Origin of the sequence: Paraburkholderia sp. 22099 (genome assembly GCF_052045835.1) — a bacterium.
GTDB classification, from domain to species: Bacteria; Pseudomonadota; Gammaproteobacteria; order Burkholderiales; family Burkholderiaceae; genus Paraburkholderia; species Paraburkholderia terricola.
On record NZ_JBQEPU010000037.1, the window covers coordinates 1 to 57,671 of the forward strand.

A 57,671-nucleotide genomic window follows, 5' to 3' on the forward strand; every position below is an offset into this window, starting at 1 on the left:
AACGACTCCACGCCGATGATAGTGCGGATTGCCCGTGTGAAAGTAGGTAATCGTCAGGCTCCCATGCAGAAACACAGACCCCACCCCACACCGGTGGGGTTTGTGCGTTTACGCGCCATCGAAAGCAAGCCAACAGAGACTAGTAACCGCACCACCAAGGAACGGTCTGCTACCGCGTGAAATACGTGCATCCTCACAGCCGGTAACTCCCGGAGAAATCGGAAAGCTTTCCCTCGCCGCCTGCGCGATCCAATCCGTCAGGCCCGCTTCCGCACCGGCGTCTGATACGACATACCTGCGGTAAACCGGTCGAGTCGTTCGCTAGCATCGGTGACCGCCCAAAGAGGCGCGCTGTGCAACAGCTTGTCGTAATTCGTTGCGATTGCGGCAAAAAGCGCGAACCCTGCGCTATTCAATCCCCATTCGCCGGTTTTCCTTCCGATATCGAACACCGCCGACACCGCGCGCTCCGCCGCACCGAGTTGCTCGCCGGTCGCCGAGCCGAAGCCCGACTCCGCCAGGAAGCCGGTCAACAGCATGGTCTGTGTAAGTGTCTGGGCGTCGGTCATGCTGCCGGTGCCGCGGCGCAAGGCGTCGAGCGCCAGATGCACCCGCAACGCCAGCTCATCGGCGGTCTGCCGGGCCATCGGCAGCAGCATGGTTTTGGCATGCCGCGCACGCGCAGCGCCAGTGTGCCGGGAAAACGGAATCGGTTGTGCCATGACGGTCCAATGTTTATGCCTGTGCAGATGCAATAACGGCGCGAGCCGCAAAAGGTTGAGCCCTCGCTATGCATGCGCCGCAGCCGGCCGGCTCAAACGCAGTCGGCTGGCGGTTCCACGCCAATCGTCATGATCCTGCAGCGCACCCTGTGCAACTCGTGCGATCGCGCCTTCGATTCGCTTTATACCGCCGGTCGTCTCGCCAACAGCCTGCCCCATCGTTGCCCCCGTTGGATCGCAAGCGCGCCACGCGCACCCATCCCGCGTGTCCGGACATCGAGCCATCCATACGATCCGTGACACGCGCGGCGCTCACGTTTGCTCCGCTTCATCCGATGGCGCGACACTGCGCGCCCTGACGCGTCGCCGGATCTCCGAATCCAGAATCAGACGCCCGCGCAGTTTTCCCTTCATCCGCTTCACGTAGCGTGGCGCTTCGGTCATGTGGATCACCATCAATTCACGTACCTTCTCGACGTTACGCTCACGCGCCGCTTTCGTAATCGCCTTATGTATTTTCACGTTAGCCTGACCGAACCGTTCGTGTTCGGCTTGCGGCGTGTCGTTACGAAACTCGATCAGCTGCCTGATCATTTCGTTGATGAGCTCGCAACTGAAACGCAGGAACGGATTTGGATTCGCCGCCGCGAGGATGTCGTGAAAATTGACGTCTTCCTGTCGTTGCCGAACGATGTCGTGACCCCCGTGCGATGAACCCGGCCGGTCGCAGCACGCAATGTTCGCTTCGAGCGCCTCGAAGTCCTGCTCCGTCAGATGCGGCACCGCTCCCGCCGCCAGTTCCGGTTCCAGCAATTTGCGCACGGTGTAAATATCGTCGATCGACACATCCTTGAAGAACAGATAGTTCTGCAACAGCTGCAACGTGCGGTCGAGCGGCACTTCCACCACCATGCCGCCGCCGCTCGGGCCGGTCGTCACCTTGATCAGACCTTGCACCTCCAGGGACTTCAGTGCTTCCCTGATCGTGCTCTTGCTCACCGAAAAAAGCTGTTGCAGTTCAACCTCGCGCGGCAGCCGGTCGCCCGGTTTCAGGTCCTTCTCCGTGATGAGCCGCTTGATTTCCTCCGCGACCAGATCGCCACGTTTCTGCTGTTTGATCTCAATCGCGGCGCCCGCCTTGGCGCGGTCCATGGCCATATTCGATGCTCCTAGTTTGTCCCTGCACGATCTTTCATCGGTCCGCTCGTTCTATCACGGCTAGCGAGATCGCCCTCGATGCTGCCAGGAATTTTGCCTTATTGACACTCGAATTTATTGTACATACGATCCAATCCAGTCTATTTATCATGATAAATAGAACAAAGCCGGCGAGGTGAAAAAACTTCGCGGCGACCAGCAACTGGCGTACTCGTGTGCGCGGTGCGGTCAGTTTCGCAGTCGGTCAGTGCGTGTCTCTTTCTTAAGGAGCGTCATTTTGAATCGCCGAAATATGTTGAAGCTGGCCGCGTTGTCGGCTGTTCCGGGGACGTTGGGCTCGCTGGTCGCGCGCAGCGCGTTCGCGCAGGCCGGCACCTTGCAGTTCGCTTGTCCGGTGCCGATGTCGGGGCCGTTCGCCGCGAACGGCAAATATGCCGACCTCGGCATGAAGCTCGCGATCGAACAATACGGCAAGGTCCTCGGCGAACCGCTCGCGTATACCGTGCTCGATACGGAAGGCAAGCCGGCGACGGCAGTGCGTCGTGTGCAGGAAATCGCGCAGCAGAAGAATGCGCGCTTCTTCGCGGGAGGCATTCTGTCTTCCGAAGCATTGGCGATGGGCAAGGAAGTCCAGAAGGCCGACGGCGTTTTCATCACCACGGCCGGCGCCGATGAAATCACGGGCAAGGACTGCAATGACGCGACGTTCCGTTGGTCGGTGCCGACTTACGGTGCGATCGAGCAGACAGTGCGCCCGTTGACGCAGATGCTGCCGAAAGCAAAACGCTGGTACACCATCACGCCGCAATACGTTTTCGGCGAGGGCTTGTTGACCGCGGCCAAGGCGATATTCAAGGAGAAGGGCATCGAGCATGTGGGCAACAGCTACCACTCGCTCAATGAAAAGGAATTCAGCGGCTATTTGACAAACGCAGTCGCCGCCAAGCCCGACGTCCTGCTGATCCTGAACTTCGGTTCGCAATCGTCGGATACGCTGCGCCAGGCCGTGAGCTTCGGCATGAAGAACAATTGCACGATCCTGTTGGCGTGGGCGTCCGGCCTCGAGCAATTCGAAGCGCTCGGCGCGGATCTGTGCGAAGGCGTCTATTTCGGCGCGCAGTATTGGCACGACATCGATTCGCCGCTCAATCGCGATCTCGTCAAACGGACCAAAGCGGCATTCAAGACCAATCCCAACTACAGCCTCGCGGGTTCCTATATCTGCACGAAGATCCTGCTCGACGGCATCGTCAAAGCAGGCAACGTCGATCCGAAGAAAGTGGTCGCGGCGCTCGAAGGCATGAAGTACGACGGGTTGACGGGCCCGGAGGAAGTCCGCAAGGGCGATCATCAGGTGCTGAAGAACTACTATCTGTTGAAGGGCAAGGCGAAGAACAAGATGAAAAACGCCGACGATTACGCCGATATCGTCAGTTCGGGGCAATCCTTCCTGCCGCTCGACAAGACAGGCTGCAAGATGGTTTGACGCCTCAAACGCCGCGCGCGAGCGCGTGCGGCATGGCACGGCGCTCGCATAGCGCCTCCTCGGCACACCTTTAAACGGACGCCATGAACGTTTATCTCCTGCAGATCATCAACGGCATCGGAGTAGGGATGCTGTATTTCCTGCTCGCGGTTGGTTTGTCGATCGTGTTCGGCCTGCTGCGCTTCGTGAATTTCGCGCACGGCGCGTTCTATCTGCTCGGTGCCTACTTCTGCTATCAGGCGATGCAGTGGTCGATGAGTTTCTGGGCCGCGCTCGTGGTCGTGCCGATCGTGGTCGGCGCGCTTGCATGGGTCGTCGAGAAACTGATTTTGCGGCACGTCTACGCGCAACAACACGAGTTTCATATTCTCGCGACGGTGGGTCTTGCACTCGTCGTGCAGGAATGCGCGATTCTCGTGTGGGGTCCGCTCGGCGATAACGTGCCGGTTCCCGACTTGCTCAACGGCGTGGTGATCTGGGGCAGCTTCGTGTATCCGAAGTATCGGTTGTTCGTGATCGGCTTCACAGCGGTATTGGCCGCGCTTCTGTGGTGGGTGTTGGAGGGCACGCGGCTCGGCAGCGCGGTGCGCGCCGGCAGCGAATCGACCGAGATGGTGTCGCTGCTCGGCATTAACGTATTGCGTGTTTTCAGCCTCGTTTTCGCGCTCGGCGCGGCAACGGCCGCATTGGCCGGCGTACTCGCCGCGCCGATTCGCGGCGTCGATCCCTTCATGGGCATCGAGGCATTGAGCGTCGCGTTCGTCGTGGTGGTGGTCGGCGGGATGGGCAATTTTCTCGGCGCGCTGGTAGGTGGCCTGCTGGTCGGCATCGTGCAAAGCGTGATGAGCACGTTGTGGCCCGAAGGCGCGAGGTTGATGATCTACGTCGCGATGGCCGCCGTTCTGTTGCTGCGACCGAACGGTTTGCTCGGGAGGGCGTCATGATCGACACGTCAAAGCCAATCGTGCGGAGCGCTGCTTCCACGGCGACCCGATCGGGCGCACAGCACTCGTTGCATCGCTATCGCTTTCTGCTGCTGGCATTGCTGGTCGTAAGCGTATTGCCGTTGACGTTGCGCTCAGGCTCACTCGCCACCGAGGTGCTGGTATTCGCTCTCGCTGCACTCGGCTGCAATCTGCTGCTCGGACACACGGGCCTGTTGTCCTTCGGGCAGGGCATTTTCTTCGGGCTCGGCAGCTATTGCGCTGGCCTCGTCCTGACTAAAACCGCATTGCCCGTGCCGGTCGCGCTGCTCGCGTCGATCGCAATCGGCGCGGCGGCTGCTGCGCTGGTCGGCTGGTTTTCGATCCGTCAGCGCGGCACGTACTTCGTGATGTTGACGCTGGCATTCGGCCAGCTATTCTATTTTCTCGCCTACACCACGCCCGATCTGACCGGCGGCGACAACGGCCTGCTCGACATTCCGCGTCCCGCGCTCGGCCTGTTCGGCAAAGCGCTGCTGCCGTTGACCTCGCCGTGGCAATACTACGGCTTCGTCGCGGTGCTATTTCTCGTTGTGTTCTGGCTCCTGATGCGCGTGTCCCATTCGGTATTCGGCCGTACGTTGCTCGCGATTCGCGACAACGAGGCACGCGCGGCTGCAGTCGGCTACGACGTCAAACGCTTCAAGCTGATGGCGTTCGTGATCTCCGGCGCGGTGACGGGTCTTGCCGGCGCGCTGCATGCGCTGATGACCGGCATTGCGCCGCTCTCCAACATCGACTATCACACGAGCGAGATGATCCTCGTGATGACGGTGATCGGCGGCACGGGCAATCTGTTCGCCTCGGTATTGGGCGCCGCGTTTTACGTGCTGTTCGCCGATTGGCTCTCGACGCTGTGGCCGCGCTGGCTGCTGCTGCTCGGCATCGTGCTGATCGCCGTCAGCCTGTTCATGCAGCGCGGACTGTGGGGCCTGGGCGAACGCATCGGGCAATCGCTGCGCCGCAAGCCTTCCGCCGAGGCAGACAACGACACGGACAACGACACGGACAACGACGCAGGCAAGGAGCCGATATGAGCGAGCCCATTCTGCGCGCAAGCGGCGTAGTAAAGCGCTACGGCAAGTTCACGGCGCTCTCCGAAGTCAATCTGCGCATCATGCCGCGCACCGTGCATTCGGTGATCGGCCCGAACGGCGCGGGCAAGACGACGTTGTTTCATGTGCTGACCGGCACCGTGCCGCTTACGGCGGGAACGATCGTATTCGACGGTCACGACGTCACGCACGAGCCGGACCATAAGCGCGTACGCCGTGGCGTCGCGCGCTCGTTTCAGGTGACGAGCCTGTTCGCCAATCTGAGCGTGCGTGAAAACCTGCGGCTCGCCGCGCAAGGTGTCGACGCGGTTCGCGCACTGAACGCGTGGACCCCGCCGCGCGGCGCGCTCACGCACGCCGACACCGTCGACAGCGTGCTCGAACGCCTTGCGCTGCAGCGCTTTAGCGAGGTGTCGGCAGGCGCGCTGTCGCATGGTCAGCAGCGGCGGCTCGAAGTCGGCATGGCGCTTGCTGCCCGACCCAAGGCGATCTTTCTCGATGAGCCCACTTCGGGCATGGGTATCGACGACCTCGACGACATGAAGCAACTGATTCGCGGCCTGCGCGACGATTACACCGTCGTGCTGATCGAACACAACATGGGCATCGTGATGGACATCTCCGACACGATCACCGTCATGCAGCAAGGGCGCGTGCTGGTGGAAGGGCGGCCGGACGACATTCGCGGCGACGAGCGGGTGCGCAGCGCCTATCTCGGCAACATGATCACCGGAGGCCGCGCATGATTCTCGACGTGCAGCAGATTCACGGTTTCTATGGCAAGAGTCACATCCTGCAAGGCGTCACGCTGCAAATCGACGACGGCGAAACGGTCACATTATTGGGCCGCAACGGCGCGGGCAAATCGACCACGCTCAAGGCGATTGCCGGCGTCGTCGCGCCACGGCGCGGCAGCGTGACGTTCAACGGTGCGGAGATAAGCGGCATGCCGCCGCACAAGATCGCCGCACGCGGCGTGTGCTTCGTGCCCGAGCATCGCGGCATCTTTCGTCTGCTGAGCGTCGAGGAAAACTTGCGGCTTGGCGCGCGCAAGGATTCGCCGTGGCAGCTCGACGATATCTACCGCATCTTTCCGCGTCTGAAAGAACGGCGTACCAACGGTGGCGGGCAATTGTCCGGCGGCGAACAGCAAATGCTCGCGATTGGCCGCGCGTTGATGAACCATCCACGGCTTTTGATGCTCGACGAACCGGTCGAGGGACTCGCGCCGGTGATCGTCGAAGAGATCGTCGCGCAGCTCAAGCTGATTCGCGCAGCGGGCGTTGCGATTCTGCTGGTCGAGCAGAACCTCGAAGTCTGCACGCAACTCGCGGATCGTCACTACATCATCGAGCAGGGCGTCATCGTCTATTCGGGCGATAACGCGTCGTTCGCCGCGGACGAGTCGATCAAGGACCGCTATCTCGGCGTCGGCGTCGTCTGACGCGCGCTTTGTCTTCAACACGAGGAAGCATCGATGCAAGCTCACGAATCAACGACCGTCGCGACGCCCGCGGATCTGCGCGTGGACGGCGCGCGCCTTTGGGACAGTCTCATGCAACTCGCGCGCATTGGCGCGACCGAGAAAGGCGGTGTGTGCCGGCTCGCCCTGACCGAGTTGGACCGGAAAGCACGCGATCTTTTCATCGCTTGGGCAAAGGAAATCGGCTGCAGCGTGCGGGTCGACGCGATCGGCAATATCTTCGCGCGTCGCGCGGGTCTGCGTGATGATTTGCCGCCGGTGATGACCGGCAGCCACATCGACACGCAACCCACGGGCGGCAAGTTCGACGGCAATTACGGCGTGCTGGCGGGCCTCGAAGTATTGCGCACGCTAGCGGAGGTCAACGTGCAGACGCTCGCCCCGCTGGAGGTCGCGGTGTGGACCAACGAAGAGGGCTCACGCTTCGTGCCCGTGATGATGGGCTCCGGCGTGTTCTCGGGCGCGTTCACGCTGGAGCATGCGTTGGAACAACGCGATCGCGATGGCGTGTCGGTGCGCGACGCGCTCACGGCGATCGGTTATGCCGGCGAGCATGACAAGCCGCACGCCGTCGGCGCCTATTTCGAAGCACATATCGAACAAGGGCCGGTGCTGGAAGCGCACGACAAGACGATCGGCGTGGTGCAAGGCGCGCTGGGTCAACGCTGGTACGACGTGACGGTGCACGGCATGGAGGCGCATGCGGGGCCCACGCCGATGGAACTGCGCCGCGACGCGCTGCTCGTGGCAGCCGATCTGATTCACGCCGTCAATCGCATCGCGTTGGACCACGCGCCGCATGGACGCGGCACGGTGGGCTGGCTCGACGTGCATCCGAATTCGCGCAACGTCATTCCGGGCCGCGTGACGCTCACGGCCGATCTGCGCGCGGCGGACGACGCGACGCTCACGGCGATGGATACCGCGTTGCGCGCCGCATGCTCGACCGCGGCCGGGAAAGCCGGCATCGCCGTGGATGTCGAGCAAGTGGTGTACTTCCCGCCTCAACCGTTCGCCGCCGACCTGGTTGCAGCCGTGAAGCGGGGCGCGGACACGCTGGGTTTTTCATCGATGAACGTGATCAGCGGCGCGGGCCACGATGCCGTCTATCTCGCGCGAGTCGCGCCCGCCGCGATGATCTTCGTGCCGTGCAAGGACGGCATCAGTCACAACGAAATCGAGGATGCGCGCGCGGACCATCTGGAAGCCGGTTGCAACGTGCTGTTGCAGGCGATGCTGAACGCCGCCGCGCGGCCGGCAGGGAGCGTCGAATCATGAAGATCCTGATTGCAAGGATGAACCACGAGACGAACACGTTTTCGCCGGTGCCCACGCCGCTCGCGGCGTTCGGCCGCAACGGTCCGAGCCGCGGCGAAGACGCGTTCAACGAGAACAAGGGCATGCAGACGGCGATGGCCGCGTTCATCGACGCAGCCGAGCGTGAGCATGCGGAGATCGTCACGCCGATTTCCGCATCCGCGAATCCGAGCGGACCGGTCGATGCCGCGGCCTATGACGCGATCTGCGAGGCGATCGTTGCGGCGGCACCGGGTTGCGATGCGGTGATGCTCGATCTGCACGGCGCAATGGTCGCCGAGAATTCGGATGATGGCGAGGGCGATCTGCTCGAACGCGTGCGCGCGGCGCTGCCGCATGCACCGATCGCGGTCGCGCTCGATCTGCACGGCAACGTCACGCAAAAGATGATCGACCACGCCGACGTGATCGTCAGTTTCAAAACCTATCCGCACGTCGATATGTACGAGACCGGCGCGCACGCGGCGCGCCTGCTGTTCGATCTCGTGCACGGCAGGGCCAGGCCGATGATCGCGTGGCGCCAGCCGCCGCTGCTCACGCACACGTTGCGCAGCGCGACCGCCGAGGGCGCGATGAAACGCGCCGTGGACGCCGCGCGCGCGGCCGAGGCCGCCGGCATGCTCGCGGTGTCGGTGCTGTCCGGCTTTTCGCTCGCCGATATCGAGGCGCCGTGCATCAGCGTCGTCGTGGTGGGCAATGGCGAGCGCGCGCAAGCCGAGGCGGTGGCCGAGCGCATCGCGCGGCAGATCTGGAGCGAGCGCGAGGATTTCGTCTATCGCAGCGCGCCGCTGGCTGAATCGGTCGCGCAGGCGGCCGCGCTCGCGCAGGGCGCCGACAAGCCGGTGCTGCTGCTCGATCACGGCGATAACTGCATGTCGGGCGGCACCTGCGACACGATGGATCTGCTCGAGGAAGCGCTCACGCAGAAGCTCGACGGCATCGTGAGCGGGCCGCTGTGCGACCCGCAAGCCGTGGCGGCGTTGATGGCGGCGGGCGTCGGCAGCACGGTGACGGTGACCATCGGCAACAAGGTTGCGAGCAATGCGGTGACGCCGCGGCCGCCCGTCGCGGTGACCGGCGTCGTGCGCGCGCTGACCGACGGCGAGTACCTGATCAGCGGCCCGACCTACACCGGCCAGCGCGCCTTCATGGGACGCGCCGCGGTGCTCGACACAGGCGCGGTGAAACTCGTGATGACCGAGCACACGCACGAACCGTGGGACCTCGGCGTGTTCGAAAGCGTGGGCATCGATCCGCGACGCGCGCGTTTCCTGCTGCTCAAATCGCGCATGTACTGCCGTCCGGTTTTCGTGCCGATCGCCGCGGGGCTGGTGGAATGCGATAGCCGCGGCGTAACGAGCTCCGACTACGCGCTATTCAAATTCGAGCATGTGAAGCGGCCGGTTTATCCGCTGGATACGCGGACGGAGTGGACGTCCGCGAACTGAAGGAAAGGTGTTGATGAATCGAGGTGTCGTCCGAGGCTTGTGCTGCGCGGGTGGAGTCTTTATAATTCGCGCCTCTAAAGGCTCGTAGCTCAGTTGGTTAGAGCACCACCTTGACATGGTGGGGGTCGTTGGTTCGAATCCAATCGAGCCTACCAACGCAAAAGTGGCGTGGACGAAAGCGGCTCCGCTTTCGTCCACCGTCATGTTCTCGCATCACCTCTCGAATCCACCCGCAACGCCCTCAGTTCAGGTAACTGCCGATGCCGTTGCCGACGACGCGCCGCGGTCGGGTAACTCGTCTTCAAAACCATAGAACGACTGCGGAGTCGTGCACAGGATCGCGTCGATTGCCGCTGCATCGAGGCCGAGTTCCATTAGCATCGACAGCGACTGGCCGTAGTCCGTCATCCGTTCATGCTGCGTATGAGGCCAGTCGCTGCCCCACATCAGACGCCCAGCGCCGAAATGTTCGAGCAATTGCTTCGTCGCCTCGCGGACAAAGCTTGAATCGCCAGCCGCGCAACGGTACGCGGCCGATAGCTTGACCCAAATGCGGCCGCTCTTGCCATAACGCAGCAATGCCTCGAAGCCGGGGTCCCGAATGCCCTGGTCCGGGTCGGGTCTTCCAAAATGATCGACGACGACTGGTACGCCGGCCTCCAGCAGCCGGTCGAGCATGGGCGCAAGGTCGCGCGCAGCGCGGTGCAGTTCGACATGCCAACTCAGTTGCGAGAGCCGATCGAGCAGAAGCGTCCACGATTTCGCTCGCAGATCCGGCGGCGCCTGTTCGATCAGGTTCAGCCGTATGCCGGTTACGCCTCGGCCCTGCATCTCGGCGAGCGATTCATCGGAAGCATCGGGCGCGATCACCGCGACACCTCTCAAGCGGTGCGTGTCGCGCGACAGCGCCTGCAACAGATAGCGATTGTCCGTGCCAAGAAAACTCGGCTGCACGAGAACCGCGCGCCCGATGCCGTGTGCGTCGAGCAATTGCAGATACGTGTCGAGCGTTGCATCGTAGCCAGGCGAGTAACGCCTGCCATCCACCAACGGCAAGCCTTGCTCGAAGACGTGCGCATGGGTATCGACGCAACGCGAGCGGGACTGAACGGGCGATGCCGGCGCAATCATGGTTCAGCTCCGCGGCGGATTCAGCGTCAAGCGCGCAGCGTCGCCGCTGTCGTTCGCCGATTCGGGCGCCACCACGCCACGCAGACGTTTGCCACGCGTTTCGGGCAGCAGCAACACGGCGATCATCGCGAGTCCGTAGGCAATGGCCGCGTCGATGCCGATCGCGATGCCGAGCGACATCGAATGACTCATGTAGCCCACGAGAACCGGGAAACTCGCTGACGCAATGCGTCCGAAGTTGTAGCAGAAGCCGACGCCCGTACCGCGCATATCCGCCGGATACAGTTCATTGAAAAGCGGCCCGAGGCTCGCCGGAATACCGGCTGCGAACAGTCCGAGCGGGAAGCCCAGCACGAGCATTTGCGTGTTGGTCAGCGGCAGCATGACGTAGGCGAGAACCGTGACGACGCAACAGAACGCGAACAACGCAATGTTGCGCCGGCGGCCGATGCGGTCGAGCAGGTACGCGCTCAACATGCAGCCGCACCAGAAGGCCACGATCACCACGGCCAGATAGCCGCCCGTATGTAGAACCGACAGGTGCCGCTCTTTCGCAAGAAAGGTGGGTAGCCACGTCATGATCGCGTAGTAGCCGCCATGAGCGCCGGTGCCCAGCACCGCGCCGATAATGGTCGTGCGGAGCACGCGCGGCTGGAAGACCTGCATGATTTGCCCGAGCGCGGAGACCTTGGGCGCGGCGCTGGCCGGCGCGATGCGGGCCGGTTCCTTCAGATTGCGTCGAACGAACAGGACAAGGCCGGCCGGCAACAGGCCGACGGCGAACATCACGCGCCATGCGGTGTCCGATGGCAACCACGAGAACGCCGCGGCATACACCAGCACGGCCGCGCCCCATCCAACCGCCCACGCGCTTTGCACGGCGCCCATCGCCTTGCCGCGGTGTTCGGTACGGATGGTTTCCGCCATCAGCACCGCGCCGGCCGCCCATTCGCCGCCGAATCCGAAGCCTTGAAGCGCTTTGAGCACCAGCAGTTGCGGGAAGTTTTGCGCGAACGCGCAAAGAAACGTGAAGCCGGCGAACCAGAGGATCGTCATTTGCAGCGTTCGGACACGGCCGAAGCGGTCCGATAACGCCCCGGCAATCCAGCCGCCGAGCGCGGACGAAACGAGCGTCACGCCGCTGATCGCACCCGCCTGCGTATGGTCGATGCCATACGCCGCGATGATCGCGGGGATGGCGAGGGTGAACATCTGCACGTCGAGCGCGTCGAGCCCCCAACCAGCAAAGCAGCCCCAGAAGGTGTTGCGTTCGAGTTGCGAGCCTTGCTTGTACCACGTGAACATAGCCGTCTCCGTTCCCTTGCAATTCATTCAGTCATATATATGAATGCATGAATGATCGAGGCAATGCCGCTAAAAGTCAGTGGGTAAAAACCCTCGCTCACGGTGGCCCTCTTCGATGCGGTACAGTAGTTACTCCTCTGAACAACTGTATGAATGCCATGGACACGGCCTCTTTCAAGCTGGACGACCGATTGCCCCGTTATCATCAATTGCGTGACGACCTGCTTAGCCGCATTGCCGCGGGCGAATGGACGCCGACGCAAGCGATCGCCACCGAGGCGGAACTGGGACAGTTCTACAACGTCTCCACGGGCACCGTTCGCAAGGCGATCGACCTGTTGGTGGCCGACGGTGTGCTCACGCGCAGTCAGGGCAGAGGGACGTTCATCCGCCGGCCCCGTTTCGATTCCTCGCTGTTTCGCTTCTTTCGTTTCAAGTCGCGCGACGGACAACCCGTGCGCCCCACCGCGCGCGTGTTCAAGCGCGAAATCGTGAAGCCCAGCGCGGAAATCCGCGCCGCCCTGAAGATGAAAGCCACCGAGAAGGCGATTCACCTTTCGCGCGTGCGTCTGATAGAAGGGCAGGCGGTGCTCTCCGAGGAAATCTGGCTGCCGCGCGCGCGTTTCGAGCCGTTGGCCACGCTGCCGCTCGATGATTTCGAAGATTTACTGTACCCGCTGTACGAGCGTCTTTGCCGGCAAATCGTGGCGTCCGCCACCGAAATTCTAAGAGTCGAGCAAGCCACGCCTGATGACGCCTCGGTCCTCGGTCTAGCGACCGGGAGTCCCGTCATTCTGGTGCACCGTGTCGCGTCGGATTTCGCGGGCACGCCGTTCGAATGGCGCAGCACGCGTGGGGCTGCCACCACGTTTCAATACCAGGTGGAAATTCGCTGAACCGTCTGCTTGCGCCATCGGCGCCAGCATCGCCTCTGCTGTTCACCCTACCGCATACCGGATCGACAAACCGGATAGACGCTAACCGCTCCTATCCGGGTATCACCTCATGGCGCGCGTCGCCGATTCGTACAAACATATATATGACTACATCAATTCGGCCGTTGCTGTCGACGTAGCGGCCGCCGTGCCGCCCGTCGAATATCGAGGACGGCCGGCGCGGAAACGGAGCGGACATGTCCACGCAGACAGGATTTGAGCAGCAGGTAATGAAGAAAATGGCGTGGCGGCTGATGCCGCTTCTGATCGTCATGTTTCTCATCGCGTTTATCGACCGGCAGAACGTCGGCTTCGCCAAGCTGGAGATGGTGCACGATCTCGGCATGACGGAAGCCTCCTACGGCCTTGGCGCATCGTTGTTCTTCATCGGCTACCTGCTCTTCGAGGTGCCGAGCACGTTGGCGCTTCATCGCTTCGGCGCGCGGACCTGGCTCGCGCGCATCATGCTCACATGGGGCGTGGTGACGGTTTTGATGGCGTTCACGCGCTCGCTGCCGGTGTTCTATTCGTTCCGTTTCGCGTTGGGCGTCGCTGAAGCGGGTTTTTATCCCGGCGTCATCTATTACCTCACGCAGTGGTTCCCGCAGAGCTATCGCACCAGGGTACTCGGGTTCTTCACGCTGGGCAGTTCGCTTGCCAATATGCTGGGCTCGCTGGTCGGCGGCCTGCTGCTGACGCTCGGCGGCACCTGGGGATTCGCGGGATGGCAGTGGGTGTTCATCGCCACCGGTATCCCGGCCATTCTGGTTGCGTTCGTCGCGCTCAAATTCCTGCCGAATTCGGTCAAGGAAGCGCCGTTTCTCTCGCAGCAGGAGAAGGACGTGGTGATCGCCGCGCTCAAGCGCGAAGCATCGGATGAAGCCAAGGCGACACGGCCCTGGGGCGCGCTGCTCGACCCGAAGGTGCTGATGTTCGCGCTGACCTACATGCTGATGTCGACTTCGCTGTACGGCGTCACGTACTGGATGCCGACGCTCGTGAAAAGCTACGGTGTGTCCTCGTCGGTGAACGGCGTGCTGAACATGATTCCGTGGGCGCTGGCGACGCTGCTTCTGCTGTGGCTGCCGGGCAAGCTCAAGCGCGAGCGCGTGGTGCTCAAGGCGATGAGTGTGGTAGCGGGTATCGGCGTGATGTGTTTCGCGTCGAGCCTCGTATTGCCGACCGCGTCGCTGCGGTTTGCCGCGCTGTGTGTGGGCGGGGCGTGCATTCCGCTGCTGTATCCGTGCTTCTGGTCGCTTCCGCCGCGCTTCTTCACGGGCGCGAGAGCGGCGGCCAGCGTGGCGGCGATCAACGCGATCGGCAATCTGGGCGGATTCGCCGGACAGAATCTGATGCCCTATGTCGGCAAGGCGGCGCAGAGCCATGTCGCGCCGATGCTGGTGCCCACAGCGTGTCTGCTTGCGTTGGGCGTCGGCACCGGTGTCGCCGCGCTCATCGGCGCGCGTCGCAGGATGACGCTGGAGTCCGCGCCGGTCCGTTCGATCTGATCGCCTCGCGGCTACAGACCTACTCCGCCGTCAAGGACGAAGCAGATCGAAGCCGGCCAGCACGACGACGCCGCTAACCACGATCAGCGATACCGAGTGCTGTCCGAAGTAGAGCAGGGCGGCGGCCGACCAGCTCGCCACGGAAAATGCCGCGACACGTTTCATGCTTCAAACCTCAAAAATTCAGAACCCCAATGCCGCGGCCAGCAACCCGCTCACCACGCCGCACGCCACCACCGCCAGCGCCACCATCGTCAGCACGCGCCGGGGGAAGGAACGCCCGAGCATCGCCATCGACGGCACGCTGATCAGCGGCAGCGTCATCAGCAGGGCGCCGGCCGGACCGGCGGCCATGCCGAAGGCAAGCATCGCCTGAATGATCGGCACTTCACCCGCGGTGGGAATGACGAACAAGGTTCCCGCGATCGACAACGCGATGATCCACAGCAGGCTGTTGTCGATGCCCGGCCCAATGTGCGGAAACAGCCATGCGCGCGCCGCGCCGAGCGCCAGCACCAGCACGATGTATTCGGGAATCAGCCGCAGCGTCATCGTGCCGAGAATTTTTACCCAGCGTGCGAACGCGGTGCCCGGCACGTCGGCGGCGACCAGTTGCGCCATGGCCTCGCGCGAGGCTTCGGCTTCCTTGGGCGTAACCATCCGGTTCACCAGATAGCCGAGGCCGAACACCATCACGATCCCCAACGCGAGCCGCAGGCCCATCCATTGCCAGCCGAGCACGAAGCCCATGAAGATCAGCGTGGCCGGATTGAGCGCGGTATTGCCGAGCCAGAACGCGATCGCCGCGCCCGGCGCGGCCTGGCGGGCGCGCAAGCCGGCGACGACCGGCGCCGCGCAGCAGGTGCACATCATGCCGGGCAGCGACATCAGGCCGCCCTTCACCACGCTGCTGAAATCGGTCCGGCCGAGCGCGCGCGCGACCCACTGCGGCGGAATCAGCGCCTGCACCGCCGAGCCGAGCAGCAGGCCGAGCACCATGGCCTGCCAGATCGCCTTGCCGTAGGCGAGCGCGTAATCGATCGCCGCTTGCCATGACGGCGCCGGCGCGCTCGCCGAGGTGCCCATCAGGATCGACTTGCCGATGGAATGCTGGCTCGCGGCGACGAAGGCGCGGTTGTAGTAGGGAAACCACTTCACATAGAAGAGTCCGACGACGGCGATCAGCAGAAACACGATCCAGCCAAGGGCGACACGGGGTTGCCTGAGGGTTGATTGCATGATGGTTTTTAAACGTTTCTTTTTGGTCAGATGACAGCGAGCGCGCGCTTGTCGAGCCGCGCCAGCAGGGTTTTCGCCTGGTCGACGACATCCGCGTCGTTGGGCCGGAAATGCAGTTGCAATGCGTGAGGCAACTGGACGAAATGCTGATGGCTGCTGCGCGCATACGCCGGATCGTAGTGCCGCTCGATCAGTTCGTTTGCGAGTTCCGCGCGCCGGTTTTCGTCGACGAGCCGTTGCCAGCCGGTGACACGTTCGCGGCTATGCAAACCGATCATTCGTTCCAGTTGCCCCTTGAGCGAAGCCGGATCGTCGAACAGATGCGCATAGTCGTGCAGCAGGAACGCCGCGCGATCCTCGCGGCTCGACTGCACCTCGACGCAGGCGCCGCGATGGAACGTTTCGAGCAGCGAAAGCGGCAGCGAGACCGAGCCGATGCGTCGGCTTTCCGCTTCCACGAACACCGGCCGCGCGGGATCGAGCGCGCGCAGCGCGCAAACCAGCAGCGTGTCGAAACGCTTTTGCGACGGCTGCGGCACGCCGGCCCAGGCGCCGAGCAGCGAGCCGCGGTGCGAAGCCAGCGCCTCGAGGTCGAGCGTCTGCGCGCCCGCCTCGCTCAAGGCCGCGAGCAGGCGCGTCTTGCCGCTGCCGGTCGGGCCCACCAGCGCGATGTAGTCGAACTGCTTCGGCAAGGAACCGAGCGTTTCGAGCGTTGCGTGCCGATAGCTTTTGTAGCCGCCTTCGAGCTGCCGCGCTTGCCAGCCGATCATATTGAAGAGCGTCGTAACCGAGCCGGAACGCTTGCCGCCGCGCCAGCAATAAATCAGCGGACGCCAGTTGCGCGGCCGGTCGGCGAAAGTCGTTTCCAGATGGTGCGCGATGTTGCGCGCGACCAGCGCCGCGCCGATGCGCGTGCCCTCGAACGGCGATACCTGCTTGTACGTCGTGCCGACCAGCACCCGCTCCTCGTTGCTGAGCACCGGAGCGTTCAGCGCGCCCGGAATGTGGTCCTCGGCAAACTCGAGGGGCGTGCGTACGTCGATGATTTCGTCGAAATCAGCGGCTTGATCGAGGCTGACGAGTAGATTTTTCAAGGGTTACGGACAAAACGGACCGGCGGGGAAGGGTGAAATTATCGCATGCGCCGCAAACGCCGGCCGCCGAGGCTCCCAGCGCCGCTTTCGAGCTTTCGGCTCTGCCTGGTGTCGTCTCTGTTGCGCCCTCGCTTGCGTCCTCGCTCGTGCCTCGCTCCGCCGAAGCGTCAGACGACTTCGACGCGTCTTTCGCCGCTCACCATCTCGCCGATCACGCGCGCCTCGCCGAAACCGTCGGCGTGGAATAGGGCGAGCACTTCGTCGACGGCCTCTGGCGCGCACGACACCAGCAGACCGCCCGAGGTTTGCGGGTCGGTGAGCAGCGTGCGCGCGGTCGACGGCAAAAAGGACGGCAGCACGACGTCCTTGCCGTAAGCGTCCCAGTTGCGCCCGGACGCGCCGGTGAAAATGCCGGCCTCCGCCAGCCCGATCACGTCCGGCAGCCACGGCAGGTCCGCATAGCGCACGCGGGCGGTGAGATTCGAGCCGCGCGCCAATTCCAGCGTGTGGCCCAGCAGGCCGAAACCGGTGATGTCGGTCAGCGCGTGCACGCCGTCCAGCCTGGCCAGTTCCGCGCCGGGGCGGTTGAGCTTGGTGGTCGCGCCGATCATCGCGGCGTAGCCGGCGGCGTCGAGGCGGTTTTTCTTCAGCGCCGCCGAGAGAATGCCGACGCCGAGCGGCTTGCCGAGAATCAGCACGTCGCCGGCCTGCGCGCCCGCATTGCGCTTCACGCGCTTCGGATCGACCACGCCGATCGCGACCAGGCCGTAAATGGGCTCCACGGAATCGATCGAATGGCCGCCCGCGAGCGGAATGCCGGCTTCGGCGCAGACGGATTCGCCGCCTTTGAGCACGGCCGCGATCACGTCGTGCGGCAGCACGTTGATCGGCATGCCGACGATCGCCAGCGCCATGATCGGTTTGCCGCCCATCGCATAGACGTCGGACAGCGCATTGGTCGCGGCGATGCGGCCGAAGTCGAACGGGTCGTCGACGATCGGCATGAAGAAGTCGGTGGTGGCGACGATCGCCTGCGCGTCGTTCAGTTTGTAGGCGGCGGCGTCGTCGGCGGTATCGTTGCCGACCAGCAAGTCGGGAAAGAACGGCAGCGGCGCGCTGCGTTTGAGCAGGTCGGCGAGCAGGCCGGGCGCGATCTTGCAGCCGCAGCCGCCGCCATGCGACAGGCTGGTGAGGCGGGGCGACGCGGTTGGGGTTTCGCTTGCGGTTTGGCTCGTGGTGGCGTGGGTGTCGGTCATCGTGGCGCGGATCTGAGGCTTCGAATGACCGCATTATGCGGGTTGTTCGGGCGCGGCGCAGCGACCGGCCGGCGCAACCCGGGCGCCAAGGCGTCGAGCCCAGCGAAGGCCACGGCCGGTCACGTCTTATGACCGGCGCTTATTTGTTGCTGCCGGCTCCCGTGCCGTACAGCCCGTTGTCGAAGCCACCGTTTCCCTTGGCTGTGTGACCTTTGCTAACGCTTTTGCCACGCGAAGTGGCCGAGCCGCCGTCCCTGGTTTGCGGCTTGTGCGACTCATGCACGGCGGAGGCCGCCGGATCGGGCGCCGAACCCATCGCGGAGGCGCGATTTTCCTGTTGCTCCGAGCCGCTGCCCTGGGTGGTCTGCGCGAAGCCGCATGGGCTCGCAACCAGTACCCCGCTGCCGAAAGCGAGCGAGACGATGAATCTGGATGGACGCGAATGGGCAAGAAGTCGGGGAGTCATAAGTCAGCCTAATGATCAGGGAGTGAGCGGGATTCACGCAGAACAAATGCAGCAGGAACGATGCCCGCTTCCCGCTCACCGGCTGCGGTGTTTCATATTTGCCCGCGCGGGCGAGGAGGTACAGTCTCGCTGCAGGACTTGATACTGACCTCTATAATCAATATCAGTACCCCACAAGAGCCGAGGCCATTAAATGCCGCATATGTCCCGGCGACAATTTCTGAAGGTCTCCGCCACCACGCTTGCCGGATCGAGTCTCGCCCTCATGGGCTTCTCCCCGGCTCCCGCGCTAGCGGAAGTCCGTCAGTACAAGTTGTCGCGTACCACTGAAACCCGCAATACCTGCCCGTACTGCTCCGTAGGCTGCGGCATCCTGATGTACGGACTCGGCGACAACGCCAAGAACGCCAAGTCCAGCATCATCCACATCGAAGGCGATCCCGATCATCCAGTGAATCGCGGCACGTTGTGCCCGAAGGGCGCGAGCCTGATCGACTTCATTCATAGCCCGAGCCGTCTGAAGCATCCCGAGCATCGCGCGGCCGGATCGAATGAATGGACGCGGATTTCCTGGGAAGATGCGCTCGACCGCATCGCCAAGCTGATGAAGGAAGACCGCGACGCCAATTTCGTCGAGGCCACGCCGGACGGCAAGAAGGTCAACCGCTGGCTGACCACGGGCATGCTGGCGGCCTCGGCCGGCAGCAACGAAGTGGGTTATCTGACGCACAAGACTGTCCGCAGTCTTGGCATGCTCGCGTTCGACAATCAGGCGCGTGTCTGACATGGCCCGACGGTGGCAGGTCTTGCCCCGACGTTTGGCCGTGGAGCGATGACGAACCATTGGGTCGACATCAAGAACGCGGATGTGATTCTCGTGATGGGCGGCAATGCGGCCGAGGCGCACCCGTGCGGCTTCAAATGGGTCACGGAAGCCAAGGCGCATCGCAAGGCAAGGTTGATCGTGGTCGATCCGCGCTTCACGCGCACGGCCTCGGTCGCGGACTATTACGCGCAGATTCGAACCGGCTCGGACATCGTGTTCCTCGGCGGGGTGATCAACTATTTGCTCACCAACGACAAGATCCAGCACGAATATGTGAAGAATTACACGGACATGCCGTTCATCGTCCGTGAGGATTTTTCATTTACCGACGGTCTGTATTCCGGTTACAACGCCGACAAGCGCAGCTACGACAAGAGCACGTGGGACTACGAACGCGGCGACGACGGTTTCGCGAAAGTGGACCCGACGCTGCAGGACCCGCGCTGCGTCTATCAGCTGATGAAGCAGCACTACTCGCGCTACACGCCCGAGCAGGTCGAGAAGATTTGCGGCACGCCGAAAGAGAAATTCCTCAAGGTGTGCGAGATGCTCGCGTCGACGGCGGTGCCGGGGCGCGCCGGCACGATCCTGTACGCGCTCGGCTGGACCCATCACTCGGTCGGCTCGCAAATGATCCGCACCGGCGCGATGGTGCAACTGCTGCTGGGCAACATCGGCGTTGCCGGCGGCGGCATGAACGCGTTGCGCGGCCACTCGAACATTCAGGGCTTGACGGACCTCGGCCTGATGTCGAATCTGCTGCCCGGCTACATGACGCTGCCCATGGAGGCCGAACAGGACTACGAGGCGTACATCACGAAGCGCGCCACCCAGCCGCTGCGGCCCAATCAGCTCAGCTACTGGCGCAATTACCGCGCTTTCCACGTCAGCTTCATGAAGTCGTGGTGGGGCGATAACGCGAACGCCGGGAACAACTTCGGCTTCGACTATCTGCCGAAGCTCGACAAGCCGTACGACATGCTGCAGGTCTTCGAACTGATGAATCAGGGCAAGATGACCGGCTACATCGCGCAGGGCTTCAACCCGCTTGCCGCGGCGCCGAACAAGGCGAAGATCGGCGCGAGTCTCGCCAAGCTGAAGTGGCTCGTCATCATGGACCCGCTCGCCACCGAGACCTCCGAGTTCTGGAAAAACCACGGCGAATTCAACGACGTCGATGCGTCGGCGATCCAGACCGAGGTGTTCCGTCTGCCGACCACCTGTTTCGCGGAAGAACGCGGCTCGCTGGTCAGTTCGAGCCGGGTCCTGCAGTGGCACTGGCAGGGCGCGAACGGCCCCGGTGAAGCGAAGAGCGATCTCGAGATCATGTCGGGGCTGTGGCTGCGCATCCGCAAGGCCTACAAGGAGAACGGCGGCAAGTATCCCGATCCGATTCTCAACATGAGCTGGCCGTACGCCGACCCGGAAAGCCCCACGCCTGAAGAACTCGCGATGGAGTTCAACGGAAAGGCGCTCGCCGACGTCACCGATCCCACCGACAAAACCAAGGTGCTCGCGAAGAAGGGCGAGCAACTGGCCAGCTTCGCGCAACTGCGCGACGACGGCAGCACCGCGAGCGGTTGCTGGATTTTCTGCGGCTCGTGGACCCAGGCCGGCAACCAGATGGGCCGCCGCGACAACGCCGACCCGACCGGCATCGGCAATACGCTGAACTGGGCGTGGGCGTGGCCCGCGAACCGGCGGATCCTGTACAACCGTGCTTCATGCGACGTCAGCGGCAAGCCGTTCGATCCCACGCGCAAGCTGATAGCGTGGAACGGGAAAACGTGGAGCGGCGCGGACATTCCCGACTTCAAGGCGGACGAACCGCCCGAAAACGGCATGAATCCGTTCATCATGAATCCGGAGGGCGTCGCGCGCTTCTTCTCGCGCGACGGTCTGGTGGAAGGACCGTTCCCCGAGCATTACGAACCGTTTGAAACGCCGATCGGCTACAACCCGCTGCATCCGAACAACAAGGCGGTCGTCAGCAATCCGGCGGCGCGCGTGTTCCCGGACGACCGCGCCGCGTTCGGCACGCACGACAAGTTTCCGCATACGGCGACCACCTATCGTCTGACCGAACACTTCCACTACTGGACCAAGCACGCGCGCCTGAACGCGATCGTGCAGCCGCAACAGTTCGTGGAGATCGGCGAGGATCTGGCGAAGGAAGTGGGCGTGGTCGCGGGCGATCGCGTCAAGGTGTCGTCCAATCGTGGTCATATCGTTGCGGTGGCGCTCGTCACCAAGCGGATCAAACCGCTGATGATCGAGGGGAAAAAGGTGCAGACAGTCGGGTTGCCGTTGCATTGGGGCTTCAAGGGGCTCACGAAGCCGGGTTATCTCATCAATACGCTGACGCCTTCCGTGGGCGACGGGAATTCGCAAACACCGGAATTCAAGTCGTTCCTCGTCAAGGTCGAAAAGGCATAAGGAGCTGAGATGGCACTGCAATCACTCGATATCAAACGCCTCTCCGCCACCACGCTGCCGGAGCCGCAGATTCGCGAGCCGGCCACGGGAACGGTCGCCAAGCTCATCGACGTCTCCAAGTGCATCGGCTGCAAGGCGTGTCAGACGGCCTGCATGGAATGGAACGATTTGCGCGACGAGGTCGGCGACACCACCGGCGTCTACGACAACCCGCGCGATCTGACCGAGCATTCATGGACCGTCATGCGCTTCTCGGAGTACGAGAACACCGAAGGCGATCTCGAATGGCTGATCCGCAAGGACGGCTGCATGCACTGCGAGGACCCCGGCTGCCTGAAGGCCTGCCCGGCGCCGGGCGCGATCGTGCAGTACACGAACGGCATCGTGGATTTTCACGAGGAAAACTGCATCGGCTGCGGCTATTGCGTGACCGGTTGCCCGTTCAACGTGCCGCGCATTTCGAAGAAGGACAACCGCGCGTACAAGTGCACGCTGTGCTCGGACCGTGTGGCCGTCGGTCAGGAACCCGCTTGCGTCAAGACCTGCCCGACCGGCGCGATCATGTTCGGCACCAAGGAGGACATGAAGCAGCAGGCGGCGGAGCGGATCGTGGATCTGAAGGAGCGCGGTTTTCAGAACGCCGGCTTGTACGATCCCGCCGGCGTGGGCGGCACGCATGTGATGTACGTGCTGCATCACGCCGACAAGGCCAATCTGTACCACGGCTTGCCGCAGGATCCGAAGATCAGCGCGATGGTTTCTCTGTGGAAGGGCCTCTCGAAGCCGCTGGCGCTGGCCGGTATCGCGTTCGCGGCGGTGGCGGGTTTCTTCCATTACACACGCGTTGGTCCCAACGAGGTGACGGAGGCGGAAGAACTCGAAGCCCAGCGTGAAGTCGACGAAGTACGCCGTTCGCGGGAGGCATCCGATGAAACACCCTGAACACACCACGCTGAGAGACGTGAAGGGCAACGGCCTGATCGTGCGCTACACGCCGAACGAGCGCACGAATCACTGGATCACCGCCATTACGTTCGTCCTGCTGGCGCTCTCCGGTCTCGCCATGTTTCATCCCGCCATGGCGTGGCTCTATGCGCTTTTAGGCGGCGGGCAGTGGACGCGGATTCTGCATCCGTTCATCGGCTGCGTGATGTTCGTCTCGTTCCTGATTCTTGCGTTGCGCTTCTGGCATCACAATTATCTCGACAAGGCCGACATGCAGTGGATGAGGCAGTTCGACGACGTGCTCAACAATCGCGAGGACAAACTGCCGCCGATCGGAAAGTACAACGCCGGTCAAAAGCTGCTATTTTTCACGATGGTGATTTGCCTCGTGCTGTTGCTGCTCAGCGGCATCGTGATCTGGCGGCGTTATTTCTCGTTCTATTTCCCGATCGAGATCATCCGGCTTGCGGCGGTCGTGCATGCGGTAACGGCGTTCGTGCTGATCGTCGGCATCATCGTGCATATCTATGCGGCGCTGTGGGTCAAGGGATCGATCGGCGCGATGACGCGCGGCACGGTGACTTACGGTTGGGCGAGAAAGCATCATCCGAACTGGTTCAAGGAAACCATCGGCAAGTGAGAGGCAAATAAGAAGCAAACAAGCGGTACGGCTTTTAGCGCACCGCACCCGAGCCGCCGCTCTTGTTCATGGAACCGCGGCGGCTCTTCAGTTTTAGCGCATTGGCAGCGCAATTGTCAGAGGTCGATACCTTGGTTCAACGCATTCTTGAAGCCGGCGATATCGAGTCGCTCGATCACTCGGCGATTCCCCGCATCCGCACGCCTGAACGGCTCGCGGTGTTCGCGCCGCGCGCCGCGCGGCTGCGTCAGTTGGCGGCGCTCGACAATCCGATCGCCGGCTATTTGCGCCTGATGGCCGTGCTGGCCGACGCGCAGCAAGCGGTGATGGCGGGCTTCAAGGCGAAGCCGCCCAGCCCCGAACTGATCGCGAGCGCGCAACAGCATTCCATGCCGCTGATTCCCGCGCTGTCGGGCGCGCGCGATCCGGCGTGGCGCGATGTCTTGCGCCAGTTGCTCGACAAGGTCGAAGCCGCGGGGCCGCTCACGCCGCCGCTCGAAGCGCTCATCGGCCGGTTGCGCACGCTCGGCACCGCCGCGCTCGAATCGCAGGCCGACGCGATCTTCGCGCAGCGCTTCGGCGAGGTGGACCCGGCGAGCGCGCCGTTCATCGTGGCCGCGCTGCAAGTGGTGTGGACCGACCTCGCCGCCGATATCGACAAGCGCGAGGTGCCGTACCTCGAAACGCTCGGGCTATGCCCCGTATGCGGCTCTCACCCGGTGGCGAGCACGGTGCGCGTGGGCGGTGTGTACGACAATTACCGCTACCTGCAATGCGGCTTGTGCGCGACCGAGTGGCACATGGTGCGCTCGAAATGCTCGAACTGCGATTCGACCAAGGGCATCGCCTATCACGCGGTCGGCTCGCCGGACGTCGACGACGCCACGCGGGAAGCCGAATCGCGGAACGCGGCGTTAAAGGCGGAGTCGTGCGACGAATGCCATACTTATCGGAAGATCGGCATTCAGTCGAAAGACTACGATTTCGATCCGTTCGCGGACGATCTCGCCAGCCTCACGCTGGACCTGCTGATGGGGGCGGAGGGATACCGGCGTGCGTCGCCGCATCCGTGGCTGTGGCCGGAGCAGGCCGACGCCTCGGCTGAGCCTTCCGGCGAATCCGCTTAAAAGCGACTGAAACGACTGGAAGGGATTGCCTCGTGAGCGATGTAAGCGGCTCTGAATTGCGGGCGCTGATGGCGCGCGTGCCGTCGGTGGAAAAGGTCATGGCGTCGGCGGAATTCGCCGCGCTCCTGAACGAATTCGGCCGCACCCAGGTGTTGACCGCGCTGCGCGAGGCGCTCGATCAGTGGCGCGTGAGCGCGCAATCGGGCAGCGCGTCCGTGAGCGCGCTCGACGCCGCGCAACTTCAGGCATCGGTGGAAGCCACGCTGCGCCGGCGCAACCAGTCCCGCTTGCACAGCGTCTTCAATCTGACCGGCACGGTGCTGCATACGAATCTCGGCCGCGCGTTGTTGCCGGACGAAGCGGTGCAAGCCGTTGTAAAGGCGCTCACGCAGCCCGCCAACCTCGAATTCGATCTCGGCACGGGCAAGCGCGGCGACCGCGACGATCTGATCGACGAACTGATCTGCGAACTGACCGGCGCGGAAGCAGCCACGGTGGTCAATAACAATGCCGCCGCGGTGCTGCTCACGCTGTCCGCGCTGGCTGCGAGGAAAGACGTCATCGTGTCGCGCGGCGAACTGGTCGAAATCGGCGGCGCGTTTCGCATTCCCGACATCATGAGCCGCGCGGGCGCGAAGCTGCGCGAGGTCGGCACCACGAATCGCACGCATCTGAAAGACTATGCCGAAGCCATCGGCTCGCAAACCGCGTTGCTGATGAAAGTGCACACGAGCAACTACGCGATCCACGGATTCACCAAGGAGGTCGGTGTCGGCGCCATCGCGCCGCTCGCGCATTCGCATGGCCTGCCGGTTGCCGTCGATCTCGGCAGCGGCACGCTGGTCGATCTGAGCCAGTGGGGTCTGCCGCACGAGGCGACGGTGCGTGAGACCGTGGAAGCCGGCGCCGATCTCGTCACGTTCAGCGGCGACAAGTTGCTTGGCGGTCCGCAGGCCGGATTGATCGTCGGCCGGCGCGATCTGATCGCCAGAATCAAGAAGCATCCGCTCAAGCGCGCGCTGCGCGTCGGCAAGCTGACGCTCGCGGCGCTCGAACCCGTGTTGCAGCTTTACCGCGCGCCGGAAAAACTGGTCGAGCGGCTGACCACGCTGCGCTTGCTCACGCGTCCCGCCGACGAAATCCGCTTGGCCGCCGAGCGCGTGCAGCCTTTCTTGCAGCGCGCGATCGGCGAACGCTACGCCGTGGCGACGGAGCCGATGTTCAGCCAGATCGGCAGCGGCGCGTTGCCCGTGGATGTGTTGCCGAGCTACGGCCTCGTGATCAGAACGGCTGACGGCAAGCGCGGCGGCCGTCAGTTGATCGCGCTCGAAAAGCTGTTGCGCGAGATGGCGCGGCCGGTGATCGGCCGTATCGCGGACGATGCGTTGCGGCTCGACCTGCGTTGTCTCGAAGCCGCCGACGAAGCACAGTTGGTCGAGCAACTGAAGGGCACGCACGCATGATCGTCGGCACGGCGGGGCACATCGATCACGGCAAGACAAGTCTCGTGAGAGCGCTGTCGGGCGTCGATACCGATCGTCTCAAGGAAGAAAAGGCGCGCGGCATTTCGATCGAGTTGGGCTACGCATACGTACCGCTCGAGAACGGCGACGTGCTCGGCATGATCGACGTGCCGGGACACGAAAAGCTGGTCCACACCATGACGGCGGGCGCGAGCGGCATCGATTTCGCGCTGCTCGTGATCGCCGCCGACGACGGCGTGATGCCGCAAACGCGCGAGCATCTGGCGATTGTGGAACTGCTCGGCATCGAGCGGGGCGCCGTCGCGTTGACGAAGATAGACCGTGTGGATGCGCAACGTCTGCGGGAAGCGCGCGCCGAGGTGGCGGCGTTTCTGAGCGGCGGCGTATTGCAGGACGCACCCGTGTTCGATACCTGCGCGACCTGTGCCGACGATCCCGGCGTGGCCGCATTGAAAGCGCATCTGCATGCAGCGGCGGCAGCGTGGCGTATGAAGCGCGACGACGGCCTGTTCCGTCTTGCGGTCGACCGGGTTTTCACGCTGGCGGGGCAAGGCACGATCGTGACGGGAACGGTGGTGTCCGGCAGGGTGGATGTCGGCGATACGATGCTGCTCGCGCCGAAGAATCAACCTGTGCGCGTGCGCGGCATTCATGCGCAGAACCGGCCCGCTACGCGCGGACGCGCAGGGGAGCGCTGCGCGCTGAATCTCGCGGGCATCGAGAAAAGCGCGATCGATCGCGGCGACTGGGTCGTCGATCCGCGCTTGTCGCAAGCGTCGGAACGTCTCGACGTCATGCTGACGCTGCTCGCCGATGCACCGCTCACGCTGGAACATTGGGCGCCGCTGCACGTGCATCTCGGCACCCAGCATCAGGTTGCGCATGTCGCGCTGCTCGACGGCGACACGCTAGCAGCCGGTCAGCGCGCGCGCGTGCAACTGGTGTTCGAGCGGCCGGTGTGCGCGCTTCCCGGCGACCGTTTTGTCGTGCGTAACGCGCAGGCGAATCGCACGGTCGGCGGCGGACACGTGCTCGATCCGTTTGCGCCTTCCCGCAAGCGTCGCTCGGCGGAGCGGCTGGCATGGCTGGACGCGATTCAAGGCATGCTCGACACGGGTACGCTGGATGCGCTGCTCGCGAGGGCGCCGCATGGATTGTCGCGCTCGTTGCTGGAACGGCTGACCGGCATGCCGGCGGCCGCGCTTGAATTGCCGCCGGATACGCACGCGGTGGAATTGCCCGGCCATGACGCCTTGCTGGTCGCCGATGCGGCGTGGCGGGCGTTGGCGTCGCGGCTGATTGCCACGCTCGCGCAGTACCACGAGCGCTCGCCGGATGAACTGGGCCCGGACGTGTCGCGTCTGCGGCGCATCGCTGCGCCGCTCGCGAGCGACGCGTTGTGGCGCGCGCTGGTGGACGACGCGGCGGCGCGCGGCGAGGTCGTGAAGCAGGGGCCGTGGCTGCATCTGCCGGATCACGCGGTGACGCTCGACGACGCCGATCGCGCGCTCGCGGCGGCGGTGCTGCCGGCGGTGAAAGCAGGGCGCTTCGATCCGCCGTGGGTGCGCGATCTGGCGAGCGCACATGGGGTCACGGAGGACCGCATGCGTCAGTTGATGCGCAAGCTTGCGCGGCAGGGCGAGCTTTTTCAGGTCGTGCGCGATCTCTTTTATCACGCTGACGTGATTCGTGAACTGGCTTCGATCGCGGCGGACGAAGCGCGGAAAAACGCGGGTACGGTTGCCGCCGGGCCTTTTCGCGACGTGACCGGTCTTGGCCGGAAACGTGCGATCCAACTACTGGAGTTCTTCGACCGCGTTGGGTATACGCGCTTTCACCGTGGGCTGCATTTGATGCGCACCGATAGCCGTTGGCTGGTTGGCTGAACGCCTGTCCGTGAGACGGTCAGGTGGTGCGCGCGAGCGAGCACGGAGTGGTTCGAAGCGAATATAATTTGCGCGGCTGTGACGATGCCAGTCGGCGTCGATGTCGCTGCTAGTAGCCAGGCATTGTCATGGCAGTTCAATCACCGTAGGAAGGCATTCGTATCCGGTGGTGCGGCTGGGCTTCAAACCCAGTTGAGGGCGTCAGCCGCTCTCAGGTCGGTTCGACTCCGGCTGCCTTCCGCCAGTCAAATTTCCCGGGCATTTCCACACTTTCCCGGAAGCGCCACATCGTCGCAATATGTCGGCTATGCGCCATTGGCGTGCTACGGCGGCCGTCCGCGGTTGCGCGGAAAATGGAAGCGGTCCGGGCAACCGGGCCGGCCGCGCGCGCAGTTGCTCAGAACCCCACACCTACGCCGACGCCTACCCCACCGCCGAGGCTGCCGCCTCCCACGCCCACGCCTATGCTGGGGCCCGGCGGGTAGTAGCCAGGCCCATACGCAGGATCGCTGTAACCGTACGGCGGGGCAGCAACACATCCCGAGACGGCCGCCACCATCGCCAGGATGCCGAAAAGTCTGAGCATGATCATCTCCCTTGCACGAACTGCGCAGCAAGAGATGATCCCGTTTACGGCGGGGTTAACTAGAACCCCCGGCAATACCTCGCAAGCGCCGTCAGCAGGGTGCGCTCGTCAAGGTCGTGACAACGACCTGGGGCACGCTCCGGCCATGAACGGTCGTTTGGCAGTGTGAGCCAAATCGTCGATGGCCCGCGGCGCTCGCCGCTCGCCATATCCTGTCGGCAAGCGGTTCAACCCGATGCGCCGGGCGCAGAACATCCCGCGCCCGGGTGCGTGACGGGAGTACGAGGTTCAGCTCCCTTGCAACCGGATGTCACGCGACGACGCTCCGACATACACCGTCCCGCCAGGCACATATCGCCAGCCATTGCGCGACGTGTCCCACACGCTCTGCATCCGCGGCGTGACCGTGATGCGAACGTGGCGTGCCTCGCCGGGATTCAGGCCGATCTTCTCCCAGCCGACCAGACGTCGCGGCGGCTCGTCGCGGTAGGGCACGCCGAGATACACCTGCGGCACTTCCGCGCCCGCCATACGGCCATCGTTGCGCACCGTAAACGACACGTCGATCGCGCCGTCAGGGCGATGTTTGACCGAAAGCCCCGAATACGAGAAATGCGTGTACGACAGCCCGTATCCGAACTCGAACATCGGCGTGATGTTTTTCGCGTCGTACCAGCGGTAGCCCATGTTCAGCTTCTCTGCGTAGACGGGATCCGGCTCGAACGCGCCGCTTTGCCCCCACGTCGGCGTATCCTGATCACGCACCGGGAAGGTGACGGGCAGCTTGCCGGAAGGATTGACCTTGCCGAACAGCACGTTCGCGATCGCATTGCCGCCGCCTTCACCCGGATACCAGGCCTCCACGATTGCCGCCACGCGATGCTTCCACGGCATCAGCACCGGGTTACCGCTTTCCACGACGACGATCGTGCGGGGATTGGCGTGCGCGACCGCGTCGACGAGTGCATCCTGGTTCGACGGATTCGCAAGGCTCAGGCTTTGCAAATCGCCAAAATCTTCACCCGCCGGCTGCGCGACGACGACAATTGCGACATCCGAGCGGGCTGCGAGCGCCGCCGCCTGATCGATCTCCTGTTGCGTGTACGCGCGAAACGGCGTCTGCTGATCGCTGTTGCCGGCAAAGCTCACCTGCGCCGACGGCGCGAGCGCGCGAATCGCTGCAACAATGGGCGTGTTCAGCTTCAGCCACGGATTGGTCCACCAACTGCACCCGGTCGATGTGCCGAACGTCAAGCCGCCGCAACCCGCGAATGCCCCGGTGACCGGATCACGTGTATTGCCTGACCCGCCGCCGGTCAGCACGGCTGCATCAGCGTGTCCCCCAATCACCGCGATCCGTGAGAGCGAGGCTGCGGAGAGCGGCAACTGGTTGTTGTCGTTCTTGAGCAGCACCATCGACTGCTCAGCAACCGCCTGCACGAATGCATTCGCGCCAGCGAAGTCGATGGCGGCGCCCCCCTTTGGAGGATCGTCCATCACGCCCGTGCGGATCATCACGTACAGCTTGCGTCGCACCATGTCATCGAGTCGCGCGGTCGAAACCGAGCCGTTCGCAATCGCCTGCCGAACCGCGTCCGGCGTCAGATAAACGGTCGAGCCGACATCCTCTTCCTCGTCGAGACCGGCGTTGATCGCTTTCGCCGTGCTGTGCGTCGCCCCCCAATCCGATTGCACCTGCCCTTCAAAGCGCCATTCGTTCTTGAGCACGTCGTTGAGCAGATGCGCGTTCTCGCACGCATAGTCGCCATTGAGCCGGTTGTAGCTGCACATCACGCTGCCCGGCTGTGCGCGCCTTGCGGCGATTTCAAACGGCAACAGATACAGCTCGCGCAGTGTGCGCTCGTCGATCTGGCTGTTGCCGCCCCCCCGGTTATGTTCCTGCTCGTTGCCGGCGTAGTGCTTGATCGTGGCGATGACCTTCTGGCGCTGCGTGCCGTCGGTGCGCTCGGCGAGCATCTCCCCGGCGAGCAGCGGATCTTCGCCGAGATACTCGAACAGCCGGCCGCCGCGCGGCTCGCGCGCGAGATTGGTTCCGCCACCGAGTCCCATCCCGAAGCCCTGGGCGCGCAGTTGTATCGCCACCTGTTTGCCGAAATCGGAAGACAGGCGGCGATCCCAGCTTGCCGCAAGCGCGATCGTTGCCGGGAAGGTCGTGCTGGCCTGCGATGTGCTGCCGGAGCCTGTCGCGGAGTCGACCATGTTCAGATCAGGAATGCCGAGACGCGGTACGCCCTGAATGTAGCCCGCGCCACCTCCCGGCACGGCCGACATTGCGTATTTCGAATGAATGAACTGGAGCTTTTCGTCGAGCGTCATCCTGCTGACGAGGGTATCGGCGCGCCGATGCGCGGCCGCCGATCCGAACGCGTTCATCGCAATTGAAGTGGGTAGGAAATCGAGTGGAAAGTCGGGTACATCCGCACGCGCAGCGGCGCACACGGCCGCCGCTAAAGCGGCCGCCAGCCATAGTTTCTTCTGCATATCTGTCTCTCCGGGGATTCTGCTTTTGTTGGAATGCGGAAGCGGAGCGAGTCCGGCAGGTTCACGCCGGACACGAAGGCTGGCGACGCAGGGTAGCTGCGCAAACGTTTGCCTGCCCGGACGGAATCGGGACCATCGGATGGACTGTAGCGACTCTCCGTACTCAACAATTTAAGAATGTAGTCTGACTACAGCATCAGTACTTTTACCGATACGACGCGTTTTTATGCCGAATGAAGGCTATCCGTTAAAACGATTGGCGATTAAACGCAATGAATGCGCAAGCTCCAATGCATTGAGCACGACGAGTGCTGATTATCCTGTTGGCATTGTTTGAAGCGGCGATTGCGTGCTTCCTGCCGGCTCGACCAAGATGCGCTCCAGAAACCGGTAGACAAGTTCGAGTGGGTTCGCGTCAGCAGCTCGAACTCGAACACGCCCAAGCGGGGCGGCTCGAAACGTAGAAGCGTTAGCTCTATGGGTAGACTTCTGCGACCGACACGGCCGCGAGCATCGCCGGAGTCGGATGAGTCACGGTATCGCCGCGCGAATCCATCTTTCTACAAGCGGTGCTTGGCCAATGTGCGAAGTGGATGCCTGCAAGGACGGCCCGCGTGCCATCGGCGGTTCGGCCAGATGGCGCCGTATCGCGGGTGGAGTGCAAACGATCTTCGCCACACATCAGGCCGGCACGAGCTGGCCCTCTGAATATCTTGTCAGCACAGAAGCAAGGATCATGTCGAACGCGTTCGACGGCGCTGCGGCGCCGCGGTGGAACGGCCGGAACACCACGTCGCCCCGTTTGACCGACATGCCGCTGAGCGCGCAAACACCCCTGACGCGGGCATAGCCGGCGCGCCAGGTCTGATCAAGATAGCTGCCGCGCGTAGCGTCGCTCCAGGAAACGAGCACGGTCGTGTCGGTTTGCCATTCGATGCTTCGAATCGTAGAGTCCCTAAGCGCCGCATGCGCAACCACCGTGCGGCTGGGTCGCTCGCGGCGCCGCGAAGCCTGGTAAACCGCCGATGCAGTCTCATGCCAATGCGCGTTCAGCCGTCCGATAATCTGCGACCATGGGTCGAGTCCACACATCTCCGGTTCTCCTGCGACTTCCAGCGGCGATCGCATGCAAAGTGCAGCGCCTCTGGGTTTAAAGTCTCATGGCTGCGGGGCTCACACGAACATTACCGGGTCAAGTTGCCGTCGCTAACGGCTCGATCGTTCGCATGAAATGCGCATGCCGGCTTACAGCTTTGGCACGCTATCTCCGCCTTTGCGGCGAGCAGGCTCAAGGCACTGTGAAAGCGGGCGGCATAGGCGGCAGCAAACAACTGCTCGGGATTCGTCCCGCCGCACGGACCGCCGAGCGGTGCAGGCAAGCGCAGGTCGAGATCGAATTGGCCGTCGTCCGATCGGACTACGCCTGATGCTGGACCATGGCCTGCATCGCCGCCCGTGGCGGTCACGGTCGTCGAGTACGATGGCCACCTTCGATAGCAATGATCGTCGTGATTGTTCTCCGCGGATAGTGCGCCGGGCCGGCCTCGATGCGCCGTCAACGCATGGGTGCATCGTAGGTGCGCGGCGGCCCGTCGGGAAGGCTTGCGCGGCGACGCACCGTGTTGCTTCCAAAGCACCAATCAGAGCGCCGGCGCCGACGTCATGGTGGTCAGGCATTGCAGGTCGAGCGCGCGCGTTCGTTCAGCCATGTAGTCGATGAACACGTGGGCATAGCGGCACAGGTAGAACGAGCGACGCGCCAGGCACACTCAGGAATACGACCAGCGCGCCATCTTGCGCGATGAGTTCATGGGAAAACACGTTGCCTTGTGAGCCCCAGAGCGGGCGGGGCCTATTGGGCGTGCCAATCGACAGCCGGGTTGACCGTCTTGCCGGCAGTGCAACAACGGATGACCTCGTCGGTCGACCACAATGCGCTGCTGCTCCAGTACTTGAACAGCTCTGAAATTTGCGTCTCGTTGAAGTACTTCCGCATACGCGCCCAGATTTCATCGGACGCCGATTGTTCACTGACACCCGAAAGGTGTTCCATCCAGGCCAACGCGGCCTTCTCCGCACTACAGAAAACATCGGCGCACCGCCAGCTTCCGATATGCTCAATCTTCGATGTGGGCACGGCAGCATGAAGCGCCAAGCGAAGGCCATACTGAACGCACAACAGACAGCCGTTGATTTGCGATGCGCGCAGATCGAGAAGCGCGATCAGGCCCGCGTCGAGCGGGCCACTCTGAATAGGGGGGCGTCACGATCACGCTCTTCGCAAGCTAGCTGCGCAGGAAAGACAAAAGATCCTCATTAAGCTGATCCTTGTGGGTATCCGTCAATCCATGCGGCGCGCCGGGATAAATCTTCAGGATCGCGTGAGGGACGAGTTTCTTACTCGAACGGGCGCCAATATCCACGGGAACGACCTGGTCGTCGTCGCCGTGAATGATCAGTGTCGGTCTGTCGAACTTCAACAGATCCGCCGTGAAATCCGTTTCGGAATAGGCTTTGACCGATTCGTAGACGTTCTTTAAACCACCGGTCATTCCCTGGCGCCACCATGCGTCGATCAGACCTTGCGACACCTTGGCGCCCGGTCGGTTAAAGCCGTAGAACGGGCCTGCGGGGATGTCCTTGAACAATTGGGAGCGATTGGCGATTATTGCAGCCCGAACGCTATCGAACGATTCAATAGGTACCCCAGATGGATTGCCTGGCGTTTTTACCATCAACGGCGGCACGGCTGAAATCAGCCCGATCTTCGATACGCGGGACGTACCGTGCCGGCCCACGTAACGCGCGACTTCGCCCCCTCCGGTCGAAAACCCGATAACGGCAACATCGCGCAGACCGAGCGTCTGGATGACTGTCGCGAGATCGTCCGCGTAGTGGTCCATGTCGTTGCCGTCCCACGGTTGGCTCGAGCGACCGTGCCCGCGGCGATCATGTGTAATGACTCGAAACCCGTGGGATGCCAGAAAGAAAGCCTGGTTTTCCCAGCTATCCGAGCTGAGCGGCCAACCATGGCTCAGCGTTACGACGGGACCGTCTTTCGCGCCCCAATCCTTGAAGTACAGGCTCACTCCGTCTCGGGTACGGATAACGTCACCGGTATGACCTGCGGACGACATCTGCCCGGTCGTGCCGGGTCCTGACTGCTTGCTGGCAGCCGATGCCACAGTTGTCGTCAACGTTGCGGCGATCCCGCCAATCAGCAGGTTTCGGCGTTTTGCATCGGGGGAAACATGTCCCAGGTTTTTAGTCATGGCTCAAGTCCAGGAATTATTCGACCGGGAGATGGGGGAATTGGCTTGCTTACCGGTCGAGTCATCACAATAACCACGAAGCAGTCATTGGCCTAGTTAAGCGATGCAAAACGCCGTTGATTGCTCTACGTTCACTCTATTAGAAGATCGCGGTTATTTAACGGCGCTTAACATCTACGCTAGCTAATTATGTTTGGCAAAGGCAGAGGGTGAACGGGAGCATATGAGGAGTAACCAATCCGTAACCGCAAGATCAGAACTTCAGCGCATGCAACTGATGAATCTTGTCCAGAAGCCAGTGGAAGCTAGCGTGCTCATCGGCTCCAGGCGCGGCGTTTTTCATCGCCATTTTATGCAACATGTCTTGCCGTTGTGAAAGTAGCCGGCACATTCGATGAGTCACCTCCTGGCTATCCCTCAATAGAGGTGTTACATCGTCCTTGTTCAATCTGTAAATGACGCTCCTCGTGAGCGTCACGATCTTCACCTGAACCGGCAAACCCGCGAGTAGCCCGGTCTCCCCCATCGTATCGCCGGGCCCGAGACGCACCACTTCGACCGCCCCGGCAGGTTGCTCCGTTGAAACACTGAGCACGCCCGAGCCGACGATTGCGAGACTGTCGGGCACCACTTCCGGCGTGAAAATCACCTGCCCGGCGTCGTATTCATGCCGCACCATGCAACTGGACAGCAACTTCAACTCCTCGTCGCCGATGGCGGCGAATAGTTCGATGCGTCTAAGCAGGCGCTCCTCTGCTTTTGCCACGATGGCCGTGACCGATGGCACGCCTCGTGGTTGGAGATCGACCCCCGCGGCGATAAGGTGTCGATAACAGAGGTCGTACAGCTCGTTTGTCAATGGCGTTTTTTTTGCCGTGTCGTCGACGAAGGCCGTCGCTTCGTACTGGATGGAATGCAGGGTGGATTTTCTTGCCTGCACGAAGGGAGCCGGCGCCGTCAGGATCGAACGAGCTCCAGCCAGCGCGCATTCAAGCGCGGCAATCACCGTTGCGGGCCGCTCGTCCGGCGAGATTTCCAGAGAGACAGTCACGCCATGCAAAGCGTGCGGCCGGTTGGTATTGGTGATATTTGCCTTTGCCGCCGCAGCATTGGGAATGATAGTCACATTGCCGTGCGAATTGAGCAGATGCGTTGCTCTCCAATTCATCTCGATCACCTTGCCTTCCGCGCCATCAATCGAGATCCAGTCACCCACGCGGTACGGCTCTGTGGAATTCAGCACGATCCCTGCAAAGACATCGTGCAAAGTGCTTTGAATGGCTAAACCGAGAATAACGGCCAATGTCCCCGACGTCGCGATCAGGCCGCGAACGGGTATTTCCAGAACAAACCCGGTCGCGGCTACCGCCGCGGCAAGAAACACTACAGCACCGAACACGTCCTGAAAGAGTCTTTGCTTGCGCCACGTCTGTGGCAGGAGAAGTGTGTCGAGAGCAAGAGTGAGCAGGCGGGCACCTGTCAGCCACCAGAATATCTTCAGTGCCTGCGCCGCTTCGTGAAACAGCGACGCTTCAAAATGCGTAGCCTGTCTGAAGGGGCTGAGGCCCGCGGTGAAAATGCTCCCCGTGAACACGGCGAAAATCGTGAGCCGGAGCAAGAGACGTGAAACGTCTTGCTTCGGCACTTTGAAACGCCACAGCGCCACGTCGATCAGGACGACGGCATAACCGAACACCAGGGAATCGCTCACGGAGGCTCCGAGGGGAAGAACGCGCCTGGCGGGTACTCATGCCGCTCCCGCCGGAGCCATTGTGAACGGCTAACCGCGATGCCCGAGGCTGGCTGACACACTAGCCAAATGACGCCAGCGGGTCGCCTGCCGCCAATGCATCGGCGCGATTCGGCGCCGGTGGATAGATCCACTGCGTATTGATCATCTGCTTGCGCGCTTTTCCTTCCGCGTGCGTCAGCTTTATCTGGCGATCCCAGCCTTCCGAATAGACCGCTTCCCATTCGCCGAGATCCAGACAGGTGGCATAAAACGGCTGGCTATACGCCAGCGTCGATGCGCCGATCAGGTCGGCGGCCACGTTGTGGCCGCCGAATTTCCCCATCACCATTGCGTGCTGACAAGACATCAACGCGTAGTGCCCTTCATCGTCGCTGCGCACTCGCGCCACATCGCCTGCCACAAACACGCCGGGCGCCTCTTCCACACGCAGGTCGGGGGCGACTTCGACACGGCCAAGCGGGTCCAGACGCGACGAAACCTGTGCTGCAAGCGTACTCGCTCGCATCCCGCCCGCCCATACCACCGTGTGCGCTTCGATATGCGCACCTGAAGCAGTTCGGACTCCACTCGCGTCGACCGATACGACACCGGATCCCAATACCGCTTCGATGCCGAGCGAATCGAATGCCTCGGCGACGAAAGGCCGCGGATTAGGCCCGAGATCGGGACCGATCTCAGCCTGCGACCCTACGACGACCACTTTGATCGCCGCATCGGGGCCGAATAGCGCGCGCATCCGTTTAGGCAATTCGGTTGCGATCTCGATGCCGGTAAAGCCACATCCCACCACGGCAACGGTATTTCGGGCGCTTGAATCGGGAAGCTTCGCGAGCTTCCTGAGATGCTCTTCAAGTGCCGATGCGTCCTCCATGCAATCGACCGAGAACGCATACTCGGCGAGCCCTGGAATCGGCGGCCGGCTCAGCTTGCTGCCGCTCGTCAAGAGCAACCGGTCGTAACCGAGCGAGCGGGTTTCGCCGCTCGCGGCCGTCACACGCACGGTCTTGTCGCGAACAGCGATTTCGTCGACACTCCCCTCGACGTAGTTCACACCGACGGCGTCAAGCAGGGGCAAAAGCGGCGCGAACATCAAATGCGGCTCGCTTTCGTACATCCGTGGCCGGATCTGCAACTCGGGTTTCGGTGAGACAAGCGTAATGTCGATGTCGCTAGCCGTTGCGCCGGCGCGGTCGCGCACGCGAGCCGCCCCGAGTGCGCCCCACACTCCGGCAAAGCCGGCACCCACAATCAAGATCTTCTGCGACATGATTCTTGCCTTAAGTTTTCAAATTACCCAGTTGACGATGTGCGCCGGAACCCACGACAAACCGAGCCCTGTTGCACTGCGCGACGATCGCTGACGATCGCGGCGGCCGACCCATCTGCCGCCCGCCTCACGACAAATCGTAGACTTCGTCTGCGAATGGCAGTAGGCACTCAAAGGAGATCATTGTGTTGTCCCGGCGACAACAATCGACGGGCTTAAACGTCGTCAAACAATCCTGGCGAGCGCATCTTCGAGCGTCGGCCAGGAATGTTTGTCACCTTCGAAGGCAAGATTCACGATTGTGCGGATGCTCCATGGCCCTTCTGATGTGCAAGCGTATTGTTGAGCCGCAGTCACCTGTTCCTCCATTGCCTGCTTTACTCCATCGGGAAAGGCATTCCTCGCGTCTTCGACCGCCGTCTGCAATACGTGCAATACGGCTTGGCCAAAGGTCACACATTCTTCGCGCCTCGGTATTTTTCCTTTTTGCATCACCGAGTCTTTCCAGTCGTTCTGATCGGGGGTGAGGAGAACGGGAGGTCGGGCGCAGAAGTTCCGGTAGTTCAGTAAGTAGGCTTCGTGGCGATTTCGTGGATTGATCCCCAACAGCTTCCAGGCGGCATCGAAACGCTCTTTCTTTATTCCGTTCTGGTACGCCATCGCGCGCAGAAAAAATTCGTGAAAGTCTTCGAGACTGGCGGTGCAGGACGAGACCGAGTGTCGATAGTGTCCGTCCCGTATCGCGCAAGCGGCAAGTTCGAAAAGAATCTCGAACTTCTGCTGGCGCAACGCCACGATTCGCTGATGGCCGCGCGAGCATTCCGACATATACCTTCCGTCGCCGTCGGGTCGAAGATCCAGCAAAACAGAAGAAAGAACGGAATTCCCTACGGAACCTCCGTCCGGGTTGCATTCTAGGCAGACAATGGGAACCGATATCTTTGTCATGGAAATGTCTCACAGTTGGAGGTTGTTTATCGCTTTTTTCCGCATCAACTCTTCTCGCCTCATCAACAGACCACATCCGGCGGTGCGGACCTGGTTCGAGACCAGGTCTCGCTGGCACTCTATGCCCAATCGACCGCTCCTGCAGAAGAGGTGGGGTGAACCGGTTTGTACGCCAATGACTCGATGGTCTTGATGTTGTCCTGGCAGCAACACCGTGATATCCCGTTGGAGTCTTCCATGTTCGGGGTGACGCAACTACGATTGCTCGTGACGTAATGTTTCGCCGTGGAGAGATCGAGGCAATCGGTCTATTCCAATACGCACCTGAATCCGGGAATTCGGAGTCTGCTGTGAAGATGAATGCTGAGGAAAATGTCTTGCGCTCCGGCGTGATGGCAAATACCGACCGGCACGCGTGCCGCGAAGCGGTATCGTTTGGTCCGTTCACACTTTTTCCTGAAGAGAGACGCCTCGAACGATCAGGTTCATTCGTGCCACTAGGCAGCCGCGCACTGGATATTCTTATCGCGCTTATCCAGCACGCCGGACAGGTCGTGGACCGGCGCATGTTGATGTCGCGCGCGTGGAGGAATATCGTCGTGGACGAAAGCAACCTGCGCGTCAACATTGCGGGACTGCGCAAAGCACTAGGTGACGGAGAGGGCGGTGTGCGCTACGTGAAAAACGTCCCGGGTATCGGCTACTGTTTCGTTGGACAGCTTACCCGTGAACGCGTGGTTGTCGAATCCAGTTTCCAATGTGCTAAACCGTCTGCTTTAGCACATTCTGGCTGCTTCGCAACGGGAGCGGCCTGCCCGCAAGGTCGCGACGAGGTCTTGCGGACTCTTGCGTCCGACTTGGGCAGACATCGGCTTATGTCTATCGTAGGACCCGGAGGCATCGGCAAGACAACAGTGGCCATTGCTCTCGCGAAGAGACTGTCCGGCGTGTTTCCTTCGGAGATTCACCTCGCCGACCTCGGCGAAGTTGCTGATGGCGACACGGTAGCGCTTACGCTGGCTCGTCTGCTCGGGTTGGGCGATTTTCACGACATGCCCGTCACGTGCATCACGAATTATCTTTCGGCCAGGCGCGCGCTGATCATCCTGGATAACTGCGAGCATGTCATCGACGAGGTGACGTCGCTTACAACGCAGATCCTCGCGGTCTCATCCGCGACCTATTTCGTTCTGACAAGCCGCGAGGCGCTACGTGTCAGATACGAATACGTCTGCCGCCTGTCTGCGCTCGACGTCCCTCCAGGACCGGAGGCGATTTCGATTGAACACGCGCATACTTATCCAGCCGTGCAGGTATTCATTCAACGCGCACTGGAAGCGGGCGCCAGGTTTCCGCAGACAAGCAAGAGCTATGCAGCCATTGCGAAGATTTGCCGCGAACTGGAAGGCGTCGCGCTTGCGATCGAGTTTGCCGCGGCGCGCGTCGCGACATTTGGACTGGCCGGCACCATGGCGCTGCTCGGAACCCGCTCACGCCTTCAATGGCAGGGATGCCGCAACGCCCCTGCGAGGCATCGGAGTCTCGAGGCATCCATTGGATGGAGTTACGCGCTGCTGTCGGAGCAGGAGAGGTCCGCTTTCCGTCGCCTGTCGTCGTTTGAACAGCCCGCAACGCTCGAGGCCGTCCTTGCGGCGGTGGCAAACGGAACGGGCGATCTTTCGAATGCGATCGCCGTAATTGAAGGGTTGGTTGCAAAGCACATGCTGCAGGTCCAGCTTGGAGACGACGACTTGCCTCGCTATCGGCTCCCGGTTTCCGAAAGGATCTATGCACGGGAACAACTCAAACAAACTACGCTCGATAAGCGGAGCGTCGTCCAACTGAACGGCCTGCAAGGGATTTTCATCTGAAATTCGGCTGCGCCGTGTCCCCAGTGACGCTTTGAGCTACAAACGCGGGCGTGTAGCGAGAAAGATCATTTCATTAACTGCGCGAATTGCTTCTCCGCAAAATCGATAAATATCTTCGTGCGCGGTGGCATGTTCCTTCCGAATCCGTGCAGGACATGAAGAGGAACGGGTCTCAGCGCCAACTCCGGCAAGACGCGACACAAACGTCCTGCGTCGACATCTTCCTGAACCATTGCTTTCAGAACCTGTGCGATACCGAGTCCATTCAATGTCGCCAGTCTCATGGCCTCACCGCTGTGCGTATCGAATGCTCCTTCCGGCTGCACGCTGACACCGTCAGCAAACGTGACGGGCACCACGCGTCCGGCAAGTCTGTAACGAACATGGCGATGCGTACCGAGATCGGATATCGATTCCGGCACGCCGTGGCGGTTCAGATAGTCGGGGGAGGCCACGAGCGCCAGCGGCAAATGGCCCAGTTTCCGCGCATGCAAAGCGCTGTCGATGACCTCTCCCGCTCTGATGACCAGATCGAAACCCTCGCGGATGACGTCGACATGATGGTCGCTCACATTCACATCGAACAGCAGGCCTGGATGATGCGCCATCAAGTGCCGGGTGAGCGGGTCGAGCAGAATGCGCGCTAACGCGCCGGGCACACTGATACGCAGTTTGCCGACCGCGGCCAGCGGCGTAGTCAGCGCGTTGCCTGCCTCCTCAATGCCACGTATGAGCGGCGCGATGCGCTCGTAGTAGGTGCGCCCCTCTATTGTCAGGACGGTCGCTCTTGTCGAGCGCCGGAAAAGCCTGATGCCGAGACGCCTCTCCAATCTTCCAACGCTTCTCGACACAGCGGACGGCGTCGTGCCGAGCAAGCGCGCCGCTCCGGTGAACGAACCGGCCTCGACCGCTCGAACAAAGGCAGATAAGCCGCTCAGGTTCTCAACCGACATTAGTGACCCTTCGGCAAAACTGATAGCTCCGCTGGAGAACTGGGCTGTCGTCTCACCTATAGCTAAATTAGCGTTCAACGCGACGTTCGCGTGGAACAACGGAGATTCAAATGAACAGACTCACAAATAAAGTCGCCGTCATCACCGGCGGCAATAGCGGCATTGGCTTTGCGATGGCAAGGGTGTTTGTGGCCGAGGGTGCACATGTGCTGATCGTCGGACGGCGTCTGGCCGCGGTGAATGCCGCAGTGTCCGAACTTGGGGATCGGGCAACGGGCCTGACCGGCGACCTCGCCGATCCCGCAACGCATGACCGCGTCGCGTCATTGGTTGAAGAACGGTTCGGCGGCCTGGACATTTATGTCGCCAACGCTGGCGTAAACACGATCGCCCGCTCGGATCAGGTGAGTCTCGAAGCGTACGATGCACAATTCGCTACGAACACCCGGTCGGTTTTCTTCGGCGTTCAGAAAGTCGCGTCTCAACTTCGCGATGGAGGCGCCATTCTGTTGACGAGTTCGATCGCGAGTTCGAAAGTATTCGAAGGCCACGCGGCGTATGCGGGCAGTAAAGCGGCAATCGAAGCTTTCGCCCGCAGTTGGGCGCTCGACTTCAAAGAGCGCCGCATCAGGGTCAACGTGATCAGTCCAGGCCCCGTCGACACACCCATTCTTTCGAAGCTGGGTATCGCCGTTGCCGATCGCCCGGCATTCGAGACCGCCGTTGCGGAGAAGATTCCGCTGGGCCGGCTGGGCCGCGCGGAAGAGCTGGCCCATGCCGCGCTCTTTCTTGTTAGCGACGAAAGCAGCTTCGTTACCGGTGTCAATCTGCAAGTCGATGGCGGAATGTCGTTGGCGTGATTCGCGACCGTTTAACGTGACAACGCGAATACGGGAATCGTTCTACCGGCAGCCGATCTGCCGGGAACGGTTGCCGATATCCCGGTTCTGGCACCCGTCAATCGTTGGTCAATGGGCGACGATATCTGGCGACATACTTCGCCTGAGCAATGACTTTCCCATGCATCTGATAGGCGACGACTGCGGGACTCGCCGCAGGAGCCACGTCGATTTGCGCCACGTCGAGGGCGGACGCCGTCACCACATATCGATGCGACTCCCCCTGAGGAGGACAGGGGCCACCGTATCTGGATTCGCCAAAGTCCGTCAACGTCTCAACCGCGCCTGCCGGCAAGAGCTTTGGATTGCCGGAAGCTCCTCTTTCGAGCGACGATTCAGAAGGTGGAATATTCGCGATCTTCCAATGCGTCCAGCCGAGCCCTCCGGTCGGCGCATCCGGGTCGAAAATCGTCACGACAATGCTCTTCGTGCCGCGCGGAACGTGAGTCCATGAAATGCGCGGCGAAATGTTGTTACCGTGACAGCCAAAGCCTCCGTACACCTGCTCGTTCGAAAAGCGCCCGTTACGCAGGTCGTCGACTTTGATCGTGAACGGCTCCGCGCTGGCTATCGCCGGAATGAGCGCCAGCGCCAGCGCCATTGACGCGCATAACATCGCGGGCAAACAGGTCCTCAATCTCATGATGTGCTCCTTTGAAGGATGAAAGATGCGCACAACCGGTATCAACGGCAGCGTTCGGCGATTCGTCCGGGAAGGCGGATTCGGCAACGATGGTGCGACTGCTACAGTCGCGCGCACTGCGAAGCTCGATGACCTGGAGAGTCGGTCCACCGAACTCGCGTGTCAGGCGGGCGGTCAGGATGAGGTCTTCGCACGTACCGATCTCATCGAATGCCGGTGGCGCGGGCAAGTGATCGTTTGCAAAAAACCGCCGCGAGTCTTGCGCCCTCCCGGCGGTTTTCTGGCAATCGTCAGTGCGATCTATACGACGATGGCTGATAGCCGAGCATCAATCAATAGTCCCACAGCACCGGCACGAAACGGAAGCCTTCACCGTTCTTTGCAATGTGACCGATGGAGGGGAACGCGACATGCGCCGCGGCCAGCAGGGCGCCGGTTTCAGCGGCTTCGTTGAGCAGCGCGATACGCACGTCCGCAGCGACTTCAGGCTCGTGCTCGAAACCATTTTGCCATTCGGGATGGTCGAAGTTGACTTCGAAAATCGCGTCGCCCACGAACGTCAGTTTTTCGCCGTTCGATGCGACGTCCACGACGCAGTGCCCCGGCGTGTGCCCACCCGTCACGCGAGCCGACACGCCCTGGGCAACTTCCACGGTCTGATCGAACTGCACGATGTTTTCGCTGTAGAGTTTCACGAACGTTTCAGCAGCCTTGCGGAGCGCGGGAGGAACCGTTTCCGGCATCACCGTCTTGCTGAAGTCCGGATTTTTCCAGAACGCTACTTCCCTGGCCGACACGTGAATGCGCACGTCCGGGCTCAGCTTGGCCTTGACGCCATCGACGTTCAGCCCGCCGACGTGGTCCATGTGCATATGCGTAACCACGATATCGGTGATCGCAGCCAGGTCGATGCCAGCGGATTCCAGGCGCATCACCGACTGACCGGCGCGCGTGAAGTATTCGAAACCGTCGCCCACGCCCGAGTCGATCAGGATCAGGCGTTCGCCGCTGCGCACGAGCGCGATATTCAACGCCCAATCGAACATGTCACGTTGCAGGAAACGACCGTCGAACCATTCGTTGCGGTCCGCTTCGCTCACGTTCGTGGACATGGTGGAGGTCGGCAGCGGTAGAACGCCATCGCTTATCAGCACGACGTCGACGTCGCCCACGCGCACGGCGTAGCGTGAAGGCACGAGTTCGCCTGAACCTTCTTTGCCAAGGTTGGCGATAACCGGCTGCACATTGCGGGTTGTTTGGCTCATTTTCGATAGTCCTGTTGATTAGGTGGGGGTAAGCCGCACTGCGTGGTGCGGTTCACGAGCACGAATTTCGCGCGCTTGGTTTGGCTCGCGGTTCGACCGAGCGTGTGACCGATTGTAGTCAGCGGGGCGAACGGCAGTAGCATCGCGAATGCGTACACCATGTTGTCCGAAGGGCAACAATCGACGACGGACAGGCGATGAGAGGCAAGGCGAGTGACAGGCTTATTGATCCGCCGGCGCGATTCTCACAGGCGTAGTGGCGATGACACCCGCGCATCTGAGGGGCGCTTCGAACGCGCGTGGTGATTATCTGAACCAGTGTCGATCGGTTGGCGGCGACCAGAAGCGTTCCGTCAACTCGAAATGTGGCAGTGTTGAGAGCGGTCCTTGAAACCAGTCTTTCAGCGCGGCACGTAGCTTCGCGAGTGCCTGGTTTCACCGTCGCCGCTCGCATTGGCGACGTTTTTTTTATGCCGCATGACGGCGTAACGTTTGCAAAAAAATCATGTGGAGACCCATCGAAGGGCTGTCGACTCGGACCATCCGATCTCCCATCAGCCTGCACAGCATGTCGTTGACCTGTGCGGTCGACGATTCAAAACGGGCAGCCGCGCCGGCCGCATTCTACGGTTCGAGCGGCAAGATGCGGCGGCGTAGTCCACCGCATCTTGCCGGAATGCCGGACCGGTCAGCCCAAAGGCCAGTTCAACACAACAAGGCTGTCGTTGTAATCATTATCCGTACCGTCTTCCGATCCGACCAGGCCGAAGTAGGTTTTCTTGAATATGTCGACCTGCCTCGAGCCGACTTTCGATGTTTTGCCGTTCGCTGATACGACGACCCGTACTTTGCCCTTACCGGAGTTCAGAACTTGCGTCTGCAGATTTTTGTCTTGCGTGCCGTTTCCCTGGAATGTCGCTGCGGGGTTCTGATTGTCGTCGATGTAGACGTTTATCGTCTGTTCGGCAGCCGAATTGACGAGCGAGGTCACGCCGAATGCGATATTCGGCGGCAGGCTAAACAGACCATCCCGCTCGCCGCCAGAAGCCGGCTCCGGTTGCACTTGCGACGTGGCCTTCGCAAAGTAGGTGACCACGCAGCCGATGCCGAGGTTAGACGCTCCCGCCGGAAGCACGCCGGGGGCGCCCGCCCATGTCACCGTGCACGCTTCGATCTGTCCCGTGGAATCGGTCTTCACCTTGTTCATCCAACTGCCGACGTCGAAGCTGTAGGGCGAGACGGAGATATGGATAAAGACGTCGTACTGTGGCAGCGTCTCTGCCAGTTGCGCGGTCATGAATTGCCGCATCCTGTCCACCACGGCCTGTGCGCCGCTGGACTGCACCGCGGTGGCATCCGTGGCAGCGCGCTGCAGCAAAGCATAAAGATCGTCATGCGTAAATGGCTGTTGCATCTCGGTCCTCTCAGTTGGGCGTGCCTTGCTGGACAGTGACGGCGGATCGCGTCATCGCGCAGCCGGCGATTGGGGCGTGGCATGGTGCGCGCTGTAATCACCGTGACCCGCAGCAGTGACGAAACTCATGTCGCATCTATCCCACGCGAGAAGCTTACGTTTGGCACTATCGCAAGCGAACTGTCCGCTCTGGGAGCTATACAAAAACGGACAGCGGCGCTAACATCGGGCGGCCGCCGGTGGACAGCGGTCAGCTTCGTCAAGCCGCTCCATGGGGCGATGCCTGCGCTCGGCGGCCGAGGCAATCCGCTGTGCGAAAACAGCGGATTGCCTGGAACGTTGTACGGATGAATTGACTGCCTGGTGTCCGTCATCGGGGCAGTGACGCGGCTACCCCGAACAGGGCCGCGACTGTTCGTTCTTCGACGGTGGCCTTCCGTGCGACCGTACACGTCCGTGAACGACAAAGACATGTTCGAGGCGGGCGTCTGTCGGCAGGATCGCTACTTCAAGCCTCGAGGCGCTGCCTTCGAATATCGTACTTCCGGCTTCGGCCAGCTTCGGCCTTTCAGCGGATTCACGTGACCGTCCGTTTACCTGATGAGAAGCGACGGCGGGTGCCGGCCCGAAACGGGCGATCGAGACCTTGAGACTCGCGCTTCGTCCATGCAAGCCTAATACAGCGAATAACGGGAATGCATCTCTATCGGGATGATCGTTTGCGCGGGAACGCCTCGTCCCTCGCGCACGGACTTCAAATGCACGACAGCCGTCCGTAGCAGCAGTCGAAGATCCTGTGTCAGTAAATAGTCGATTGCGTCGGAACGCAGGAGCGGTTCCGTTATCCGGTTGACTTCGTGGGTCACGTAGATCGTTCGGCCCGTCAGGTTGGATTCGCGCAGCGCCGCAACCAGACCTTCGTTTCCGCCCGCCACGTTGTAAACGCCATCGAGCTTCTCGTGCTCGTCCAGAAAACGCATGGTCGCTTCATAGGTCGCGGCACCGGAATCGGCGCCCTTGATGACTTCGATGAGATTCACATTGGGGAAGCGTTGTCTTAGCAGTGAGCGGAACCCGATCTCGCGGTCTTCGTGACAGGTATAAGAGAACGTAGCAACGACCACCGCCACGTCGGGGCACGCATGCGCCTGCAGATGCCGTCCAATGAGAAATGCCGCCGACTGTCCGGCCGCCCGGTTATTCACCCCAATATACGTATGACGTGCGTCGGCATCGACGTCGGTAATGAGCGCAACAACCGGCTTGCCTGCCGCCATGCATTCGCGTAATGCGGCGGTCGTCGTCGCGGTGTTCGTGCAGATGATGCCGATGCCGTCGGCGGCGTCGGCCGCCTCGCGGACTCTGGCGGCAACCTCGTCGTCGGAGGCGCCGACGCACCGTACGACTGCGAGATTCGCCCCGGTTGCGGCAAATTCTGGTTCGAGTTCAGCCGCGGTTCGTGTGAGTTCGTCCGTGAATGCGTCACCTGCCTGGGCCAGCAATCTGAAGTCGTAAGTACGGTGCTTTGCCCGGGGCGACGATCGTGTCGGCGAGTTCGAGCCCAATTGCCTCAATGCCGCTTCAACGGCGCTTCGCGTGCGCGGATGCACGCCGGGCCGATCGTTCAGTGCGCGATCAATCGTCGCCCTGCTGAGCTGCGTGATCTCCATCAGTTGTTTGAGCGTCGGCTTCTCTTTCATATGCATCCCCAGACTTGCATGCGGGCCGAGGTGCCCGCATGTCCGTTATTTTGCCTCAAATTGAGGCAATCGAGGCTTTTTCATGTTTTGGGGCGTAAAGAATGCACTGCGGCATCCTCTGGAATACCCTCGATACCTCAGAATGAGTCATTTTAATCTTTGACCGATGCTCATTAAGAGTCTTTAATCGGCTCAACGGTGATCAATGCTTCATTCGGTCCATCGCTCGGTCAAACACCAAAGCACTGGAGTGCAGCTCATGTCCGTACGGCAAGACAACACGAAAACGATCACCATGGACGACTGGTACAAATGTCACCTCGACCGGAAGGTGCTCAAGGAAGTCACGCGGCGCAACGATCGCGATGCGCTATTGCATTTCAGCGGTTTCATTTCTCTGGTCGTGGCAAGCGGCGTGCTCGCATGGCTGTCGCTCGGCACGCTGTGGTGCGTGCCGGCATTCCTGCTGTACGGAACGATCTACGCGTTCGCCGAAGCGATCGAACACGAGTTGCGCCATCGCACGCCATTCCGGAGCGAATGGTTGAACGAGTCGGTCCATTGGCTGATCTGTTTCATGACGTGGCGTGAACAGGTGTACAGCCGCTGGTCGCATGCCCAACATCACACTTACACCCATCTGACGGCGACCGTGCCATTCGACGTCGAACTGGCGGTGAAGCGGCCGCCGAACTACCTGAAGCTCGCCACCGATTTCCTGCGCATCTCGCACGGCATTCATCATCTGGGCAACATCGTGCTGCACAGCTTCGGCATCGTGTCGAACAAGGCGAAGGCGGTGGTGCCGCCCACCGAATTTCGCGCGATGTGCCGCAACTCGCGCGTGATTCTCGCGCTCTATGCCGTCGTGATTGCGTGGGCGATCGTCGTGCATAGCTGGCTGCCGGTGGTCTTTCTGCTCCTGCCGCGTTCGTATGGCGCCTGGCTGCACGAATTTCTAGCGCTCACGCAGCACACCGGGCTGCGCGAGAACGAACTCGATCACCGCTTCTCGACGCGAACCCTCAGGCTGAACCGTTTCCTGCAGTTCCTTTACTGGAACATGAACTATCACGTCGAGCATCACATGTTTCCGAACGTGCCGTTTCATGCGCTGCCGCAACTGCGCAAGGCGATCGAAGCGGATTTGCCGCCTGCGTACGACGGCCTGTTCAGCGCATGGGGAGAAATCGTTCACGTGTTCAGAATGCAGCGGCACGACGCCGATTACATGGTGACGCCGCGCGTGCCGGGAAATGCGGCGGCGCACGACCCGGAATCTGTCGGCGATCAGCCGTTCGTAGCACAGACGCGCTAGGCGAAGAGGCACACCATGAACATGCTTCAATGGCATCAAGTCTGCGCATGCGATGACGTCGACGAAGAAGACGTCGTCGAGTTCGAGCACGACGGCAAGCTCTACGCGATCTATCACACGCCTAGCGGTTTTTACGCATCGGCGGGTCTTTGCACGCATGAGACCGCACGGCTCACCGAAGGCCTCGTGTTTGGCGAGGTGATCGAGTGTCCGATGCACATGGGGCGCTTTCATATTCCCACTGGCGCGGCGAAAGGCGCGCCCGTTTGCGTGAACCTCGTCACGCACCCTGTCAGGATCGAGGACGGCAAGGTCTTCATCGGTCTCGCCGACGATTGACGCAACGCCCTTGATTATGTGATTCACGTTACTCGGGCAACGCGAGATGGGCCGATGCACAACGTCGGTAAATCAATCATAAACAAGGAGACAGCCATGAAACTATCCAGCCGCCGGGCGTTTCGCCTCGCTGCCATCGTATTGGGTCTCGGACTGTGCGCCGGCGCTTTTGCCGAGCCCGCGGCCCGTTTTGATTTCATCTCGCACGCGCCGGATTCGGATGCCTGGTGGAATACGGTCAAGAACGGCATCAAGCAGGCCGACGAGGATTTCAACGTGCAGACCGATTACCGCAACCCGCCGAATGGCGATATCGCGGACATGGTCCAACTGGTCAATCAGGCAGCCGCGCGCAACTATGACGGCGTCGTTTCGACAATCGCCGACTACGATCTGCTGAAGAGCGCGTTTCCGAAGCTCAAGGCGAAGAACATACCGTTCATCACAGCCAATACCGGTACGGAAAAGCAGAGCGCCGACCTCGGGGCATTGCTGCATGTCGGCCAGCCCGAATACCTGGCCGGCAAGGAAGCGGGGTTGCGCGCGAAGGCCGACGGCATCAAGACTTTTCTATGCGTGAACCACTACGCGACGAACCCATTGTCGTTCGAGCGTTGCCGCGGCTTTGCGGACGCCGTCGGCGCGGATATGAAGACCTCGGTGCTCGACGCGGGCACGGACCCCACCGGCATCGAGGCGAAGGTGAGTGCGTTTTTGCGCACGCATCCGAATACCCAGGCCGTGCTGACGCTCGGCCCGACTTCCGCCGATCCGACTATTCGTGCAGTGACCAAAATGGGGCTCGCCGGCAAGATCTGGTTCGCGACCTTCGACATTGATTCCGATGTCGCGAAGGCGATCAAGGATGGCACGATCAGGTTCTGCACAGACCAGCAACCGTATCTGCAGGGTTATATTCCCATCGCGATGCTGGCGATCATGCACAAGAATCACAACACGGACGTGCTGCAGGCGCGCGGCGAACTGGAGAAAAATTCGAAGTTCATGAAGCGTCTGCAGGACTATGGCCTCAAGCCTGTCTATGAGGCGCGCAATATCAGTTCCGGACCCGGCTTCATCACGCAACAGAACATCAGTCAGGTGTCGGCGCTGGCTGGCCAATATCGGTAATGGCGCCGGGGAGCGTGAGATGAGTTCATCCGATCCGATGGTGATCGTCGGCGGCGGGCAGTGCGGTGCGCGCGCCGCGCATGCGCTGCGTGAAAACGGCTGGGACGGCGCGATCACGTTGCTTGGCGACGAAGGACGCTTGCCATACGAACGGCCGCCATTGTCGAAGTCCGTGCTGCTCGGCCAGAAGACGGCCGCCCAGTGCGCGATCTACGACGAGGCCTTCTATCGCGAGCAGCGCATCGAACTGCGCGTCGATGTGCCGGCAGCGGCCATAGATTGTGCGCAGCGCAAGGTAGTTCTCGCCAGCGGCGAAGCGATCAGCTATCACCGGCTATTGATCGCAACTGGCGCTGAACCGCGGCCGTTCGACGTGCCCGGCTCAACGCTGCCTGGGGTGCATGCACTGCGCGCCGTGCCCGACGCGCACGCGATCGCCGGCGAACTGACGCAGGGCCGACGGATTGCCGTGATCGGTGCCGGCTTCATTGGCCTCGAAATCGCCGCGGCTGCCGTGACGCTCGGTTGCGAAGTGACCGTGCTCGAGGCGGCGCCGCGCGCGTTGATGCGGGCTGTGCCCGAGGCCGTTGCGGCGTGTCTGATTGATTGTCACCGACAGAGAGGCGTGGAGGTTCGCTTCGGCATACAGGTCGCCTGCTTGACCGGTCAAGCAGGGGTCACAGGCGTGCAACTCGCTGACGGCAGCATCGTGCCGTGCGATGCAGTGGTGGTCGGTGTGGGAGCAAGCCCGCGTATCGCGCTCGCGCAGGCGGCGGGCCTCGACATCGACAATGGCATCGCCGTCGACGGCACGTTGCGCACCAGCGACCGGCATATCTACGCGGCCGGGGACGTCTGTTCCTTCCCGCATCCACACACAGGTCAGCGGATCCGGCTCGAATGCTGGAAGAACGCCGAGGACCAGGCGCGCGCTGCCGCCCGCAATATGCTCGGGCATCTCGACATTTATTCGGCCGTGCCGTGGTTCTGGTCCGATCAGTACGACATGACGATTCAGATCGCCGGGATTCCCGCATACGGCACGACCACGGTGGTGCGGGAGACCGGCGTGGCATCGCGAATTTTCTTCATGCTCGATGTCGGCGGCACGCTGGTCAGTGCAAGCGGAGTGGGACGGGCAGGCGAGATTGCGCGCGACGTGCGCATTGCGCAGTCGCTCATTGAGCAACGTGCGTGCATCGATCCGGCGCTGCTTGCCGATCGCGACACGAAGCTGCGTTCGCTATTGGTTGCGGAGGCGCAATGAGTCAGCGCCTGCTGGTGTTCCAGTCGCTGTGGGCGATGGAGCGGCGACACACCGACGGCCGCGAACGTTCGCTCGAAGAGAATGTGCGGATGATCGCCGGCGCGGGCTTCGATGGCCTGAGCGCACATTACACAGACCGCGCGGCGGTCCGGCGACTGGCCCAATTGCGCGCAGACTATGGACTCGACGTAGAAGGCCAATGCTTTCCACGCACGGTCGACGATCTGCAGCCAGTCCTCGAGAATGCGGTCGAATTCGGTGCTCATCACATCGATCTGCAACCTGACGTGCGTCCTCGCACCGTCGCGGAATGTGTTGCGCTGATCGACGGCTGGCAGCGGCTCGCCGAACAGGTGGACGTGCCGGTCTACATCGAGACGCATCGCGACCGCATGACCACGGATCTCTACTTCACGCTTGATCTGCTCGATGCACGCCCCGAGCTGAGATTGCTCGGCGACATTTCGCATTATCTGGTTGGACGCGAATTCGCCTGGCCGGTGTCCGACGAAAACCACAGCCTCATGCACCGGATACTCGATCAGTCGTGGGCGTTTCACGGCCGCGTCGCGAGTCGTGAGCAGGTACAGGTCGAGCTTTCATTTGAGCCGCACCGGATGTGGGTCGACCTTTTTCTCGACTGGTGGCGCTACGGCTTCACATCGTGGCGTCGGCGGGCAGGGGAGCACGACACGCTTGCCTTCACCTGCGAACTGGGGCCCAAACCTTACGCGATCATCGGCCGCGACGGCAACGACATGAGTGACCGGTGGGCGGAGTCGCTGTTGCTGCGCGACTGGATCCGGACGCTGTGGCGGGATGTGGAACTCGAGCGGCCCGCCGCGCGTGAGACCATGACAATAATTGATCGAAAAGCCCAACGCGAGTTGCGGTAAACCGGGAAGCGATGACATCGATGTATGCCTCCAGGCAAGGTGCCCACCTCTGTCACCGCCGGGGGCGACATACCCTGCACCCGTCCATCTGCCATTGACTGTTGTCGCAGAGACAACACCGTGAGTTCCTTCGCAGGACTTCCGCCGCAAGACGACCACGCTTACGCTTGGTTCCACGGTGACGGGGCACGCTGTCTGATGCAAGCCGTGAAACGCAACACTGCAAAAGAAGCGTCCAAACACACCTAGCACGTCTTCGCTGCCTTGTGCACGCACGCCATTGGCCGCGACAGCGAAAGCTGTCGCGATGCGTGTTACGCAGCACCTCACCAACCGAGGAACGATCCGTGACAGAAGAAGATATCCGCAACAACGCTTTTGCGATGCCCGTGCACAATCCGGCGTATCCGCGCCCGCCCTTCCGCTTTCTCAATCGGGAGTACTTCATCATCTCGTATGAAACGGACATGGATGCGCTTAAGGCCGTCGTTCCAGAACCGCTAACGGTCGACAGCGCAATCGTCCATTACGAATTCATCCGCATGCCTGATTCGTCGGGGTTCGGCGACTACACGGAAAGCGGCCAGGTGATTTCCGTGCTGGATGAGGACGGCAATCGAGCCAACTTCACGCACGCGATGTATCTGGACGACGAAGGCCCGATCGCAGGCGGACGCGAAATCTGGGGATTTCCCAAGAAGCTGGCTTCACCGAAGCTCTGCGTCGATGGCAAGGACACGCTGCTCGGCACGCTCGACTACGGAACGCAGCGCGTCGCCACCGGAACGATGGGCTACAAATATCGCGAGCTCGAGATGGCGGCCGAGCGCCGCAAGCTCGCCGACACCCCCAACTATCTGCTCAAGGTCATTCCGCACGTCGATGGCTCCGTACGCATTTGCGAACTGGTGCGCTTTTTCCTGCGCGACGTCGACGTGATCGGCGCGTGGGAGGGGCCCGCGGCGCTCGAGTTGCATGCGCACGCGCTCGCATCGGTTGCCGATCTGCCGGTTCGCAAGGTGATCGGCGCACGTCACGTCATTGCGAATCTCACGCTCGACGTCGGCGAAGTGGTTTATGACTATCTGGCCCCCGCCGAGTCGTTGAAACTCGCGGTCAACCAGTAAGCGCTCGGAGGACGTATGGCATTGAATGATAAGGTCGCGCTCATTACGGGCGCAGCAAGCGGTATCGGCGAAGCGTGCGCGCGTAAGCTCGCGTCGGACGGCGCGACGGTCGTGATTGCGGATCTGAATCTCGCGAACGCTCAAAAGGCCGCTGAAGATATCGTTGCTCACGGCGGCAAAGCGATCGCCGTTGCAATGGACGTAACCAGCGAGGAAGCGGTCGATGCGGGTGTGGCCGAAACGGTGAACCGGCTGGGCGGCATCGACGTGCTCGTGTCGAACGCGGGCATCCAGATCGTCAACCGGATCGAGGATTACGCATTTTCCGACTGGAAGAAGATGCTGGCGATTCACCTCGACGGTGCGTTCCTCACGACCAGGGCCGCCATCAGGCATATGTACGCGTCGAACAAAGGCGGCGCTGTGATCTATATGGGCTCGGTACACTCGCACGAGGCGTCGCAACTGAAGTCGGCTTATGTGGCCGCGAAGCACGGGCTGCTCGGTCTCGCTCGGGTTGTCGCGAAAGAAGGCGGACCGCGTGGCGTGCGCGCCAATGTCGTGTGTCCGGGCTTCGTCAGAACCCCGCTGGTCGACAAGCAGATTCCCGAGCAGGCGAAAGCCCTGGGAATCTCCGAGCAGCAGGTCGTGAAGGACGTGATGTTGAAGGAGACGGTCGACGGCGAATTCACGTCGCTAGCCGATGTCGCGAACACGGTTGCATTCCTCGCCGGCTTCGAGTCGAACGCGCTTACCGGGCAATCGATTGTGGTCAGCCACGGCTGGTTCATGCAGTAAGGAGACAGCCATGAATTCGAGCCAGCGTAACAAGCTGCAGGGGCCCCATCGCATCAAGCTTCCCGCCTATGACGAAATCGGACTCGTGCTGCAGGGCGGCGGCGCACTGGGCTCGTATCAGGCCGGCGTATATGAAGGTATGGCCGAGGTCGGCGTGGAGCCGACGCGAATATCCGGGGTATCCATCGGTGCGCTGAATACGGCGATCATCGCCGGCAATGCGCCCGCGAGTCGAGCGGAGGCGCTGCGCGGCTTCTGGAACACCATCAGTCAGCCGGCGGATGTTTTCTCACATCTCGGCGCGCGCATTCCGGCGTGGCCGGGGCTTGCAGACATGGGGCGCAGGTGGTCGAGCGCATGGGCCGCGACGCGTACGCTGGTGGAAGGTCAAAACGGGTTCTTCTCCCCGCGCATGCATGTGCCTTTCGCCGGGCTCGGAAGGAAACGTCCTGACCGGGTCAGCTATTACGACACCTCGGTGTTGCGTGAAACGCTTTTGCGGTACGCGGACTTCGATCGCATCAATGACGGGAACATTCGCGTATCCGTTGGCGCGGTCAACGTCCGAACGGGCAATCTCGTCTACTTCGATAATTCGAAAATGCGCCTGGCACCGGAGCACTTCATCGCGTCCGGCGCGCTGCCGCCGGGCTTTCCGGCCGTCGAGATCGACGGAGAGTTCTACTGGGACGGGGGGCTGGTTTCGAACACGCCACTCACCGAGATCATCAGGGAAAGCCAGCATAAAGACACACTCGTTTTCCAGGTCGATCTGTGGAGCTCGCGAGGCAAGCTGCCGGGCGACTTCCTCGACGTCAGCGAGCGCACCAAGGACATTCAATATTCAAGCCGTACGCGAGCGATCACCGCGTTCATGTCGCAAAACCAGAAGCACGCGCAGATGATCAAGGCGCTGCTCGAGCATATTCCTGAAAAGGTGCGGCTTGCGCACCCGCTGTTGCGGGAGGCGCAGAAAACAGCGGACGGCAGTGCGGTGAATGTCGTGCACCTGATCTACAAGAACAAATCGTTCGAGGGGCACTACAAGGACTATGAATTCAGCAAGGATACGATGCGCGAGCATTGGGCGAGCGGTCTCGAGGATATTCGCCGTTCATTCGGACACCCCGAGTGGTTCGATATCCCGAGCCGCGAAATCGGCTTCGTCACGCGGGACGTGCACCGCTATCGGCAGGAGGTCAACGAAATCGCCGGACAGGGCAAGCAAGCGTTGCCGCCATCGAAACGCGCGTCGGAAGAAGAACTGTCCGGCGCAAAGTAGCGGTTATCGACTCCCTCCTTGCGGCTATGGTCCGGCAGTTCGCTCCTGGCGTAGTGTGCCCGAGCAAGTCCACTGCGGCGACATGCGGTTTGCCGCATTGCTGGTTCAGGTGGCGCGATGAACGATCTTCAAGACGGGTACATGCAAGCCACAAGGAGAGCACCATGATGTCGCATGAATTGATCGCGCGGTACGGAATCTTAGTCGTATTTCTGAATGTGCTTGGCTCCTCGCTCGGCCTGCCGTTGCCTGTCTTACCGACATTGATCACCGTTGGAGCCAGCACTGCGCTCGCCATGAACCTTGCGTCATCCACGTACCTTAATTTCGCGACGATACTAGGCTCCGCTGTGATCGGCGGTGTGCTGGGCGACCTGGTCTGGTTCCAGGGCGGCAAGCGATACGGCGAGCGCACGCTCCATACGGTTTGCAAACTGTCGCTCTCGCGCGAAACGTGCGTCAGGAAAACGGAGCGCTTCTTTGGACGCTGGGGCGTTCGCGTGCTGATCGTGGCGCGCTTCGTACCTGGCTTGTCGCTCGTTGCCGTGCCGCTGTGCGGTGCGATGGCCGTCAGATTGCGTTCCTTTGTCTTGCATGATTGCGTGGGCGTTGCGCTGTGGGCATTCGTCGGACTGGCGATCGGTGCGCTATTCGCGTCGCAGATCGATGTGGTTTTCGTACTCATCTCACGTCTTGGCTGGCAGGCGTTGATCGTGATCGCTACCGCGCTGATGCTTTACGTGCTGTATCGATACTGCCGGAGAATCATGCTGGCGAAAGCCCTCGAGAAGGCCCGGATCAGCGTGGCCGAATTGCATGCATTGCTCGCGAACAATCCGCGGCCAATCCTTTTGGATATTCGCTCCGCCGAGCGGCGAATGCTCGATCCATTTGTCATTCCAGGCGCAGAGTTTGCCGATGAACAAAAACCGCGGCACATCGTGGAGCGCTATGGAGCGAACCGGACACTGGTCATCTACTGTTCGTGTCCAAACGAAGTCTCTGCCGCATGGATGGCCGGGCGGTTGCGACAGGCCGGTGTCAAGCTTGCATTGCCGCTTACCGGCGGTATCGATGCGTGGCGCCTGGCCGGCTTCGACGTCGAGCCGATAATAGCGGTGAGCGACGCTGCAATCAGCGAAGAAGAGACAAAACTTTTCGCACATTGATTCCAAGGGGGTGTCGAAAACTTTGGCCACCCCGCGAATCGAAAAATAAAGTCTGTCAGCCCGCGTCCGCACGTGGGAATTCAAGGTAGACGGTCTCGCCCAGCGGCGCCAGCCCGTCGCGCTGCATACGTTCAACGACTACATGACAGAGCACACGAGAGCACTCGATCTGGTGTGTCTGACGACGAGAACGACGTTATCGGCGGGCGAATGATGACAGTAAGGCGATTCGCGACGTGAGCTAACCGACCTGCGCGACTGAAGCGCTCGTGCGACTGTGTATGACGCGCTTGCGAGGAGCGCCCCGCCGTCACGGCGACAGGGCACGGTCGGTTTCGTCCACTATAACGATGCGGCTTATCGCCCACCGGGGGCAGGGACCTCCATGGTTGCCGTCAGCTCCTGCCGCGCCGGTGTTCTGGAAGTCGTTCGTGCGGGGATTGACGCCGATGGGCAAACGGGACGGATCGTTGCCGGCGCCTTGGGGCAGTTGTGCCGCGGCTGCGGGAATGTTGTGGACCGTCCAGTGCCGCAAGCAAGTGCGGCTGACAGGTCTCCACCGGTACAGCCGAAGGCGTTGAGCACGAACCTCCGGCAGACAAAAGACAGCAAATCAGCTTCCTCGGGTATGCGAGGCGGTCCTGCTCAGTGAGCGCCGGCCGCCCCACCGCCACCCTTGCCGGGTTTGGTGAGCCAGACCAGCGGAATGATCACAATGAAGATCATCGACGAGAGCCAGAAGATATCGTTCAGTCCGAGCATCGCGGCCTGGGCATTCAGTAAATATTCGAAAAGCGCCGCCGCCTGATCCAGGCCGCCGCCGAGCGTCGCGTGGAGGTTCGCGACGGCTCTCATATAGTCGGGGTTGTTCACGCTCGACTGTTCGGCGAGTCGTGCATGGTGCAGGATCGTGCGATCGTTCCAGCCCGTGGAGATCAACGACGTGCCGACGCCGCCCGCGAACACGCGCACAAAGTTGGACAGGCCGGCGGCCGCTGGAATTTTGTCGGGTGACAGCCCGGACAGGATGATCGCGGTAAGCGGCGTAAAAAACAGCGCCATCGGAATGCCTTGCAGCAGCGTCGGCAGCACCAGGCTATAGGGGTCGACGCTCGCCGTGTAATGGGAGCGCATGAAGAATACGCCCGCAAAGCCGAGGAAGGCCAGCGTCGCGAGCACCCGTGCATCGGACTTCGGCATGATCTTCGCCATCACCGGTGCAAGCAGCACGGCGAAGATCCCGAGTGGCGCCGTCACGAGACCGGCATCCACCGAACGATAGCCCAGATAGCCCTGAATCCATTGCGGCAAAATCACGAGATTCGAGAAGAAGACCGCATA

The 57,671-nt window shown here is 61.7% G+C and carries 50 protein-coding genes, 2 tRNA genes and 1 pseudogene (1 of these 53 running past the window's edge); 29 read left to right on the forward strand and 24 right to left on the reverse strand.

Annotated elements, in window-relative coordinates; genetic code table 11:
• Positions 1-180: hypothetical protein (locus ACTJLC_RS27095; RefSeq protein ID WP_440845770.1), on the forward strand; the 180-nt coding region annotated here is incomplete at its 5' end.
• 77 nt (positions 181-257) lie between these two features.
• Here the strand turns inward: ACTJLC_RS27095 and ACTJLC_RS27100 are convergent.
• Positions 258-722: a hypothetical protein gene (locus tag ACTJLC_RS27100; protein ID WP_310135444.1), complete on the reverse strand. Its 465-nt coding sequence runs from the start codon at positions 720-722 to the stop codon at positions 258-260.
• Between the two features lie 312 nt (positions 723-1,034).
• Positions 1,035-1,880, reverse strand: a complete 846-nt coding sequence (locus ACTJLC_RS27105) for a FadR/GntR family transcriptional regulator (protein WP_073430647.1) — start codon at positions 1,878-1,880, stop codon at positions 1,035-1,037.
• Positions 1,881-2,157: 277 nt separating this feature from the next.
• Here ACTJLC_RS27105 and ACTJLC_RS27110 point away from each other — a divergent pair, with 277 nt between their 5' ends.
• From ACTJLC_RS27110 to ACTJLC_RS27145, 8 genes are all read left to right on the forward strand, one after another.
• On the forward strand, positions 2,158-3,366 hold the full coding sequence (locus ACTJLC_RS27110; protein WP_073430648.1) for an ABC transporter substrate-binding protein: 1,209 nt from the start codon (positions 2,158-2,160) through the stop codon (positions 3,364-3,366).
• Positions 3,367-3,449: 83 nt separating this feature from the next.
• Positions 3,450-4,310: a branched-chain amino acid ABC transporter permease gene (locus ACTJLC_RS27115; RefSeq protein ID WP_310135435.1), complete on the forward strand. Its 861-nt coding sequence runs from the start codon at positions 3,450-3,452 to the stop codon at positions 4,308-4,310.
• On the forward strand, positions 4,307-5,386 hold the full coding sequence (locus ACTJLC_RS27120; RefSeq protein WP_440845773.1) for a branched-chain amino acid ABC transporter permease: 1,080 nt from the start codon (positions 4,307-4,309) through the stop codon (positions 5,384-5,386). Before ACTJLC_RS27115 ends, ACTJLC_RS27120 begins: the two co-directional genes overlap by 4 nt.
• Positions 5,383-6,150, forward strand: coding sequence for an ABC transporter ATP-binding protein (locus ACTJLC_RS27125; protein WP_154875143.1), 768 nt, complete (start codon positions 5,383-5,385; stop codon positions 6,148-6,150). Before ACTJLC_RS27120 ends, ACTJLC_RS27125 begins: the two co-directional genes overlap by 4 nt.
• Complete coding sequence (locus ACTJLC_RS27130; protein WP_154875144.1) at positions 6,147-6,848, forward strand: ABC transporter ATP-binding protein; 702 nt, start codon at positions 6,147-6,149, stop codon at positions 6,846-6,848. Before ACTJLC_RS27125 ends, ACTJLC_RS27130 begins: the two co-directional genes overlap by 4 nt.
• Positions 6,849-6,881: 33 nt before the next feature.
• Complete coding sequence (locus tag ACTJLC_RS27135; RefSeq protein ID WP_310135431.1) at positions 6,882-8,165, forward strand: Zn-dependent hydrolase; 1,284 nt, start codon at positions 6,882-6,884, stop codon at positions 8,163-8,165.
• Positions 8,162-9,652: a M81 family metallopeptidase gene (locus tag ACTJLC_RS27140; RefSeq protein WP_310135430.1), complete on the forward strand. Its 1,491-nt coding sequence runs from the start codon at positions 8,162-8,164 to the stop codon at positions 9,650-9,652. Before ACTJLC_RS27135 ends, ACTJLC_RS27140 begins: the two co-directional genes overlap by 4 nt.
• Positions 9,653-9,730: 78 nt before the next feature.
• Positions 9,731-9,807 (forward strand) — tRNA-Val (locus tag ACTJLC_RS27145).
• A gap of 91 nt (positions 9,808-9,898) precedes the next feature.
• Here ACTJLC_RS27145 and ACTJLC_RS27150 read toward each other — a convergent pair.
• Complete coding sequence (locus ACTJLC_RS27150; RefSeq protein ID WP_440845776.1) at positions 9,899-10,783, reverse strand: amidohydrolase family protein; 885 nt, start codon at positions 10,781-10,783, stop codon at positions 9,899-9,901.
• A gap of 3 nt (positions 10,784-10,786) precedes the next feature.
• On the reverse strand, positions 10,787-12,088 hold the full coding sequence (locus ACTJLC_RS27155; RefSeq protein WP_310319552.1) for an MFS transporter: 1,302 nt from the start codon (positions 12,086-12,088) through the stop codon (positions 10,787-10,789).
• Positions 12,089-12,246: 158 nt separating this feature from the next.
• Here ACTJLC_RS27155 and ACTJLC_RS27160 point away from each other — a divergent pair, with 158 nt between their 5' ends.
• Both ACTJLC_RS27160 and ACTJLC_RS27165 read left to right on the forward strand, forming a co-directional pair.
• Positions 12,247-12,984 carry a GntR family transcriptional regulator gene (locus tag ACTJLC_RS27160; RefSeq protein WP_073430657.1) on the forward strand — a complete coding sequence of 246 codons (738 nt, stop codon included), beginning with the start codon at positions 12,247-12,249 and terminating at the stop codon, positions 12,982-12,984.
• Between the two features lie 236 nt (positions 12,985-13,220).
• Complete coding sequence (locus tag ACTJLC_RS27165) at positions 13,221-14,531, forward strand: MFS transporter (protein ID WP_083081628.1); 1,311 nt, start codon at positions 13,221-13,223, stop codon at positions 14,529-14,531.
• A gap of 30 nt (positions 14,532-14,561) precedes the next feature.
• On the opposite strand, the gene ACTJLC_RS27170 is transcribed toward ACTJLC_RS27165, so the two are convergent.
• The 5 genes from ACTJLC_RS27170 to ACTJLC_RS27190 all read right to left on the reverse strand — a co-directional run bounded on the left by ACTJLC_RS27170 (position 14,562) and on the right by ACTJLC_RS27190 (position 18,586).
• Entirely contained in the window at positions 14,562-14,696 is a 135-nt protein-coding gene (locus tag ACTJLC_RS27170) for a hypothetical protein (RefSeq protein WP_268802003.1), read from the reverse strand.
• A gap of 18 nt (positions 14,697-14,714) precedes the next feature.
• Positions 14,715-15,770 carry a permease gene (locus ACTJLC_RS27175; protein ID WP_083081626.1) on the reverse strand — a complete coding sequence of 352 codons (1,056 nt, stop codon included), beginning with the start codon at positions 15,768-15,770 and terminating at the stop codon, positions 14,715-14,717.
• Positions 15,771-15,796: 26 nt separating this feature from the next.
• A complete protein-coding gene (gene mnmH, locus ACTJLC_RS27180) occupies positions 15,797-16,864 on the reverse strand; it encodes a tRNA 2-selenouridine(34) synthase MnmH (RefSeq protein WP_083081624.1) in 1,068 nt (355 codons plus the stop codon).
• A gap of 167 nt (positions 16,865-17,031) precedes the next feature.
• On the reverse strand, positions 17,032-18,120 hold the full coding sequence (selD, locus tag ACTJLC_RS27185) for a selenide, water dikinase SelD (RefSeq protein ID WP_440845780.1): 1,089 nt from the start codon (positions 18,118-18,120) through the stop codon (positions 17,032-17,034).
• A 139-nt stretch (positions 18,121-18,259) separates the two neighbouring features.
• Complete coding sequence (locus ACTJLC_RS27190; RefSeq protein WP_083081620.1) at positions 18,260-18,586, reverse strand: beta-xylosidase; 327 nt, start codon at positions 18,584-18,586, stop codon at positions 18,260-18,262.
• Between the two features lie 193 nt (positions 18,587-18,779).
• Here ACTJLC_RS27190 and fdnG point away from each other — a divergent pair, with 193 nt between their 5' ends.
• From fdnG to ACTJLC_RS27225, 7 genes are all read left to right on the forward strand, one after another.
• Positions 18,780-21,848, forward strand: a complete 3,069-nt coding sequence (fdnG, locus tag ACTJLC_RS27195) for a formate dehydrogenase-N subunit alpha (protein WP_083081618.1) — start codon at positions 18,780-18,782, stop codon at positions 21,846-21,848.
• A gap of 9 nt (positions 21,849-21,857) precedes the next feature.
• Entirely contained in the window at positions 21,858-22,790 is a 933-nt protein-coding gene (gene fdxH, locus ACTJLC_RS27200) for a formate dehydrogenase subunit beta (protein WP_083081616.1), read from the forward strand.
• Positions 22,777-23,433, forward strand: a complete 657-nt coding sequence (locus ACTJLC_RS27205; protein ID WP_073430666.1) for a formate dehydrogenase subunit gamma — start codon at positions 22,777-22,779, stop codon at positions 23,431-23,433. Before fdxH ends, ACTJLC_RS27205 begins: the two co-directional genes overlap by 14 nt.
• 131 nt (positions 23,434-23,564) lie before the next feature.
• Complete coding sequence (fdhE, locus tag ACTJLC_RS27210) at positions 23,565-24,560, forward strand: formate dehydrogenase accessory protein FdhE (protein ID WP_310127446.1); 996 nt, start codon at positions 23,565-23,567, stop codon at positions 24,558-24,560.
• Positions 24,561-24,592: 32 nt separating this feature from the next.
• A complete protein-coding gene (selA, locus tag ACTJLC_RS27215) occupies positions 24,593-26,023 on the forward strand; it encodes an L-seryl-tRNA(Sec) selenium transferase (RefSeq protein WP_436264347.1) in 1,431 nt (476 codons plus the stop codon).
• Positions 26,020-27,930: a selenocysteine-specific translation elongation factor gene (gene selB / locus ACTJLC_RS27220; RefSeq protein WP_310127450.1), complete on the forward strand. Its 1,911-nt coding sequence runs from the start codon at positions 26,020-26,022 to the stop codon at positions 27,928-27,930. The genes selA and selB overlap by 4 nt, the downstream gene beginning before the upstream one ends.
• Before the next feature lie 148 nt (positions 27,931-28,078).
• Positions 28,079-28,174: transfer RNA gene (locus ACTJLC_RS27225), tRNA-Sec, on the forward strand.
• Positions 28,175-28,804: 630 nt separating this feature from the next.
• Here ACTJLC_RS27225 and ACTJLC_RS27230 read toward each other — a convergent pair.
• From ACTJLC_RS27230 to ACTJLC_RS27265, 8 genes and pseudogenes are all read right to left on the reverse strand, one after another.
• The gene (locus tag ACTJLC_RS27230) at positions 28,805-31,018 is read right to left on the reverse strand and encodes a beta-glucosidase family protein (protein ID WP_436264346.1); all 2,214 of its coding nucleotides are present in this window, start codon (positions 31,016-31,018) and stop codon (positions 28,805-28,807) included.
• A gap of 681 nt (positions 31,019-31,699) precedes the next feature.
• The gene (locus tag ACTJLC_RS27235) at positions 31,700-32,110 is read right to left on the reverse strand and encodes a DUF3331 domain-containing protein (RefSeq protein ID WP_073430670.1); all 411 of its coding nucleotides are present in this window, start codon (positions 32,108-32,110) and stop codon (positions 31,700-31,702) included.
• A 170-nt stretch (positions 32,111-32,280) separates the two neighbouring features.
• Positions 32,281-32,484: pseudogene (locus ACTJLC_RS27240) on the reverse strand (peroxiredoxin); the annotation flags it as partial.
• A gap of 386 nt (positions 32,485-32,870) precedes the next feature.
• Entirely contained in the window at positions 32,871-33,272 is a 402-nt protein-coding gene (locus ACTJLC_RS27245; protein WP_440845802.1) for a carboxymuconolactone decarboxylase family protein, read from the reverse strand.
• 31 nt (positions 33,273-33,303) lie between these two features.
• Entirely contained in the window at positions 33,304-34,290 is a 987-nt protein-coding gene (locus tag ACTJLC_RS27250) for an alpha/beta fold hydrolase (protein WP_073430672.1), read from the reverse strand.
• A 253-nt stretch (positions 34,291-34,543) separates the two neighbouring features.
• Positions 34,544-36,001: a mechanosensitive ion channel domain-containing protein gene (locus tag ACTJLC_RS27255; RefSeq protein ID WP_073430673.1), complete on the reverse strand. Its 1,458-nt coding sequence runs from the start codon at positions 35,999-36,001 to the stop codon at positions 34,544-34,546.
• A gap of 100 nt (positions 36,002-36,101) precedes the next feature.
• Positions 36,102-37,310, reverse strand: coding sequence for an NAD(P)/FAD-dependent oxidoreductase (locus ACTJLC_RS27260; protein WP_440845786.1), 1,209 nt, complete (start codon positions 37,308-37,310; stop codon positions 36,102-36,104).
• 225 nt (positions 37,311-37,535) lie between these two features.
• Positions 37,536-38,138: a hypothetical protein gene (locus ACTJLC_RS27265; RefSeq protein ID WP_436264345.1), complete on the reverse strand. Its 603-nt coding sequence runs from the start codon at positions 38,136-38,138 to the stop codon at positions 37,536-37,538.
• A 476-nt stretch (positions 38,139-38,614) separates the two neighbouring features.
• Between ACTJLC_RS27265 and ACTJLC_RS27270 the strand changes: the two genes are divergently transcribed.
• Positions 38,615-40,129 (forward strand): ATP-binding protein, encoded by a 1,515-nt coding sequence (locus ACTJLC_RS27270; RefSeq protein ID WP_073430722.1) that lies wholly within the window; start codon positions 38,615-38,617, stop codon positions 40,127-40,129.
• 65 nt (positions 40,130-40,194) lie between these two features.
• On the opposite strand, the gene ACTJLC_RS27275 is transcribed toward ACTJLC_RS27270, so the two are convergent.
• Entirely contained in the window at positions 40,195-41,082 is an 888-nt protein-coding gene (locus tag ACTJLC_RS27275) for a LysR family transcriptional regulator (protein WP_436264344.1), read from the reverse strand.
• A 110-nt stretch (positions 41,083-41,192) separates the two neighbouring features.
• On the opposite strand from ACTJLC_RS27275, the gene ACTJLC_RS27280 reads away from it, so the two are divergent.
• The gene (locus tag ACTJLC_RS27280; RefSeq protein WP_310126937.1) at positions 41,193-41,942 is read left to right on the forward strand and encodes an SDR family NAD(P)-dependent oxidoreductase; all 750 of its coding nucleotides are present in this window, start codon (positions 41,193-41,195) and stop codon (positions 41,940-41,942) included.
• A gap of 97 nt (positions 41,943-42,039) precedes the next feature.
• Here the strand turns inward: ACTJLC_RS27280 and ACTJLC_RS27285 are convergent, their stop codons facing one another.
• The 4 genes from ACTJLC_RS27285 to ACTJLC_RS27300 all read right to left on the reverse strand — a co-directional run bounded on the left by ACTJLC_RS27285 (position 42,040) and on the right by ACTJLC_RS27300 (position 47,003).
• Positions 42,040-42,624, reverse strand: a complete 585-nt coding sequence (locus ACTJLC_RS27285) for a YbhB/YbcL family Raf kinase inhibitor-like protein (protein ID WP_310127027.1) — start codon at positions 42,622-42,624, stop codon at positions 42,040-42,042.
• A 332-nt stretch (positions 42,625-42,956) separates the two neighbouring features.
• Positions 42,957-43,889, reverse strand: coding sequence for an MBL fold metallo-hydrolase (locus tag ACTJLC_RS27290; protein ID WP_244745493.1), 933 nt, complete (start codon positions 43,887-43,889; stop codon positions 42,957-42,959).
• Positions 43,890-44,577: 688 nt separating this feature from the next.
• A complete protein-coding gene (locus tag ACTJLC_RS27295) occupies positions 44,578-45,303 on the reverse strand; it encodes a fucose-binding lectin II (protein ID WP_083081603.1) in 726 nt (241 codons plus the stop codon).
• Positions 45,304-45,977: 674 nt separating this feature from the next.
• Positions 45,978-47,003, reverse strand: coding sequence for a LacI family DNA-binding transcriptional regulator (locus ACTJLC_RS27300; protein ID WP_310126940.1), 1,026 nt, complete (start codon positions 47,001-47,003; stop codon positions 45,978-45,980).
• A gap of 259 nt (positions 47,004-47,262) precedes the next feature.
• Here ACTJLC_RS27300 and ACTJLC_RS27305 point away from each other — a divergent pair, with 259 nt between their 5' ends.
• From ACTJLC_RS27305 to ACTJLC_RS27345, 9 genes are all read left to right on the forward strand, one after another.
• Positions 47,263-48,321, forward strand: coding sequence for a fatty acid desaturase (locus ACTJLC_RS27305; RefSeq protein WP_310319378.1), 1,059 nt, complete (start codon positions 47,263-47,265; stop codon positions 48,319-48,321).
• A 15-nt stretch (positions 48,322-48,336) separates the two neighbouring features.
• Entirely contained in the window at positions 48,337-48,660 is a 324-nt protein-coding gene (locus tag ACTJLC_RS27310; protein WP_374709917.1) for a non-heme iron oxygenase ferredoxin subunit, read from the forward strand.
• Positions 48,661-48,756: 96 nt separating this feature from the next.
• The gene (locus ACTJLC_RS27315) at positions 48,757-49,791 is read left to right on the forward strand and encodes a sugar ABC transporter substrate-binding protein (RefSeq protein WP_310319375.1); all 1,035 of its coding nucleotides are present in this window, start codon (positions 48,757-48,759) and stop codon (positions 49,789-49,791) included.
• A complete protein-coding gene (locus ACTJLC_RS27320; RefSeq protein WP_440845791.1) occupies positions 49,685-51,058 on the forward strand; it encodes an NAD(P)/FAD-dependent oxidoreductase in 1,374 nt (457 codons plus the stop codon). The genes ACTJLC_RS27315 and ACTJLC_RS27320 overlap by 107 nt, the downstream gene beginning before the upstream one ends.
• Entirely contained in the window at positions 51,055-51,954 is a 900-nt protein-coding gene (locus ACTJLC_RS27325) for a sugar phosphate isomerase/epimerase family protein (RefSeq protein WP_310319369.1), read from the forward strand. Before ACTJLC_RS27320 ends, ACTJLC_RS27325 begins: the two co-directional genes overlap by 4 nt.
• Positions 51,955-52,301: 347 nt before the next feature.
• Positions 52,302-53,081 (forward strand): acetoacetate decarboxylase, encoded by a 780-nt coding sequence (locus tag ACTJLC_RS27330; RefSeq protein ID WP_154872834.1) that lies wholly within the window; start codon positions 52,302-52,304, stop codon positions 53,079-53,081.
• 15 nt (positions 53,082-53,096) lie between these two features.
• A complete protein-coding gene (locus ACTJLC_RS27335; protein ID WP_073430684.1) occupies positions 53,097-53,879 on the forward strand; it encodes a 3-hydroxybutyrate dehydrogenase in 783 nt (260 codons plus the stop codon).
• A gap of 10 nt (positions 53,880-53,889) precedes the next feature.
• Positions 53,890-55,161 carry a patatin-like phospholipase family protein gene (locus ACTJLC_RS27340; protein ID WP_310135398.1) on the forward strand — a complete coding sequence of 424 codons (1,272 nt, stop codon included), beginning with the start codon at positions 53,890-53,892 and terminating at the stop codon, positions 55,159-55,161.
• 164 nt (positions 55,162-55,325) lie between these two features.
• On the forward strand, positions 55,326-56,330 hold the full coding sequence (locus tag ACTJLC_RS27345) for a DedA family protein/thiosulfate sulfurtransferase GlpE (protein WP_440845794.1): 1,005 nt from the start codon (positions 55,326-55,328) through the stop codon (positions 56,328-56,330).
• A 310-nt stretch (positions 56,331-56,640) separates the two neighbouring features.
• On the opposite strand, the gene ACTJLC_RS27350 is transcribed toward ACTJLC_RS27345, so the two are convergent.
• Positions 56,641-56,865, reverse strand: a complete 225-nt coding sequence (locus ACTJLC_RS27350; protein ID WP_374709916.1) for a hypothetical protein — start codon at positions 56,863-56,865, stop codon at positions 56,641-56,643.
• Between the two features lie 110 nt (positions 56,866-56,975).
• A protein-coding gene (locus ACTJLC_RS27355; protein ID WP_440845796.1) for a DHA2 family efflux MFS transporter permease subunit crosses the window boundary here: on the reverse strand, positions 56,976-57,671 show its end. The gene runs 855 nt beyond the window's last position; the window shows 696 of its 1,551 coding nt (coding positions 856-1,551); its start codon lies beyond the right edge, outside the window; its stop codon occupies positions 56,976-56,978.

Coding starts and splice junctions, on each gene's coding strand:
- ACTJLC_RS27100 (WP_310135444.1), bottom strand. CDS start 722: ATGGCACAACCGATTCCGTTTTCCCGGCACACTGGCGCTGCGCGTGCG.
- ACTJLC_RS27105 (WP_073430647.1), bottom strand. CDS start 1,880: ATGGCCATGGACCGCGCCAAGGCGGGCGCCGCGATTGAGATCAAACAG.
- ACTJLC_RS27115 (WP_310135435.1), top strand. CDS start 3,450: ATGAACGTTTATCTCCTGCAGATCATCAACGGCATCGGAGTAGGGATG.
- ACTJLC_RS27120 (WP_440845773.1), top strand. CDS start 4,307: ATGATCGACACGTCAAAGCCAATCGTGCGGAGCGCTGCTTCCACGGCG.
- ACTJLC_RS27125 (WP_154875143.1), top strand. CDS start 5,383: ATGAGCGAGCCCATTCTGCGCGCAAGCGGCGTAGTAAAGCGCTACGGC.
- ACTJLC_RS27130 (WP_154875144.1), top strand. CDS start 6,147: ATGATTCTCGACGTGCAGCAGATTCACGGTTTCTATGGCAAGAGTCAC.
- ACTJLC_RS27135 (WP_310135431.1), top strand. CDS start 6,882: ATGCAAGCTCACGAATCAACGACCGTCGCGACGCCCGCGGATCTGCGC.
- ACTJLC_RS27140 (WP_310135430.1), top strand. CDS start 8,162: ATGAAGATCCTGATTGCAAGGATGAACCACGAGACGAACACGTTTTCG.
- ACTJLC_RS27150 (WP_440845776.1), bottom strand. CDS start 10,783: ATGATTGCGCCGGCATCGCCCGTTCAGTCCCGCTCGCGTTGCGTCGAT.
- ACTJLC_RS27155 (WP_310319552.1), bottom strand. CDS start 12,088: ATGTTCACGTGGTACAAGCAAGGCTCGCAACTCGAACGCAACACCTTC.
- ACTJLC_RS27160 (WP_073430657.1), top strand. CDS start 12,247: ATGGACACGGCCTCTTTCAAGCTGGACGACCGATTGCCCCGTTATCAT.
- ACTJLC_RS27165 (WP_083081628.1), top strand. CDS start 13,221: ATGTCCACGCAGACAGGATTTGAGCAGCAGGTAATGAAGAAAATGGCG.
- ACTJLC_RS27170 (WP_268802003.1), bottom strand. CDS start 14,696: ATGAAACGTGTCGCGGCATTTTCCGTGGCGAGCTGGTCGGCCGCCGCC.
- ACTJLC_RS27175 (WP_083081626.1), bottom strand. CDS start 15,770: ATGCAATCAACCCTCAGGCAACCCCGTGTCGCCCTTGGCTGGATCGTG.
- selD (WP_440845780.1), bottom strand. CDS start 18,120: ATGACCGACACCCACGCCACCACGAGCCAAACCGCAAGCGAAACCCCA.
- ACTJLC_RS27190 (WP_083081620.1), bottom strand. CDS start 18,586: ATGACTCCCCGACTTCTTGCCCATTCGCGTCCATCCAGATTCATCGTC.
- fdxH (WP_083081616.1), top strand. CDS start 21,858: ATGGCACTGCAATCACTCGATATCAAACGCCTCTCCGCCACCACGCTG.
- ACTJLC_RS27205 (WP_073430666.1), top strand. CDS start 22,777: ATGAAACACCCTGAACACACCACGCTGAGAGACGTGAAGGGCAACGGC.
- selB (WP_310127450.1), top strand. CDS start 26,020: ATGATCGTCGGCACGGCGGGGCACATCGATCACGGCAAGACAAGTCTC.
- ACTJLC_RS27230 (WP_436264346.1), bottom strand. CDS start 31,018: ATGCAGAAGAAACTATGGCTGGCGGCCGCTTTAGCGGCGGCCGTGTGC.
- ACTJLC_RS27235 (WP_073430670.1), bottom strand. CDS start 32,110: ATGTGTGGACTCGACCCATGGTCGCAGATTATCGGACGGCTGAACGCG.
- ACTJLC_RS27250 (WP_073430672.1), bottom strand. CDS start 34,290: ATGACTAAAAACCTGGGACATGTTTCCCCCGATGCAAAACGCCGAAAC.
- ACTJLC_RS27260 (WP_440845786.1), bottom strand. CDS start 37,310: ATGTCGCAGAAGATCTTGATTGTGGGTGCCGGCTTTGCCGGAGTGTGG.
- ACTJLC_RS27265 (WP_436264345.1), bottom strand. CDS start 38,138: ATGTCGGAATGCTCGCGCGGCCATCAGCGAATCGTGGCGTTGCGCCAG.
- ACTJLC_RS27270 (WP_073430722.1), top strand. CDS start 38,615: ATGAATGCTGAGGAAAATGTCTTGCGCTCCGGCGTGATGGCAAATACC.
- ACTJLC_RS27275 (WP_436264344.1), bottom strand. CDS start 41,082: ATGTCGGTTGAGAACCTGAGCGGCTTATCTGCCTTTGTTCGAGCGGTC.
- ACTJLC_RS27280 (WP_310126937.1), top strand. CDS start 41,193: ATGAACAGACTCACAAATAAAGTCGCCGTCATCACCGGCGGCAATAGC.
- ACTJLC_RS27285 (WP_310127027.1), bottom strand. CDS start 42,624: ATGAGATTGAGGACCTGTTTGCCCGCGATGTTATGCGCGTCAATGGCG.
- ACTJLC_RS27290 (WP_244745493.1), bottom strand. CDS start 43,889: ATGAGCCAAACAACCCGCAATGTGCAGCCGGTTATCGCCAACCTTGGC.
- ACTJLC_RS27295 (WP_083081603.1), bottom strand. CDS start 45,303: ATGCAACAGCCATTTACGCATGACGATCTTTATGCTTTGCTGCAGCGC.
- ACTJLC_RS27300 (WP_310126940.1), bottom strand. CDS start 47,003: ATGAAAGAGAAGCCGACGCTCAAACAACTGATGGAGATCACGCAGCTC.
- ACTJLC_RS27305 (WP_310319378.1), top strand. CDS start 47,263: ATGTCCGTACGGCAAGACAACACGAAAACGATCACCATGGACGACTGG.
- ACTJLC_RS27310 (WP_374709917.1), top strand. CDS start 48,337: ATGAACATGCTTCAATGGCATCAAGTCTGCGCATGCGATGACGTCGAC.
- ACTJLC_RS27315 (WP_310319375.1), top strand. CDS start 48,757: ATGAAACTATCCAGCCGCCGGGCGTTTCGCCTCGCTGCCATCGTATTG.
- ACTJLC_RS27320 (WP_440845791.1), top strand. CDS start 49,685: ATGGCCTCAAGCCTGTCTATGAGGCGCGCAATATCAGTTCCGGACCCG.
- ACTJLC_RS27325 (WP_310319369.1), top strand. CDS start 51,055: ATGAGTCAGCGCCTGCTGGTGTTCCAGTCGCTGTGGGCGATGGAGCGG.
- ACTJLC_RS27335 (WP_073430684.1), top strand. CDS start 53,097: ATGGCATTGAATGATAAGGTCGCGCTCATTACGGGCGCAGCAAGCGGT.
- ACTJLC_RS27340 (WP_310135398.1), top strand. CDS start 53,890: ATGAATTCGAGCCAGCGTAACAAGCTGCAGGGGCCCCATCGCATCAAG.
- ACTJLC_RS27345 (WP_440845794.1), top strand. CDS start 55,326: ATGATGTCGCATGAATTGATCGCGCGGTACGGAATCTTAGTCGTATTT.